Raw genomic sequence first — 57671 nt, forward strand, 5'->3', positions numbered from 1 at the left:
GGTGCTGTTTTCCCTTTGTATTTTTCATCAAGCATGTTAACGGTTATGCGGGCGGATTCCAGAATCGTCGGCAGCCCGCTTCCGGGATGGGTCCCTCCACCGACAAGCCATGCATGCTCCAGCTCTTCGAACTCGTTATGGGGCCTGAGCACCATCATCTGGGTAAGATTGTGAGCCAGGTTGAACGTTGCCCCTTTGTATACGAAAATCTCCCGCTCCCATTCCTTTGGTGTCAGGATCCGTTCCGCCTCGATATGCTTCTCTAAATCTTTGAATTCTGTCCGTTCCTGAAGCGTTTTGAAAATCAGCTCCCTGAACCGCCCTTTTTCCTGATCCCAGTCAATTCCGCTTATATTGCTTGGAACCGGTGCGAGGATGTAGAGCGCGGATTTACCCGGCGGTGCAAGCGTCGGATCCGTAACAGACGCATTTTGTATGTAAATGGACGGATCTTCTGAGAGCGTCATGGTCTTTGTAATTTCTTCCACATTCTTTTTATAGTCTTCAGCAAAAAGGATCGTATGATGCGGAAGATCGTAAACTTTATCCAAACCGAGGTAGATCATAAAAGTTGAACAGGAAAACTTTTTCTTTTCCAGTTTTTCCTTCGCGTATTTTTTTAATGAGCCCTCTTCCACAAAATTCGAGACTGCGTGGCCGAAATCACCGTTGATGACAACTTCAGCCGCCATGATTTCTTCTCCGGTTTCAAGCTTTACCCCCTGGACTTTACGGCCATCCAGGATCAGTTTGTCCACTCCCCGGCCAAGGTGAATGGATCCGCCCAGCTCTTTAAAGGCTGAGGCCATCGCTTTTGGAAGCTGATTTACGCCTCCGACCGGATGAAAAATTCCGTACGCATGCTCCATGTAGGAAAGAATGGAGAAAGCTCCCGGACATTCCCATGGCGACATGCCAAGATACTTGGATTGGAAGGTAAAGGCAAGCTTCATTCTTTCATCCTTAAAATAATGTGATAATACTTCATACAGACTCTTGGTCAGCGTAAGCTTTGGAATGGCTCTCAGCACCCTCCAGCTGAGGTAATGCCTGAAACGGTCCATCCTGCTTTGAAGGATCGGGGTCAGCCGGTCCATCTTTTTCTCCGTATCTCTAATAAAAGCAAGATACCCGTCTCCGTCACCAGGAGCAAACTCTTCGATTCTCTTTTTCATTTCTTCCGGATTTCTTGTCATGTGAAGACTTTTATCTCCGAAGATCAGCTCATACATATCATCTATTTCCTTCAGCTCAAGATAGTCATAGAGATTTTTACCTGATTCCTCAAAGATTTCTTCAGCCAGATGGACCATACTTAGAAAGGTCGGACCCATATCAAAAGTAAACCCGTTCATTTCGAAAGAGGAGTTGCGCCCGCCTATGTAATTTTGCTTCTCGTAAACATGAACGTCATAGCCCCTGCCTGCGAGCTGAAGAGCCGCAGCCATACCGCCCGGACCGGCGCCGATTACAATAATTTTCTTCGTCATATGGGTCGTCCCCCTGAAATTATACATTAGTTATACAAACATTATACGTATTGGAGGATTAAAACACAATGAATAACCCTTCCTACACTTTACCCGTTCACCGGAAAGTTCATTCCAGCGCTGCCGGCACCTTGTTCAGCTTTTATGGAACAAAAGCACTGCTGCCTTTCATGATCAAGTGCTCTCCGCAGCCTGAAAATGGACGACGTCATCAAGGGTGCCATCCGTGGTGCCGGACGAAAATGTACTCATGTCAAATCGCTCTTGCCTGAACAGAAAAACAGGACCCCGGTCAGCTGCACCGGAATCCCTGCGGTTAACACTTTAACTGAACGCGGTATTTTTCTGCCCATATATGAATCTGCCCTAAATGGGCGAGCAGCTGCGGGCCGGTCATGAGCTGGCCGAACCACGGCGTGCCGAAGTCACTGCCGTTTGTTTCAATAATCCGGTCCAGTTTTTTCCGGTCAAACAGCTCGTGGAGAATCGAGTCTTTATGATTGAGGCTGTCTTTCAGCATATTTTTAACTGCTTCCGTATAGGCGGGATGATGGGTTTTAGGGTAGGGGCTTTTTTTCCGGTAAAGCACTTCTTCCGGCAGAATGCCTTCAAGCGCCTTCCTGAGGATCCCTTTTTCCCGGCTGCCATGCATTTTCATTTCCCATGGAATGTTCCATACGTATTCCACCAGGCGATGATCCGCAAAAGGCACCCTCACTTCAAGGCTTGCTCCCATGCTCATCCTGTCCTTGCGGTCCAGAAGAGTCGTCATAAACCAGAGCATATTCATATAAAAGAGCTCACGGCGCTTTGCATCCGTTTCATTCTCTCCCTCGAGAGCCGGGGTCTCGGCTGCCGTTTCATCAAATCTCGCTTTCACGTATTCTGCAAGGTTCAGTTTGCTCCGGTAGGAGTCATTCAGCAGCTCCGTTCTCGCTGCAGTGGAACGCATCCACGGAAACACGTCAGACTCTCCCGGCTTATGGAACCATGGGTATCCTCCAAATATTTCGTCCGCACATTCTCCCGACAGCCCCACTGTAAAATCTTTTTTGATTTCACGGCAGAACCAGAGAAGTGACGAATCGATATCCGCCATCCCGGGCAGGTCTCTTACCTCAACGGCTTCACTCAGGAATTGGGCCAGTGTCTCCTGGGAAATGACACTGAAATGGTGCTCCGTATGATAAGCATCCGTCATCTTCCTGATCCAAAGTTCATCCGAGTTAGGCTGGAAATCATTTGCTTTGAAGAACTGATCATTTTCCTCATAATCTATGGAAAACGTATGCAGTCTTCCTTTCCCTTCCCTCTCATACGATTGGGCAGCAATGGCTGTAATCGCGCTCGAATCCAGTCCTCCGGAAAGAAAGGTGCAAAGCGGAACATCCGAAACAAGCTGACGCGTTACGGCATCCGTTAAAAGAGACCGGACATTCCCGACTGTTTCATCAAAAGAGTCTTGATGGAGTGCGCTTTTCACATTCCAGTACCGCCATACCTTTAACCCATCCCGGGTAAACAGCATGGCATGGGCGGGCCGCAGCTCTGCGATGTCTTCATACACACCATGTCCCGGTGTTCTGGAAGGGCCGAGCCCCATAATCTCCGAAAGGCCTTCCCTGTTTACCGCAGCTTTTACATCCGGATGTGCCAATATCGCTTTTAATTCTGAAGCGAAAAGCAGAGAGCCGTTTTTGTACCGGTAAAACAGCGGTTTTACCCCCATCCGGTCTCTTGCCAGAAACAGCTGGTTTTTCGATGTGTCCCACACCGCAAAGGCAAAAATTCCATTGAGCCGCTCCAGACAGTCTTCCCCCCACTCCATATAAGAGGCAAGCAGGACTTCCGTGTCTGAATGCCCTCTGAAGCTGTATCCTTTTCCGAGCAGAACCTTCCGGATATCCTCCGTATTATAAAGCTCTCCATTGTAGCAAATCGTAAACTCCCGGCCATCCTTTTCCTTCGTCATCGGCTGGATTCCGCTTGCAGGATCTACGACGCAGAGCCGTTTATGTCCAAACCAGACAGCGGGCTGCCACCATAAATTCGTATCATCAGGCCCTCTTTTAGACAAGGTTTCCGTCATGGAAGAAACGATGCTTCTCTCCCCGGCAAGACTTTTCTGATGATCGGCCCAACCTGTAATCCCGCACATATTCTTCATCTCCTTTTTCCTGTAGCTCCGCTTGAATGTACCTATTCTATTCAAAGTGTATGTGGAGTGAAATTGTCCTCATGAAGAAGTTCTTGAATAAAGATGTCCGGTTTAGGGTAAAAAGGTTGGTATAGTAACCTAAGTGCAGGAGGGAATAAATTGGCTTCTTCAGTCAGAAAGAAATTGTTATACGCACAAAAGCGGGCCTGCATGACCGGATGCATCTGTCACATGGACGGTAATTGGCTATTTTTTGAAGAAGATTCAGATGAAGGCTTGATTGTAGACTCGATGGACTTAAGCGACATGCAAGTGCTCCTGGATGACACCTGGGTTCCGGCTGTCTGGCTTTCAGAAGGCATCGTTAAGACAAGTGCAATAGAACTTATGCTTACGGAATCTCATTCATTGAAAATCCGCAGAAGGCTCCCCTTCGCATTTGAACAGCTGCTCAAATCCTTTGATGATGATACCCTGATAAAATTCGCAAATGAGCTGAATAATCTCGGCTTTTCATTCTATGACTGCATCTATTCATATAATCACCTTCTTTTCGAAAGCAGGAAACTGAAAACAGCATGCACCTCTTTTTACCAATTTGATAATGAAGAGAGCATATGCGGTGTTCAGCATCACAGAATGCCGGCAAGAGAAGTATCGGACCGGTATGAGTTTACGACAAGTCTCGGAAAACGGTCGATCCTTCTTCTGAAGAAAAGCAGCTGAACCTTTTGCAATCGGATCTAACCTGTATTTAAAAGAAAAGCTCTGTTAAACTTGGTTGTTGATTTCCGCTGCAGGCTTTCGCTTTCCGCGGGGCGGGCGGTGAGCCTCCTCGCCGCTGCGCGACTGCGGGGTCTCACCTGTCCCGCTGCTCCCGCAGGAGTCTCACGCTTTACGCTCCAATCAACAGGTGTGAAAAATCAACACTATGCTTTAACAAAGCCAAAAGAAAAAACCCGGATAGGCTCATTACAGAGTCATCCGGGTTTTACTTTTCCTACATATGCAGCACGCCAAGCGGCAGACGCCAGCCGAGCAGCAGGACAAGCACAAGTGCGATGATCAGCTGAATCCAAAAACTGCGGACCGGCTTGTTCTTTTTAAGGCGGACCAGAATCATCTCCATTGAAGCAATGAGCCACAGTCCCGCAAGCCCTTTAATAATGTACTCTGCATTAATATTGGACAGCGACAGCAGGATCCAGACTCCAGTGACAATAATCAGGATATAAAAGACTCGTAAAATCATATGAAGAATCTTAGATACTCTGGCATTGCCCCCGGTATGTAAAAAATAGGCCGCAAAAAACAGGATCAGGCCAAGAATCCAGGATGTAATATGCATGTGCACCACGGGTAATCCCTCCTTTTCTGTCAATATTCTACACTCTTTATCTTACCATGAAAGATCCCGCCGAAAGAAAAAAATTCTCGGTTCCCCTTAACAGAAACGCTCTGTTAAACCAGGCTGTTGATTGCAGACAGCAGGCGGTCGCTCGAACAAGGGCGTTCGGAGCCTCCTTTCAACTTTGCGCCTGTGGTGTCCCGCCTGTCCCGCTGCTCTCAAGTTCAATGTCTACCGGCTTCCCTCCAATCAAGAGGCGGTAAAACCAGCAACTTCCCTGACCAATGCAAAAAAATAAGCAGAGGGATTATTGAATATTTATTCGAAATCCAGCAGTAAAATCAGTGCTGCTCCTCTTTTCCACGAATAAATATTCACACCTTGAAGAGCATCCGGGATGCCGGAAATCCCTCCTATTGTCATCCGGACTTTCCTGAGATATTGTATAGATAGGTGGTAATATTCGCACTATTGAAAGCGCTATTCTTTAAATGGAGGGATATACATGACGACTAAAACATCGCACGTAATTGAACAGACTGAAAAGTTCGGAGCCAACAACTATCATCCGCTTCCAATTGTCATTTCCAAAGCAGAAGGAGTCTGGGTGGAAGATCCTGAAGGAAACAAATACATGGATATGCTGAGTGCCTACTCCGCGGTCAACCAGGGGCACCGCCACCCGAAAATCATTCAGGCGCTGAAGGATCAGGCAGACCGCATCACGTTAACTTCACGTGCGTTTCACAATGACCAGCTGGGACCCTGGTACGAAAAAGTAGCCGCATTAACAAACAAGGATATGGTCCTTCCGATGAACACCGGTGCTGAAGCAGTTGAAACAGCGGTCAAGACGGCAAGACGCTGGGCTTACGACGTAAAAGGCGTGGTTTCTGACCAGGCGGAAATCATCGTCTGCGAGGAAAATTTCCATGGCCGCACCATGACGGCTGTATCCATGTCATCAAGTGATGAATACAAGCGCGGCTTCGGACCGATGCTCCCGGGAATCAAGGTGATTCCATACAACGACCTGAAAGCCCTGGAAGCTGCCATCACACCAAACACGGCTGCGTTTATTGTAGAACCGATCCAAGGGGAAGCCGGCATAAACATACCAGATGAAGGCTATCTGTCCAGAGCATCAGAAATCTGCAAAAATCAAAACGTTCTTTTCGTTGCTGATGAAATTCAGTGCGGCCTCGCCCGTTCAGGGAAAATGTTCGCATGCAGCTGGGAAGATGTGGAGCCGGACATGTACATTCTCGGAAAAGCACTCGGAGGAGGCGTTTTCCCGATTTCCTGTGTAGCTGCCAATAAAGACATTCTCGGTGTTTTCAACCCGGGCTCCCACGGTTCCACTTTTGGCGGAAACCCGCTCGCCTGTGCCGTCTCCATCGCTGCCCTGGATGTGCTGCTCGATGAAAAGCTGGCCGAACGGTCTCTCGAACTCGGAAACTACTTTCAGGAAAAACTGAAAGAGATTGATAACCCGGTGATTAAAGAAGTACGGGGCAAAGGGCTCTTCATCGGGGTAGAGCTTCACGAAGAAGCGCGGCCTTACTGTGAAAAATTGAAAGAAGAAGGTTTATTGTGCAAGGAAACTCATGACACTGTCATCCGTTTCGCGCCGCCGCTTACAATCTCCAAAGACGATTTGGACTGGGCGATTGAAAAAGTATTTCACGTACTGTCTAAATAAGGCTAATCTGAATAACGAAAAACCCGGAAAGCTGCTGAGCATTCCGGGTTTTTTATCGTTTTTGCAAGTTTATCAATTCACTCCGTTTGACAATGTTCCGATCCCGCTTATACTGATTTCCACTACATCGCCTGACTTCAGATATCTTGGCGGATTAAAGCCTTTGCCGACACCGCTCGGGGTACCCGTCGCAATAAGGTCGCCCGGTTCAAGCGTTGTTCCCTGCGAGATGGTCGAAATGATCGAGGAGATGGAGAAAATCATATCGGCTGTATGTCCGGACTGGCGGAGCTCGCCATTGACCCGCGTTTCCAGCTGAAGGTTTTGCGGGTCCGGTATCGCTGATTTATGTACAGCATAAGGTCCAAAAGGACAGGAAGTATCAAGGCTTTTCCCAAGCAGGAATTGTTTATGATTCGCCTGGAGGTTCCGTGCAGTAATGTCGTTCATAATGGAATAGCCAAAGACATAATCCATCGCTTCTTCCACCGGGATTTGCTTCCCTTTCTTGCCGATGATGACCGCAAGCTCTCCTTCGTAATCGAGCTCTTCAGTAAGATGAGTATGCGGGTCGATGAGATCTCCGTGGCCGATAACGGAAGTGGGAGCTTTTGAGAAAAGCATAACAAACTTCGGGATATCTGCTTCACTTCCCATTTCAATCGCATGGTCTCTGTAGTTCTTGCCGACACAGAAAATGTTTTTGGACGGCCTCGGAATTGGAGGAAGCAAATCCACATCTGCAAGGGAATAGACAAGTTCCTGATGATCATCTGACTTCTGCAATCTCTGCTCAAGCACTTGAGCCTGACTGATAAACTTTTCTCCTTCTTTTATACAGTCTTCAAGATTTGCAGGAATGGTTTCCATTTCAAAAAACTTTTTCTCAGCCCTCTGCAGATCAAAAATTTTCTCTTCTTCCTGAATCAGTCCGATAAATGTTCTTCCATTCAGACGTGCTGCTGCAAATTTCATCCTAAACCCTCCATTGCGTTATAAAACGGCTTCTGACTTTTCCTCCCTGCCCTTTCCTCTCTGCATGGCTTCCCACGCAGACAGGCTTTTCAGACTGGCGGATAAGTAATCCCAAAGCCTTGTTCAATTAAAGATAGATCGACAGTACTTCCTACTAATCTTTTCGACATAAAAGTCCGGGATTCCTGCCGGTTCCTCCTTTGATCTATTTTTGCACAGGCATCATAAACGAAAAGGAGCAAAGCCATCCTGGCTGATGCGGACATTCCGCCTGCCAAACACATGCTCAAACCGTGCCTTTTCCTGCACCAGCCGCTCGGGGTTGAACCAGTCTTCTTCCCCTAATCCTTCAAGCACCTGCAGGACTCCAAGCGAGGCTGATCGTTTTCCTCCTGCTCCGTCTCCGAGGAAAAAATCATCCAATGTAACAAGGTCTGCCGCCTGCTTCAGTTTTTCAGGAAATTCACTGGTAAAGGGAAGAAGGGGCGCCACGGCTGCCTGAACCGGAATTCCTGCTGATTTCAATTGGCGGAGTGCCTTCAGGCGGGCTGCAATCGGCGGGGACGAGGGGGCAAATGCACGCCTAATATCTTCCCGGTCCGTTTCGATGGTCATGCTGACCAATACGCTGCTGCCCAGTTTCCGAAAAAGGTCCTCATCTCTTTCTGAGAGCGGACTTCTAGTCTGAACAAACAGAAAGTCGGGAGGCTCCTCGGTCATTGCCTCCAGCAGTGTTCTTGTCACCTGCTCCTTCGCTTCTGTCCCCTGATAAGGATCTGTGCTTGAGGACATAAAGATGCGGACAGGGCCTTTTTTCTTTGCCCGCAGCAGTTCCTTTTTCAATTGCTCTTTCCCGGCGGCCTTTATATCGACCCATGTTCCCCACTCTTCCTTTCTGAACAGGGAGACCGGCAGCCTTCTTACGTAACAGTAGGAGCATCCAAACGCGCAGCCCGTATAAGGGTTCAGTGAATGAGAGTAATCGTTTAAAAATCCGCTCGTTTTGGTTAGCAGTGTCTTGGGAGTTTTCATGGAGATGTTCATGCTTCTCAACTCCTTTGTAACTTTATGTAACATTTTAAGTTTTTTTATCGAAACTGGATATTATTTCATAATTCATTGTATAATGGATTTATCCATTTTTTAGGACAGGCTTTGCAACCGGTTTCGCAGCTCTGCTTGCTTTAAAAGTATCTTTTGAAAGTTGGAGAATATATGGCCTTCTTTAGTGAAATTGAATCCAAGAGAAAAAATCTGATCGATCTCGCCCAGAAACATGGTCTGAATGCTGATATCACTTTAAAATGCAGCCAGGAGCTGGATACGCTGCTTCTTCAGGAAATCAAACTGAGACACAGCAGGATTCAGAACGGCAGCTCACAGAAAGTGCAATCTTCCTGACCATTACCTTTTTTGATAGATAAACCATCTCCACCATCTTTCAGCCGGACCCTGCCTGTAATGCTTAAACCAGAGGCTGCTGACCGATGCCAGGAGAAGATATACGGTGATGCCTGCCAGGATGGCCTGAAGGGAAGACCATTTTCCGTACAGCCCGAGTCCGTATGAATAAAAGATCAGCGTGCACACGATGGACTGAAGCAGGTAGTTGGACATCGAGGCTCTCCCGGTGAGCGCTAAATACCTGTATATATGGAGTTCCGGAAACCGGCTGACCGCGAGCAAAATGGCCGTAATATAAAAGAAGGACAGAAGCGGCCCCCCTGCAGACTGGTGAAGGTACATCCAAACACCGTCACCCGGCATGAACAAAGGCATGCTTTTAATTGCCAGGGCAGCAGGGCCGCTGACCGCAGCGATCGTCATCCATGTTCTGTACAGATGAAGAGGAGGTTTTTGCCCAAACCATCCTTTTTTCATGGCATATCCTCCAAGTAAAAACATAGGAAGGATCGACAGCACTAAAAACGGTGCATTGACCGGATTGTTTACATAGAAATAATCATCAGCCCTTTGCTGCATAATTTCCCCAAAGCTTCCACTCTGATAAACCTCTGTAACAGGACTCAAAGAAGGTTCATGAACGGGAAAGCCCCCTGCCGCCCCGAGCAGAACAGCAAGTATTGCCGAAGGAACCGCAATCATCAGCACACCCCATACAGCAAGCGTGCCGGGGCTTCTCCGGACAAAAAGCATAAACAGCAGCCCGATCAGCGCATAGCTGATTAAAATATCGCCATGCCAGATCAGGAATGCGTGGACAGCGCCTATCATTAAAAGGCCCGTCAGCCGCCGTGCAAAATAGTGTTCCGCCGGCAGCCCCTTCTCTTCAAGCCTCCTGTAAAACATCACACCTCCCGCTCCAAAAAGAAACGCAAACAATGGATAAAAGCTCGCCTGTGCAAAGACAAAAACAAGGATCTCTGCTGTCCTGTCCCCCCACTCATTACTGTGGACGATGGAGGGCCTGTATAAAACCGGCCCCGAGAAATCCAGTATGTTTACCATTAAAATCCCAAACAAGGCAAACCCTCTTAAAACATCAAGGGAAAGGATCCGCCCGCCTTCCTGAATGGAGGCTGCTCTCTCCGCGTTTATCACAAGTTTCCGCCCCCATCATATGATGAAATAAATCCACTCTGTCTAAAATTCTACCTGTTCGGCCGCAGCTCTTCAAGAAAATGAAAAGGATGTTTCGCTATGCCAGCAATTGTAGGGGTATTTAAAGTAAACAGTCTTGGAACCAGCAGCGTACTTCATATTGGAGATGTCTTTACGATTGCTCCAATCAGCAACGTCAAAACCTTTGCCGGTGCCGGCTCCTTCAATACAGGGGACGGGATGTCCATCTTCAACCAGAACAGCGTAACCAATACATTTGACCAGGATGTAGTGGATCAGCCGATTGCCGGCAATGCATAGAGGTGAGCCATTTGAATTTTTATATCAATCAGTCCATCTGCATTAATTACCTCCGTGTTGGAGCTGTTAATAACTCCTCTGTCCTTCAGATAGGAAGTGCCGGTTACATCAAGTCCCTCTCAAACCTGTACAATACAGGCGGATTCTTTGAAGCAGCTCCGCCTGCAACAAGAAGAGCCGAACTCTCCCAAGTGCTGTCCAGGCCCATCGTACCGCTTGCACCTCCGCCGTCAAGGTAAAAATAGGCATTCACCCAATGAAATCCCCCTGCATAGAATGCCGTATCGAATGATCGGGATGCGAGGTGGATTGTCATGTTTTACGGCAATGATACAGGAACCTATTTAAGGCAGCTTTGCGCATGCATTCAGTCACAGCAAAATAAGATTCAGCAGCTTGAAGGAATGATCCAGCAAATGTCGGCCGATCTGAAGGCATTGAAAGATAAGCCATCTACTACGATTGAAAAGATCGAATATAAATTTGACCAGCTGAAAGTTGAAACGCTTGAAGGGACGCTGAATATCGGACTGAATCCGACCGATCCGGAGCCGATCGAGAATTTTGAAGTCATTCAGAAAGGCCAGCAGGTCGGAAAACTGGAGCGGGAATACAGCGGAGAAACGTATTCGATGGCAGTGGATCAGCTGAACACCTATTTGAACGAAGAATGTGAACACATGCTGGAGGCTCAGGAGCAGCGGCATTCCAAAAAGCTGAATGAAGAGCAGCGGAGGATGGTCGTTGAGGATATCCGCAAGCAGATCGATACGAGGGTTCAGTATTATATGAAAACCGCGAATTTCCATGAGGGCGATCCGGAAATCCAGGCCGACCAGATTGTACAGCGAATTAAAGAAGAGATCGCACAATCGGCCGATCATTTCATTAAATACCTCCCTGTAGAATTGAAAGGAGAACAGCCATGAATTTCACTGTTGTAAATAAAGATATTAACGTTGTATTTTGCAGGGTCGCTGCCGTTGCGACATCCTCGGTTTTTCTGATCGGGGATGTCAATACGGTCGGGGCATCCGCCGTATTTGATACACCTCCTGAATCATTGATCATCGGTCCTTTTGTACCTTTGGCTCCGCAGTAATCATGTATAACCGCAATTCGATAGTGGATGCTGCCTATGTCAATTCGGTCGGGATTTCATCTGTTTTTAATATAGGGGATTCGAGGGAAATCCTCCCTAAGTCCAATGTCTTTGCCGTCCAGCGAGAAGCAGAGGTGTTCTATGATAACGAAGGGGATTTCAATCAGTATGATATTTTTAAGCTGCCTGTACCGCGCCCGATCAAAACGGAGAATGTCATTCCGTCCTATTACCATGAAAGACCTTTCATCCGGGCTAAATTTGTGAAGATCCTTGCCATTTCCACTGCAGCCGTTTTTCAGATCGGATCGACTGATCTGATTGAATCGGAGGCAAGGGTTAAGCATACCCGGCAAATCTACCGTCCTAAAGGAGTCCTTGATCTGGAAGAACAATCGGGGCAGGACTGAATATACTGGTCATACGACTTAGGAATGAAGGATGTTTGCCATGCCTGCCATCGTCGGCCCTATAAAAATCAATACTGTTTCCGGCGGAGTTGTTAACTTCGGTGATACCTTTTACCTCTCTCCCAAGAGTTCTTCCAAATCTGCTGCGGGTTCAGGCGGCGGGAATACAGGGGACTTCTGGGTATTGACTAACGGAATCAGTGCGACCAATATGATCGACCCGGATGTTGCCGATCAGAATATTGTCGCCAATAATTAAAAGAAGAAGCATCGGACGGCCGCCGATGCTTCTTCTTGCTGTAGCCGATTATCTCTTTCCTTTTCGTTCATTGGACTTTCTCGTCTGGATCATCCTCGCAGCAGGCTGCTTCCGGATCCATTTAATGAACTTGGACAGCTTGGCATCACGCTGCAAATCTTCAATCGTTGAAAGTCTTGATGCGAGCTCCTCATTTGTATAAAGGGCATGGATCTGTTTGTGGCAGGGAATACATAAATCGGCCGTTGCCATAAAAGTGCCTCCCATTTCCCTGGGGACGAGATGATGAACGGTCAGCTCTGCGTCTGTTCTGCCGCAAAGCTCACATTTCCCTGTCATCTTTCTGCCCATAAAAAACCTCCCTTTACAGGATTTCGAGCGCTACCTCCGTACCTTTTCCCGCTGAATCAGCCGGGGTGACCACAAGCTTTCTGGCAAGGCGTGCCCGAAGCTCGGGAACATGGCTGATGACTCCGACTGATAAATTGTCACTATGAAGTTTTTCAAGGGCAGTCACAACAGTATCCAATAAATCCGTGTCAAGTGTCCCAAATCCTTCGTCCAAAAAGAAGAATTGAAGCGGGTATTGCCCCCGCAGCTGGATTTGGGCAGAGAGAGACAGCGCAAGGGCAAGTGACGTCAGGAAGGTTTCCCCGCCGGATAAGCTGGAAACCGGCCTCCTTACTCCCCCATTGGCATCATCTCTCATAATAAACCCGCCCTGGGAATCCACCTCGATGGCATAGCGCTGTCTTGTCAGCAGACCAAGCCGTTCCGAAGCATCTCTGGCCACATGGTTCAGCTGCTCCTCTGCTATATATTCTACAAAGCTGTTTCCTTTAAACACTGATTGAAGTTTTTCCAAGTCCCCGATTTTTTCTGAGAGCTCTATCCGCAATTTTTCCAGCTCTTCAAAACGCTCATGCTTCTCTTTCATCAGCTCGAGTGCTTTGGCTGCAGCTCCCTTTAGCCCTTGCGCTTCGCTCACTGCTTTTTCTGTTTCGGCTGATGCCGCATTTACCTGATCCCAGTCCTCTTCACTGATGGCTTGACCGCCAATCAGTCCGCTGATCCGCTTTAAATCAGCCTTGCACTGCTTCCAATGATCCATAAATGTTTCAACCGCTTCAGCCATCTTTTTCTTTTCGGCATCGCTCATGAGCAGTCTGTCAGCTTCTTCAGCAGAGTGGAGACTTGTACGGCCAAGCTGCTCCTCCCAGCTTCCGGCTGCATGATCCGCATTTTCTTTTGCTTCCTGAAGCCCTTTTGAAGCCGCCGCACTTTCTTTTTCTGCTTGTTGAAGCAGTCTCCCTGCTTCCTCATGCCTTCTGCGCTGTTCCTTTTCACGTCTCCCCAGATCCTCCAGCTGTTTTTGGATCTGTTCTAATTGCAGAGGGATGGGACCGTTCGGAGCTTCTTTTTCGAGCAGCTGCTCCTTCTCCAGCAGCTTTTCCTCTGCAGCCTGTCTTTTTTCTGCAGTTAGGATGAGTGACCGGTCAAGTTCAGAAAGTTTTGTCTGGGCATTCTGCTTGATGTTCTCCTGCTGCTCAATGTATTCAACACTTTTATTGTATTTTGTTTGAAGGACATCACTGGCAGCATCCTTCTCGTCCACGGCTTTTAAAAGTGCCGGCATTTCTTCTGCCTGAAAATCCGCATGGCGCTCAGCCCATTGTGCTTTGTACACATCCGTCTTCTCCCGCAGTTCCTGCAGCCGGGCTTTCACTTCCGTCCGGTCCTGGTTCAGCCTGTCCATCGTCAGTGAGGCCTGCTGCTCTTCACTAAGCAGCGCATTCAGCTGCTTTGCGGCTGCAGAAGCTCTCTCGCGGAGGTACAGAAGGTCCTGATCCAGCGCCTTCAGTTCTGTCACATCGCTTTCCCCTGCTTTTTCAAGGGAGGCGGCACTTTCCTCGTATGTGTTTACATGAATAGACGGAAAATCTTCTGTAAGGCTGGATGAGAGCTCTTCCATTTTCACCATCAGGATACCGGCACTTTGAAGGTTGTCACGCTGCTGCTCAATCTCTTTCTCAAGGCGCTCGAGGCTTCCGCTGTCAGCTTGTCCTGGTTCAATATGCAGTGGACCTGCATGATGAGTGGAACCGCATACCGGGCAAGGTTCGCCTGATTTTAAAGAAGCGGAAAGCTGCCGGGCGATTTGCCGGGTCTTTTCCTGATCCAGCAGCTGCCTCAATGCGGCGGCTTCCTGCTGCCTGGCCCCGAGTGTTTGTTCTATCTTGCTCTTTAGATCCCCCGTCCTCCCGTAGAGCCGGTGCAAGCCGTGGTAAAGGGCGGAAAGCTTTTCTTTTTCTTTTTCCCGGGCAGCAGACCGCGTTTGAATTTCTCCCTCTTTCACTGAAACCTGTTCGTTCAGCTGTTTAAGAAGATCAGCAGCTTCCTTTACCCGCTCTTCCGCTGAACCAAGCTCTTTATGCAGATCAGCGGCAGACTGAAGACTTCGCCGGTAAGCGGATGAAACCGTGTTTTCCTGAAGCTCTCTGCGGATTTCCTGCTGTCTGGCCCTGGCCTTCTGGAGCTGCTGTCCGGCATGCTCAAATTCTTTTTTTGCCTGTTCATTGCGCCGTTTCAGATCGTGAAGCTCTTCCTCCAGCCGCTTCGCTTCCATTTTGCAGCGGTCCCGCTCCTTCTCTGTTTCCAGCAGCCGGGTCAGCTGTTCTTTTTTCACAGCCAGAGCAGGCTCGGCCATTTCTTTTTCTCTTCTGGCCTTTTCGTAGATTTCAGCTGCGGTTTCTGCTGCTGCCTTTTGCTTTTCCAGTTCAGCTGACCACTTTTTTTCTTGCCCGCGCATTTTTGCAAGCCGTGCCTCTGCTGAGCGCAGCTGGTCTGCATAAGGCTTCAGGCCGGCTGCTTCCTCTGCGAGCCGCAGCTTTCTTTTCATTTCTTCCACTTCACTGCTTTTGCTCTCGTATTCTTTCTCCTGCTGCAGCAGAGCCGCCTGTTCCTTTTGCAGTTCCCAAATTTTACGCTTTTGCTCAAGCTGGTCTCTCAGCTGGTTTCGTTCCGTGATCCGTTTATCGAGCAGACTTGAAGAGGATGCATATTCTGCTTCCGCTTCCTTCAGTGCCTTTTTTGACGCATCTCCAAGACCTGCTTGTTCAGCTTCGGTTTCGCCGGAGGCCGCCTTCGCTTTACCAAGGCGGCTGCGCAGTTTTCTCAGAAGTTCGTCTCCATATTGCTCGAGATGGAAAAGGCGCTGCAGCATCTGCCTCCGTTCTGAACCTTTCAGTGATAAAAACTCAGCAAATTTCCCCTGTGGAAGAACGACCGCACGGGTGAAATCGTCAATTGTCAGACCGAGCAGCTCATGAACCTGCTCGTTCACTTCACTCGCTTTATCCGCCAGGACGACAGGAACCTCTTCCAGATCGACCAGCCTTGCTATCGCTCCTTTTACCCTGTGCTCATCCGTTCTCTTGTAGATTCTTTCGACCCTGTAGCGCTTAAAGCCGGAACCGTTTCTCAACTCAAATGTATAGGAAACGGAGAGCTGATCCTCAGCATGGTTCAAGATGCCGTATGTGTTATTGGCAGCCCGCTCCACTTTTCCGTAGAGCGCAAGGGTAATCGCATCAAGAATGGAGGATTTGCCGCTCCCGGTCGGGCCGAAAATGCCGAATACTCCGCCATCGCACAGCTCATCAAAACGAATCGTCTGTTTTTCTCTGAAGCTGTGCAATCCGGCGATTGTAAGTTCAATCGGTTTCATGCCGTCTCTCCTTCCTCTCCATCTTCTTCGTTCACGAGCTCTTTAAAAAGCCGGACAAGACGCTCATCCGGTACGGCTCCTCCAGTCTGCCTTTCATAGAAGCGGATGAACAGCTCGTCAACAGGCACGCCCGTTCTTGCCTCAGGTGCAAGGGCCTCAGATTCTGTCTGAAATACCGGGCGGATGTGAACGATGCCCGGATGGCTTTTCCGCACGTTCTGAATCTGTTCCAATGAAAGAGCATCCGCCAAATGAATCTCCAGATCAATCCAGGCGCTGCTATCCTTGCCCGAATTGATCCAGTCCTGCACTTGAGCGATGCCTCCTGATGCTTTCCATTTTGCGAGCGGCTTTCCGCTCGACAGGAATACCTCCCGTACATCCGCTTCTCCGCCAGGAACAGCGTCAAGGATGGTGACCGATTTTGCATAGCCTGCCTCCGAGAAGCTGTAGGCAAGAGGAGAACCGGAATAGCGGGCCTTCGTCAGCGCCCTCTTTATCGTCTGCGGACGGTGAAGATGGCCGAGTGCCACATATTGGGCAGATGCGGGAAGACTGTCAGCTGCCACTGTATACGCCCCTCCAACCTCAATCGGGCGCTCTGAATCCGATGTGCTGCCGCCCGCTACATGAAGATGGCTCATCGCCAGATTTACAGAATCCGCTCCAAATCCCCTGCACATGTTTTCAAAAAACAGCTTGATTCTCGCATCATAGGAATTCCGCAGCATCAGCTCGTCTGCTTCTTCGGACAGGACCTGCCTGAGCCGGGATTCGGATGGATAAGCAAGGGCAGCGATGTTCATCGTGCTGTCTGCAAGCGGAACATCGATTTTAAGCAGCCCTTCCATCGGGTACCCGATCAGATGGATCGCCTGATCCTCCGCGAGCGGAGATGCAGCCGCAAGCCTTTCCGGATTATCATGGTTTCCGGCAATTGCGACAATCGGTCTCTTCCCTTTATCTGAAAGCCTTGAGAGACTCTCGTAAAATAGTTTTTCAGCAGCAGACGGCGGATTGACTGTATCGAATACATCGCCTGCCATGATGATGGCATCCACACTTTCCTCTTTCACAATGACTGCCAGTTCGTCCAGAAAAGCGGCCTGCTCATTCAGACGGCTCCGTCCTTCGAGTGTTTTCCCCAAATGCCAGTCTGCAGTATGCAGTATTCTCATCTTTCTCCCCCTTTCACAGCTCCATGAAGTCTCCTGTATCAAAAAAATAAAGCATTTTTTTCACGACCGGACGCTTGAAGATCGATTCCACTGCCTCACTGTAGATCTGCAGCTGAACATCATAGCGGCCTCTCATCACATGTTCCGCTTCACTGAATCCGTTGTACTTTCCTTTGATCGCGTCCGTTTTATAATCGATCAGGATCCAGCCCTCGCTGTCTTCAACGAGGCAATCAATGACTCCCTGGACAAGAACCTGATCGTTCCCGGATACCGTTTCCGGTGTCCGGGCAAAACTGAACGGGACTTCCCTCAGCACCCTTCCGGCCGAGATCACCTTTCTGCCGGTTTCTGATTCAAAAAAGGCGGTGATGGCGGCTGGGTCAATCGCTTCTGCCTGTGCGGGGGTAAGCAGCTCGTTTGCAAGCATTTCCTCCGTCAGCTTTTCCACCGATTGGATGGACGGCAGACTGCTTAGGCTTATATGCTGCATGACCGCATGCATCGCTGTTCCCCGTTCTGCTGCAGTCAGAGTTTTTTGCTGAAGGAATTTAGGACGGCTGTACAACAGACCCTGCTCTCTTGGCCCGGCAGGCTCGGAATATTCATCTCTGTAAGTCTGCATTCTTTTAATCTCGGAAACGGTCTGCTTGGAGCGCTGGATCGAAGAATGCCAATACGGATATTCCCAGGTCAGCTCCTGTTCCGCCTCGCTTCTCCAGTCCGACTCAAACGGAACCGGCTGTCCCGTTGAGAGAGCCTCCATCATTTTCAATTCGATTTCTTCGCGGCGTCCGTCCGGTTCTCTCAGTTCATTTTGATGAATAAATTTAACTGTCCAGCGGGAAGGATGCCCGGAGATTCGATCTGCACTGCTTTCTCCCTCATGCAGGACCTCAGCGTCCCGATGACGGACAAGAGCGGGACCGATCCAATCCAGATACGACTTCGCCTGCAGCCGGTCCCCGTCAGGAAGCAGCCAGTCCTCATGCTTCAGGGATCTCTTCCAATTCATCACGGCTTTCTCCCGGTCCTTCACTGTTCCGACAAGGAACAGCTTTTCCTTCGCCCTTGTCATGGCCACATAAAGGACCCTCATCTCTTCAGAGAGGAGTTCAACCTTCAGCTTCTTTTTCATGGCAAGCAGCGGAAGTGACGGATAGCTGAAGCGAAGCTCAGGGTGGATGTATTTTGTCCCGAACCCGAGATGCTTGTCCAGCAGATAGCTCTTGTTCATATCCATCATGTTAAACTGACGGGCGAGCCCGGCTGTAAATACGACCGGAAACTCAAGTCCCTTGCTGCTGTGGATCGTCATGATCCGGACTACATCCTCCTGCTCCCCGAGCGCTCTCGCAGCCCCCAGATCATCTCCCCGGTCCTGCATCCGCTCAATAAAGCGCAGGAAACGGAACAGACCTCTGAAAGAGGTAGATTCATACTGGCGCGCGCGGTCATACAGAGCGCGGAGGTTCGCCTGACGCTGTTTGCCCCCCGGCATACCGCCTGCAAAATCAAAAAACTTGCTCTCCCGGTAAATTTTCCAGATTAAATCTGATACCGGGCCGGTTCTGGCAGCGCTGCGCCAGCTGTTGAGCCGGCTGAAAAAACGAGTGAGCTTTTCTGCAAGTGCCTCATCTGCAGGCACTGTCTGCGCAAGGGTCTGCTTGCATGCTTCATAATAGCTCCCTCTTTTATCGTATGTCCGGATAGCTGCCATTTCCGTCTCATCAAGCCCGACAATCGGCGACCTGAGCACAGAGGCAAGAGGAATATCCTGGGACGGATTATCGATCGTCCGCAGAAGGGCGATCATGATGGCTACTTCTGTCGCCTCAAAATAGCCCCCGGACAGATTCGCATAAACAGGAATGCCTTGTTTTTTCAGCTCTTCCATGATTTGCGGCGCCCACGGCATGGACCGGAGCAGAATGACGATGTCCCGGTACATCATATTCCGGTTCCCGTTTTTCTTCCGGTCATATACGGGTGCACGGCTGTCAATCATCTCCCGGATTTTCCCGGCAATCAGCCTCGATTCAAGCTGGACGGTTTCTGCTTCAGGCTCCTCCGGCAGAGGACTTTCTGTCAGTTCCTCTGCTTCCTCAAACCCTGTCCGATCGGCAAGCAGCAGCTCTGTCTCCATCCCGCTGCTTTCCGGATAGGAGGCACCCAGCTTAAGCTCAGCCTGGTCGTCATAGTCGATCTCCCCTGCTTTTTCCCCCATCAGCTGCTTGAAAATAAAATTCGTCCCGTCCAGAACTTCTGCACGGCTTCTGAAATTTTTATTCAAATCGATCCGCTGTCCGCTGTTGGCCGCTGCAGGGGTAAACCGCTTGTACTTATTCAGAAAAAGCATCGGTTCAGCGAGCCGGAACCGGTAGATGGATTGTTTGACATCCCCTACCATGAACAGATTCCCCGCTTCCTCTGACTCCCGTTTTACAAGCTGGAGGATCGCTTCCTGCACAAGGTTAGTATCCTGATACTCATCCACCATGACCTCCGTAAACTGACGCCGGCAGGCAAGCGCAGGCTCTGCGGGCAGCAGGCGCCCGTTTTCATCTTTGACTGACAGGATGGAGAGGCATAAATGTTCAAGATCCGAAAAATCAACAATCCCTTTTTCCTTCTTTTTTTCATAAAAGCGGCTCCCAAACCGGATCACAAAATCGGCAAGAGTGCCGATCACCGGCCTGATTTCGCCCAGATCTTTCATCGAACGCCTGATATCCCGTCTGAACCAGTCTTCTTCCACCTTCTCAAGGAGCTTCTTGGCACTTTCTCTCAGCGCCTTCACTTCCTCGGTAAGCTTCGGATCATACTCTCCGCTTTTAACAGGCTTCGCCCGCTTCGGCTTTAAAGCTTTCATCCGTTCGGCAAGCTCATCCCAGGAAAACTCCTCCTCCAGCAGTCCGTTTACCTGCTGAAGGTAATCCGATATATCCTCAGCCCTCGGCGCAGGACCGCCCGGTGCCCTGATCAGCCTCATCGCCTGTTCAAGGCGGTCCTTCGCAAGGCCGATGCTGATGGCGATATCTTGTTTAATTACCGGAAAATACGGCTGCTCTTCGAGAACGGAGTCTTCGTTCACGTTATAAAGATCGGCCAGCCCCTTCAGCCACTTTTCAGGATCCGGGCTGGAGCGTGAAAATTCATAAAGGGTGCGGATCATATCCTGAAGAGCTAGATCACTCCGGTCGGAGGAATAGCGGTCCGCGAGTCCAAAGAACGCTTCATTGTTTTCTTTTCCGTACTCTTCTTCAAACATATCATCCAGTACCTCGTCCATGAGAAGCGCCCCTTCTGTCTGGTCGGCAATCCGGAAGCCCGGGTCTAGATCAATCAGGTAATAATACTTCCTGATGATATTCAGGCAGAAAGAGTGGAGGGTGGAAATGGATGCCCTGTTTAACAGGGTGATCTGCCGCCTTAAATGGAGAGAAGCCGGATTGGCCCGCAGCGCCTCTTCCAGTGCTTCTCCGATCCGGTTTTTCATCTCGGCCGCAGAAGCATTTGTAAAGGTGACGACAAGAAGTCTGTCTACATCGGCAGGATTATCACGGCTTGTAATTTTCCGGATCATCCTCTCAACCAATACGGCTGTTTTACCGGATCCTGCAGCCGCAGCAACAAGGATATCCTGCCCCGCCGAAGCGATCGCTTCCCACTGGTCATCTGTCCACTGGCTGTCTGCGGGCTTTGCGATTCGTTTAGTCATGTGCCGGCACCTCCTTTTTTAGACGGCTAAGAATTTCGTCATTTTTTTCATCTTTTAAGACCCGGTAGTCATTATCTGCGAGCGACTGGTCAAACTGGCACACTCCTTTGTAAGGGCAGTAGGTGCAGGGCACTCTGTCCTTCATCCGGTATGGGCTGATGTCTGTGATGCCGCTTGTGATCTCTGTGCCGATCTGTTTGAATTCACCGCGGACATGCCTGCGCAGCAAATCGAATTCTTCACCGCTTGCGATGGAAGAGCTCGAGCTGAAGCCGCCGGTTTTTTTAATCCCTGCCGCAACAATTTGAGAGCTTCCGGTTTCGAGTGTCTGATCCATGAGCCGGACTGCCTCTTCCTCGCCGAGAAGAAGACCTTTCATTTTAAACTTTTTAAAAATCTCTTCCTCCAGCTCGTCAAGGTTCAGGCCGGAGCCCGACTGGATCATGGGATCATGTACGTGGAAATACAGGACACCTGCAGGGCTCGCCTCTGTACCGAGCCATGTTTTCGAATAAGAGATGATGACATCCAGATACGTGAGCATCTGCAGGGCGATCCCATAGTAGACCTCACTCAGGTTCAGGGCCCTGTCACTCGATTTATAATCTACAATCCTTAAAAGCAGCCCTTTGGAGCTTTCAGCTGAATCTACCCGGTCAATCCTTCCTGTCAGTTCCATCGTATACCCGTTATCAAGCGTGAAGCGCATTGGAGGGAGCGGCCCCATCTTTCCAAAGCCGAGTTCAAGGCCAATCGGCACAAACCTGGACGCTCTTGCCTGTTCGGCGATCACCCCGGCTGCTCTGGCAATGATTTTTTCGAGCTTCTGCTTCAAATACTGATGCCTGTTTGAGCTGAGCAGCACTTCCTTTTGGAGCATCGGAGCAAGGCGGCCTACACTTTCTTTGGAAAGCTTGGTGCACTGTTCTTTTGTCAGCTCTCTCCACGAAATGTTCAGCTCGCCGAGCCGCTCGGAAATCATTTTAAGCGCAGAGTGAAAGAGCTCACCGACATGCGGGGCTTCCAGCCGGAACTGCTCCCGCTCTCTCAGCTTCAGGCCGTGGCTTGCAAAATGGGAAAACGGACAGCTGCGGAACTGCTCCATTCTCGAAACACTGCCGAGGATATGCTGGCCGTACAGTTCTTTTGTGACGGAAGCCTTGATCCGCTTCGCTTCGTTCCTGTAAAACAGGCTGCCTGCCACCATCGCCGTGCTCCCGGACTCATCATGGGAAATAAGATAGTTGTAGGCATCCCACCATGAATCATGGATGGGGTATTGCTTTTTCCATGTCTGCAGCTGGGAGCTTAAATAGGTGAGCGCTACTGAAGGATTGGGCATAAAGGACAGCTGTTCCTGCTCAGGCAGTGCTTCCGGCTCGTTGACGTAAAACCTTCTCTCCGCTTCCGGAAAGAGCTCCTCCAGCCTGCCGATCAAAATGGACGGCAGCAGTGCCTTTCCTTCCGGATCTGCCGATGGATAGGAAACATGAAGAGCCTCCGAACTGCTGGCAAGAGCGGTGTAAATGATGAAGTTTTCATCCATCAGCTGCTGCCGGGCTGTCGGCGCAACAGCGACTCCATTCCGTTCCAGCAGCTCCCGGTCTTCCTCGGACAGAATTCCGTCCTCCATCGGCCTTGCCGGAATCACTCCGTCGTTTGCACCGGCGATAAACGTATGTTTGAGTCCGTAAAAACGCGAACGCTCCATGTCGCCGACAAGCACCTGATCGACTGCAGGCGGCACAAGTGCGAATTTGAGGCTTTCAAGACCTGTATCCATCACTTCAGCAAATGCTTCAGAATCAACCGGAAGATCTCCCATCATTTCCGTGAATTCATCCAGCAGGCCGATAACAGCATCCCATACCTGGCCATGCTCGCGCGCCTCAATCAGCCTTCCTGCCTCTTCCGCTTCACGGTTCAGCGATTCAAGCTTCTCCGGCATGTCTAAATTCTCAAGAAACAGATACAGCGCAGCTGCTTTCTCTCTGCCTGTCCGTGCTTTCTTCAATTTGTCCGAGAGCTCTTTCAGCGGTGTTCCAATCAGGTCCTTGAGCCGGTTGATCAGCTCTTCTCTTTCCAGCTCCTCATCGGTGACTGCCGACGGCCCATCCAGGGACCGGAATCTTCTGTACACCCATCTCGTTCCGGATGTCCATTTTGAACCATTGATGCCGTATGCGAGGACATAATTTTCTAAGATGTCCATTTCTTCACGCAAAACGGTTTTATCAGCCTCTTTCGGAAAAAGAAGATCGGTCTTCACCGCCCTGAAAACAGCTTCATACCGGAAGCTTCCGGTCACGGCTTCAATAGAAGAGCGGATCAGTTCAATGAGGGGATGGTGAAGCATCGGCCGTTTCTGATCGATAAAAAACGGGATGTTATAGTCGGTAAAAACCTGCTCGATCAAATCGTGATAGCCGGATGGATTGCGGAGCAGGATCGCGACATCTTTATAGCGGGCCCCGCTCTTGCGGACAAGCTTGCTGATGGTCCGTGCCACTCCTTCAATTTCCGCTCTGTGGCTTGCCGCCTGTGCGATGGAAAGGTCCGTCTTTCCCAGAAACGGTTCGGACGGCCTCGTTTCATAATATTGCTCGAGATGCTCAAGGGAAGGCGAGTGAATAAACCTCGGAAGCTCCTTGAGAAGCACCGGCTCCTCCACCTCAATAAAGAGCTCCTCTGCTATATTTTTTATCGCTGCATACGTCATGCCCGGTCCCCGGAACAAATGGAGCTCATGCGGAAGGTGACGCTCAAAAAGCTTATCGGCCGTAATCGAGACCGTTGCCCGTTCCGCTTTTGCAAGCAGACTTTTTAGTGCCTCAAGCTCTGCCGGCGTAAACTGATGGAAGCCATCAATGTAAACCTCCGCTTTTTCCAGGAAAGAGGAGTGCGGGATCCTCTCTGCAAGCATTCCGAGTGTGTCCTCCGCATCCACATACAGTCCGGCAAGCTCATCCTCAAGCTTCCGGTAAACCGTTTGCAGATCATGAAGCTTGGCAGACAGCACGCTTTCCTCATCGTTCATACCGTTCCGAATAGCTCCAATATGATCCTGCAGCTTTTCCGGACTGATCCCGTACCGCTTGAATTCAGTAATCATCGCTTCAACATGCTGAACAAAGCCCGCTTTATCGCTTGCTTTCCCATACACACTGAAATGCTGTTTTTCCTCCTCGATAATCTTCCGAAGACTCATCTGAATGCCTGTTGACGTTATGATCTGTTTCGCTGCCCCTGACGTTTCCTGCAGAATCCGAAGGCTGAGCCTTGAAAAACTGAAAACCTGGGCGCGGATCATCCCGCTTAAAGATGGGGTACAGGCGAGCTCATACTCCATCTCAAATGTCATCTGGTCGGGTACAAGCAAAAGAATCGGCGGGCCGTCCGGCTTTTCCTCAAGCCGTTCTCTGATTTCATTCAGGATGTGCGTCGTTTTGCCGCTGCCCGACCTGCCTGCCATAAACCGGATACTCATGTCACTTCTCCTCCAGTCGGAAATCTATGCATTTATTATATACGAATACATGTTCGTTTTATATCTTTTTGAAAACCTCTTTTAAACACTGCCGCTGATCTCCGCTTCAGGAGGTGCTCTTAATCCTGCTTAACAGATTCAGCTTGCCATACTGGATATAAAAAGCCCGGAGAACGGCTATCCGGGCCTGCTACTTGTCCAATTTGTGCGCCATCTTTTTGTTAAGCCGCTTCTCAAGGTACTTCCCTACTGCCCACATAACGAGCAGGACGATACCGGCCGTGATGGATTTGGACGGATTGGTCACGAGAGCATGTAGATCCTGCCCCACATAGCTCACGATAAAAATCATGACAAGCTTGCCCGTAAAAACGGCGAGCATGAAATTCCAGACGCTGATCCTTGACAGCCCCGCCACCACATTTACAGCGGCAGAGGGTGTAAATGGAAAGCACAGCAGAATGAAAAGCGGCCCGAATCCTTTTTCCTCCACCCAGCCCACCATCCGGCTGATCCCTTTATGCCTGCTTAAAAACCGGAAAAAACGATCCTGCCCAAATCTCCTGACAAGCAAAAAGACAGCGAAAGCTCCCGCTGAAGCACCGAGCCAGGAAAGAATGAAACCAAGCCCGAACCCGAACGAATTCACATTCGCCACAATAAACACAACAAGCGGCAAAAACGGAAGGAAAGCTTCCAGAAACGGCAGGCCGATTCCAAGAAGCGGTCCGAGAGAGCGGTATTGCTCAAATAATTTCAACATGTTTTCCAGCGTAAAAGAATCAAACAGCGTTTGCAGGTCCATCCCAGACTCCTTAAGCAAATTATGTATCCTCTTATTTTAACGCCTTTGGGGGAAAACTTAAATACACAGTCACTGGAAAACAATACCCTCTTGAAAAATTTTTAAAATCGGAATAGAATAAATTACGAACAAACGTTCTATACTAAACATAGAACTTCTCTGTCCCGTAACAGCATCAGGCACCACACCTGACTAAGAGGAAAAACAGAGGATAAAGCGAGGCCAATAAAAAATGACAAGAATTCCTGAAGATGTAAGAGACATCATCGACCAGGCCATTTACCTGCCGATGACCATCTCCATCCTGAACCGCGATCTTTCCGTAGTGGAAAAAAGCCCGTTCAAACTGAAGCAGCCTTATCTGCACCTGATTGAAGAATCCCTCAAACTCGCCCAGAAAGACCTCCAGCAGGTAAAACGCGAACTGCACCGCCAAAAAATCAAAGTCAGCAAAGTCAAGCACGATGAAGCCTTCACCATGTACTCTTTCCTTTATCAGGGATATGAGGAGCAGCACAACTACTTCAACCCGAGAATCCGGAACAAAGTGTGCGAGCTGCTGACAGAGTATCTCGTTAAGGTTTAGGCCCGGAAGGTCTCCCCCTGGCTCCTGCTGTACATCATCTGGGTAAAAATCCGCTTCTCATTTTCCACTCTTGAGGAAATGACGGCGCGCAGCTGTGCTGTCCGGTACAGCTGATTTTCAAAGGAATGGATGGAAACAGGCAGAATCAATGATTTCTGGTTGGAGAAAGTAACCTGTGTCTCCGCTTCCCCTGTCGACTTGTAATCTTCGATATACTGATGGGAAATCCATGAACACTGGGGGCGAGAAGACGCAGCTGTTGGAAAAAGATAAATGGAATTAGCCGCGTCCACTACAATTGGAGGCTTGTGGGTAATGCCGATCGTATCCTTCGTTCCTGTTTTTCTTCCCATATAGCTTGAGCCGAAATACCGGCAGCTCCGGTCTACAATCTCGAGAGGCCGCATTGAAACTTCATATTCCTTTTCGACCTCCAGAACATAGGATGCAAGCGCACCTTCTGCAGCACTGCTGATAATTGCCATTGTAAGCCTGTTCGCCTCATACTTATTGATTTTTTCCATATAAATTCACCCCGAACGATGTAGGTATTTGTAACCAAGAAAAATTTACCATGATTTTTTCCCCTAAATCTATACATTTACATAAAACTCATCCAAAAGTAATAACTTTACATTAGCTGCGGTCAAATTGCGTTTTCCCAAGCCTGTTTCACGAAAAAACACATTCCAAAATAAATTATCTAAAAATTATAAATATTTAGTTGATTTTCTGCCACTCAGTCCATATAATAAAAAAAAGGCATCAGGGGTGATCGTATGAAAAACAAAAAATCATATGCAGAGCTAATGAAGTCCCGTCAAACGTTGAAAAGCGAGGCAGAATCCGCATCTATGCTGGATATCTACATTCAGATGATCCTCGACGAAGCAGGTCTCAAACGAAAACTGGCCCTTCTTGAACTCCAGATTAATGATGCTCTTGATCAGCGGAACCAGCCCTTATTCATGGATTTGTCCAAGCAATACGCCGATGTGTCCCACTGTCTAAAATAATGCAGCCAATCCTTCGGGATTGGCTTTTGTTTTTGGGGCGGAATTGGAGTTTGAGCTGGGACAAATGGTGATGGCGGTGGCGGTGGCGGGTGTCAGTCCCCACATTCGCTGCCTTACTAAAGTTCCGGCACCATCTCTTCTATCCCTTGCAGCGCAAGGGTTTGCAGAGGCACGTCTCTGTCCCCACATGCGTTAAAGCAGAAGGGGACTGGCACGGTGCCAGTCCCCACGTTCGCCGCCGTATTAAAGCTCCGGCACCATCTTTTCTATCCCTTGCGGCGCAAGGGTTGAAAGCCATAGGTCTCCTTCCCCCGCTGCGGTGAAGCAGCGCGGGACTGACCCCGCTGAGGACGCCGCATGGGATCCCCAGCAGAATACCCTGCACAATCCCGGCACTGCTCCCTTTAAACCGTCGTCCTCTCCCCTGCAAACTGCTCAGCCTCGGTTGATCCTTTCAGTGCAGTAGTAGAGGAAGTGCCCCCGCTTACTGTTTGGGAAACTTCATCAAAGTAGCCGGTTCCGACTTCGCGCTGATGGCGGGTTGCCGTATAACCGTATTGCTCGCTTCCGAATTCCGCCTGCTGCAGCTCGGAGTAGGCAGCCATGCCGTGATCGCGGTATTTGCGGGCGAGCTCGAACATGCTGTGGTTGAGGGCGTGGAAGCCGGCGAGCGTAACGAATTGGAATTTGTAGCCCATGCGGCCGATTTCTCTTTGGAAATTGGCAATCGTTTTGTCATCGAGTTTTTTCTTCCAGTTGAAGGATGGTGAACAGTTGTAGGCGAGCAGCTTGCCCGGGAATTTTTCATGAATGGCATCGGCGAACTGCTGCGCCTGCTCCAGATTGGGTTCACTCGTTTCACACCAGACGAGATCAGCATAAGGAGCGTAGGCGAGTCCGCGGGCGATCGCCTGGTCAATGCCCGGTTTAGTGCGGAAGAATCCTTCCGGTGTGCGTTCTCCCGTGATGAACGGGTGATCAGCCGGATCGACGTCGCTTGTGATCAGATCGGCTGCATCGGCATCTGTCCGGGCGATGATGAGCGTCGGCACACCCATCACATCAGCGGCAAGTCTTGCGGAGATCAGGTTTTTCACGGCTGTTTGAGTAGGCAGTAACACTTTTCCGCCAAGGTGCCCGCATTTTTTCTCTGAAGAAAGCTGGTCTTCAAAGTGGACTGCTGCCGCTCCCGCTTCGATCATTCCTTTCATCAGCTCAAACACGTTCAGCTGCCCGCCGAATCCAGCTTCAGCGTCGGCTACGATTGGCGCGAACCAGTCAACGTCTCCTTCTCCCTCCAGGAACTGGATCTGATCAGCCCGCTGCAATGCCTGGTTGATCCGTTTTACTACACTCGGCACGCTGTTTGCCGGATAAAGGCTCTGATCCGGATACATATGGCCGGATAGATTCGCATCGGCTGCTACTTGCCAGCCGCTCAGGTAGATGGCTTTCAGACCTGCTTTTACCTGCTGAACAGCCTGATTTCCGGTCAGCGCGCCGAGAGCGTGCACATACTCTTCCTCATTTACCAGCTGCCACAGTTTTTCCGAACCGCGCCGTGCCAGTGTATGCTCGATGTCAAGCGAGCCTCTCAGCCTGATGACTTCCTCTGCAGAGTACGGACGCTTGACCCCTTGCCAGCGGCTCTCTTTTTCCCATTGTCCTTTCAGTTCTTCAATCCGTTCATTTCTTCCCATCCCGTTTTCCCCCTTATAATTTTTCGTAGCTTGGCAGTGTCAAAAATTCAATAAACTCATCGTTCTTCACCAATTGATCAAATAGCTCCGCAGCCTCGGGGAATTTGAGCTCTGTAAAAAACGCTTCCCCTGTTTCAGCTTTTATCTTCTCAAGCTCCTCAGCCTTCACTTCCTCATACAGCTCCATCGTTACCGGCCTCCCGTCAGCGAGTACCCCTTCATCGCTGCGGATCCATTGCCATACTTGAGCCCGGGAAATTTCCGCCGTAGCTGCGTCTTCCATGAGATGATGGATCGGCGCGGCGCCCCTTCCGGACAGCCAGGAGGCAAGGTAGCGGATCCCGACATCGATATTCACCCTCAGACCGGCTTCTGTTATGGTTCCTTCCGGCTGCTGCAGCAGGTCCTCTTCCGAAATGTGCAGATCAAGCTGCTTATGAATCTGATTTTTACCGGGAATGTATTCATTGAAAACTTCCATTGCGATCGGGACGAGTGCCGGATGCGCGACCCATGTTCCATCATGTCCGTCGCTTGCTTCCCGGAGCTTATCGGCTTTCACTTTATTCATGGCCGCCTCGTTGGCGTCCCGGTCATTTTTAATCGGGATCTGGGCAGCCATCCCTCCCATCGCAGGAGCGTTCCGCTTGTGGCATGTTTTGATGGCAAGAAGTGAATAGGCTCTCATAAACGGAGCGGTCATAGTGACTTGGGCTCTGTCCGGCAGCAGCGTTCCGGTCTTTTTCTGATAGCTGAAAATGTAATCCCATCTGCCGCAGTTTAACCCGGCTGAGTGCTCTTTCAATTCATAAAGAATTTCGTCCATTTCAAACGCGGCAGGAAGGGTTTCAATCAGCACAGTCGCTTTGATCGTTCCGCGCGGGAGGCCGAGCTCCTCTTGGGAAAGAATGAAAATTTCATTCCACAGCCGCGCCTCAAGATGGCTCTCAAGCTTCGGCAGGTAAAAGTATGGTCCGCTCCCTCTCTCAACAAGCTTTGCGGCATTGTGGAAAAAATAAAGGCCAAAGTCGAACAGACTGCCTGAAATCCTTTTGCCATGCAGGAGTACATGCTTTTCCTCCAGATGCAGGCCCCGCGGTCTAACTTTTAACACAGCCGGCTGCTCCTTCAGCTCATATACCTTCCCGTTCTCCTGTTCGAGGCGGATGGTTCCGCGGACTGCATCCCGTAAATTCACTTGACCTTCCATCAGGTTGTGCCAGGACGGAGCGGTTGCATCCTCAAAGTCTGCCATGAATACTTTTGCACCTGAGTTCAGAGCATTGATCACCATCTTGCGGTCTGCCGGCCCGGTAATCTCCACTCTTCTGTCCTCGAGGTCTGAGGGAAGAGGGGCAATCGTCCATTGTGATCTTCTAATCTCTTCGGTTTCTTTCAGAAAACCGAATTCTCCGTTCCGCTCGCTCCTTTTCTTCAGAAGAGCTCGTCTTTCCGGACCGAACCTTTCTTCAAGCTTTCCGATGAACGCAAGTGCTTCCTGCGACAACAGCTCCATGTACGCTTCCTTCCATTCTCCTTCCACGCTGATCCCTTCCGTTTGAATCGCCACATCACCACTCCTCAAATTGTTATAATACAGTTTTATATTTACAAGATTAATATATAACAGTCTATTCAAAAAAGAAACACTTTTTTGAAAATTTAATCCAAGGAAAAATCTGTCTGTTTTTAGCTCATCATAAAGGGTATTGGTACCTGATAAAGCTTAAAATCCATTTGGGAGGACTTGTATGATTGAATTTAAAGGCGTTACGAAGCAGTATAAAGACGGATTTAAGGCGCTGAAAAACATTAACCTCACCCTTGAGGCCGGAAAAATCCATGTTATCATCGGGCCGAGCGGCTGCGGGAAATCGACCACAATGAAACTGATCAACAGGCTGATCACCCCGTCAGAAGGCACCGTATACATAAATAATGAGGACATCTCCAAACAAAACCCCGTCCAGCTCCGCAGAAAGATCGGTTATGTGATTCAAAGCATCGGCCTTTTTCCGCATATGAGCATCGCGGACAACGTAGCTGTTGTCCCGAGATTACTAAAATGGGAGGAAGAGCGGACGCAGAAAAAAGTCGATGAGCTGCTGTCAGTTGTCCATCTGGATCCAGGAACCTACCGGAACAGGAAGCCGTCTGAGTTAAGCGGAGGGCAGCAGCAGCGGATCGGTGTCATACGGGCGCTAGCAGCGGAGCCTGACATTATCCTGATGGACGAACCGTTCAGTGCGCTTGACCCAATCAGCCGGGAAAAGCTGCAAAACGAACTGATCAGCCTGCAGGAAGAGATGCAGAAAACGATTATTTTCGTGACCCACGATATGGATGAGGCCATAAAAATTGCTGACAATATTGTGCTGATGAAGGATGGAGAGGTGATACAGTCCGGTCCGCCTGAATCGATCCTCCGCCATCCGGCCAATGAGTTCATTAAAGAATTTATCGGGAAAAAGCGCTTAAAAGAGCATCAGGCAGACACTCTTGGAGGCCTTGATATGGAGGAGATCCCTTCTGTTCGTGAAGTGATGGTTGAAAACCCGGCTTATGCCTATCCGGAAAGGGGTCTTGCCGCAGCACTGCGGTTGATGGAACAGCGGAAAGTGGATTCCTTGATCGTTGTCACCCAGCAAAGAGAGCTCCTCGGATATGCAACAGTCCTGAACGTTCTCAGCCAATACCGCGATGAAACAAAAACACTTCAGGATGTCATGCACCCCTTCATTCATACCGTCAGCCCGGATAGTCCGTTCACGGCTGCCCTTGATCTGATGAGCCAGCACAACCTGCCATATGTCGCAGTTGTGGACGCAGACCGCAAATTTTCGGGAGTGGTGACAAGAGGAAGCATGGTCCGCCTGATGGCAGATGTCTTTCCATTTGAAAATGAGGTGGCAAAATGAACGTCATTCAGGAGTACTTTGCCTTTATTGCGGGCAGATACCCCGATGTCCTCGCCCGCACCGGAGAACACCTGGCCATCGTCGCTCAAGCAATGATTTACGGATGCCTTACTGCGATTACCCTCGGGATTTTGCTGACAAGAATGAAAGAAGGGACGCTGAACCAGCTTATTTTCGGGATCGTCAATGTCTTCCAGACCATACCGACCGTGGCCCTGCTTGCGATGTTTATCCCCTTATTCGGGATCGGCACCGTTCCGGCGATTGTAGCGCTTTACTTGTATTCCCTCCTGCCGCTGCTCCGCAATACGTATTCGGGCATCAAGGAAGTAGACAGCGGTGTAGTGGAAGCAGCGAAAGGAATGGGATACAGCTCCTTTCAGAGCCTTTGGAAAATTGAGCTTCCCCTTGCATTTCCCTATATCCTGTCCGGCATCCGGCTAACTGCCGTCTATATCGTGAGCTGGACAACGCTTGCGGCTTTAATCGGTGCAGGAGGACTCGGAGACATGATTGTTGCAGGGATGTCCAATAACGACAATTTCCTGATTTTTACCGGAACAGTCAGTGCAGTTGTGTTAGCTTTGCTGATCGATCTGATTCTTGGCTTTTTCAGCAAAAAACGAAGCCAGCTTGAAATATAAAAGACAAAGGAGAATGTTATGCCTCGGAAAATAAAAGCACTGGCAGGTGCACTCGCAGTTATTTTGCTCACCGCGTCTCTTTCAGGCTGCGGTTCAAAGGATACGATCCGGATTGGCGCCGCAACGTATACAGAAATGAAAGTCATATCGGCCATCTATCAGGAGCTGATCGAGGACCGTACAGACATTGAAGTAAAGGTCATCCCTGATCTCCTTTCCAATCCGATGATCCTCAATTCGATGAAGCGCGGAGACTTGGATATGGCGTTAGGCTATTCAGGCGTTATTTTTAATAACTTTTTTCCCGTGAAAGAGACGAAGGACAGAGAAGAAGTGCTGAAGCAGGCAAAAGAAGGCTTCGATCAGCATTATGATCTGAAATGGCTTGACCCGCTCGGCTGGGAAAATACATATGCCCTCACGGTAAGGGAGGATGTCGCCAAGGAAAAAGGACTTGAAACGATATCTGACCTGGAACAGTATCAGCAGGAGATGAAGATCGGTGTGGAAGCGGCCTGGATGGAACGGCAGCTGGACGGATATCCGGGATTTACAGATGCTTACGGCTTCGGCTTTGAGCAAATCTACAAAATGGATATCAACCTCGTATACGAGGCCGTTGCGAACAGAAAGGTCGATGTCGTGGTCGCTTACTCCACAGACCCGAGACTGCTGCAGTATAACCTTAAGACACTCGAAGATGATAAAAACTTCTTCCCGCCGTATGATGCGTCGATGGTCGTACGGAATGAAATATTAAAAAAGCACCCCGAGATCGAAGACATTCTGAATGAACTGAAGGGAAAAATAAACGAAGAAACCATTACCAAACTGAACTATGAAGTCGATATCAACAACCGCAATGAGCGCGAGGTCGCGCGAGAATACCTCCAGCAGCAGGGCTTGCTGGATTAGGAGGGAACATCCTGTATGGAATTTTTAAAAGAAATGGCCGAGTACAGTGCCAAAAACGCGGATCTGCTGCTCCTTTACACCGGCCAGCATCTTCTGATGGTGCTTATCGGAGTCGCTGCAGCGCTGATCATCGGAACACTGCTCGGCATTCTCTGCAGCCGGTACCCAAAGCTTGCACCGGTGATCATCTCCATCGCAAACATTGTACAGATCATTCCGAGCCTTGCACTGCTCGCCCTGCTCATGATTTATTTCGGACTTGGATTTTTCACCATTACAGCGGGACTGTTTTTCTATTCCCTGCTCCCGATCATCCGTCATACCTATGTCGGCCTTCAGCAGGTAGATCCCTCTCTTACTGAAGCGGGGCACGGCATCGGCATGACGTACATCCAGCTGCTGACAAAGGTTCAGCTCCCGGCAGCCATGCCGTTTATCCTTGCCGGACTGCGGATCGCAGCCGTCATCGCCATCGGAGTCGCCACACTCGCCCCGCTAGTCGGCGGAGACGGACTCGGCCGCGAAATCTTTTCAGGCATCAACTCCCGAAACTACGTGCGGATCTATGTAGGCGCCATCCCTGCCTGCATCGTCGCCATCCTGGCAGACATCATCCTCGGCCGGCTTGAACGGAGGGCAAAGATCCGGGCTGCAGGGTAAAGCGCGCTGTGGTTGGAATCAGAGCTTCTGTTGACCGGGTGAACCGGGCTGTGGATGGCATCGGAACTTCGGCTGAACGGGTGAAAAGGAAACGAGGGATTGACTCTAACTCTGTAATTTGGGGGAGGAAGTGTATTGGATATTGCGGCGGATGGCAGAATGTTGACCGGTACGATGGTTTGACCGATATATTTTGATTTCGGCCGATATATCGAGATTTCGGCCGATATATAAAAATCGGGACCGATATCTTGTCATTACGCCCGAGCATCCTTCTGTTCTCGACCTTTACAGGTACTCTCCACCGGCATTTACATACCCGCCTGCCTGCTTTGGCTTAAAATTTCGCCTGATAAGCAGAAAAAGGCCGGTCACCATTGAGTTCGCTCGGTTTTGAGTTTAAATCTGCAGCGCTCAGTAGCATTAGCAGGACTTTCTGGAGTTAAAATAGGATGCAAGCTCGGGGCCGTCATGCTCCGGGCTTTTCTTTAGTTGTGTAAAAGAGCATTCCTAACCTTTGCTTACAAAGACCTATTATACGTTACAAGAAAAGGTGCCAACAAGGAACCACATGCAAAAATAAAAATGGCTATGCCAAGTGTCACAATCCTATTGCTGAAAGGAGACAGAAAATAACCGAAGGTAAGCATTGGAAGAATAGTAAAGAACACAAAAATCAACCGGCTTAGTATTGTAATCCTATGTGCTGTACCACATTCGTTACATGTGATAGGTTCATAATTCTTCCAAAAGGATTTATAGACTTTACTCCAACTAAAATATGCATGGCATTTCCCGCATTTTTGCAAAACAATCACATCCAATCTTATAAACTGATTTTCCCAGACTGGTTTTATTAGCCCGCATTCCTGGATGAATAATCTTTCCTCTTATTCACCAGCAAATCAATAAAATCCGAGCGGTGACAAAAATTTCAGTCTAAATCAAGGTGTTAAAACGGCTTTAATTGTACGGCAATTCCTAATATCCCAACAAAAAGATGCAGTCCAATACATTCTGATTGGACTGCTGGTTTTTGTGCCCGAAAACCGGACAGGTCACCATCTGTTGGCCACGCATTTCTTATTCATCTTCCGGGTTAATAATCCCCAGCAGGACATGATCTTCCCACTTTCCGTTAATCTTGACGTTCTTTCTGGCAAGGCCTTCTTTTTCAAAGCCGGCTTTCAGCAGAACGCGGATTGAGCCTTCGTTATGCGGCATTACGCCGGCTTCGATCCGGTGGAGCTTCAGCTCTTCGAATGCATACTTGGTGATCAGCCGGACCGCCTCTGTCGTGTACCCTTTTCCATTATGCTGCTCGTCCATAAAATAGCCGAGAAATCCGCTTTGGATTGACCCGCGGGCAACAAAGAACAGGTTGATGGTACCAATCAGCAGGCCTTGTTTTGTATAAATCCCGAATTGGTATTCCTCGTCGTTTTCTTTTCCGGCGATTTGCTCGCGGATGATTTTTTCCTGGCCTTCCAGTGTATAAAAGGATTCAGGGCGTTCCATGGCAAAGCGCTGAAAAAAATCCCTGTTTTCCTCCTGCAGTCTTAATCTTTCCGGAGCATCCTCCAGTGTGAAAAAACGCAGGTTTATCGAGTTCCCTTCAATCACTCCGTATCTCCCCTTAAAAGAAATCATAGAAAAATGGCGTATAGCCCGGCAGTGTTTTCTCCAGCTGTTCAAGCTCCTCGGCTTTACCCTCTGCAAGACCAAGCTGGGCAAGCTCCGCAGGGGTTTTGTAACCGAACAGGACTGCGGCAAGGGCGTTTATGGACAAATCAACCCCTTGCAGCTCCCCTTCCAATACTTCGGAATCCGTAAGCCGTTTCGCCTGGCCGGCTTCATCGATGAAATAAGATCCGTTGTTCCAGGAAGCGTAGGGGTCCGTCACATGAATGAGCGCTTTGCTGCCTTGCCGGAAATCATATCCTTTCAGGAAGGCTTCCGCATCTACAATTCTCGCCATGAAATAAGGACGGCGCTCTGAATGAAGCCGCGGCTCAGGAAGGCAGAAAAAGAGCGGCTCTGCTTCATGCGTATCCATAATGACTTCTGTCACCATGGAATCATGCTGGCAGATGAAGTTCCAAAGCCCGTGCCTTGCTTCCGTATCCAGAGCGATAAATTCATCTGCAAGCATTTTTTTATCCTTTAACTGATAAAGAAGGTAACCGGTCGCTTTGCCCGATTCATTGTAATATACGGCTGTCATCTCTTCATCGTAAATCGAGTCGAGCCACCAATCGCGGGTGCGGACGAGCATCCCCGTGTATTTCGCTGCAAACGCATTATAGATTTGTTCGATGTCTTCATTGTGGGTTTCTTTGCTGTAGCGCTTGATGGAACCAGGCACGAGCTGCTGAATTTTCATCCCGCTCACCGGCACGGTTGTTTTCTGGCGGCTGCTGAACAGCTCCCAGCCGTACTTCCTGTAAAACGAAACATTAAATGGATGAAGCATGGAGACCGTTACCTGTTCCCGCTTCATTTTTTCCAGGACAAATATAAGCATCTCCCTGACATGGCCTTTTCTCCGGTGCTCCGGATAAGTGGCCACCCCTGCAAGTCCGCCCATCTGCAGCTCACGTCCGCCAAAATGGATGGCGAGCGGCAAATAATGAAGCTTTGCAGCGATCTCATCATTTTCAAGAATGCCAAAAAGCTCGTGGTGCTTCTCCATTGACTCCAGCCGTTCAGGAAGCTCCTGTTCAGAAACTTTATATATGAAGGCGTATTCGGACAGCTTCATCGATTCCTTAAACCGTTCTTTTCCAAACTGAATAACGTCCATTATGTATGCCTCCTATGCCATTGGCTGTTTACTATCCAACAGATACTTTCTCTATTCAACATAAAAACTCCTTTTTCTGCAAAAAAAGAGTGCACAGGGCACTCTTTTACTCTTCCTCCGGCACCGTCCATCCGTCCATATACATGATCCGCTCAGCCATCGTCGGATGGGCGTAGCGGAACTGTTTGACGAGCTCGGGCGGATTCACCCGGCTCAGGCCGCTCTTTGCCAGTTCCTGAAATGTCCGGACAGCGGCTTCTTTATCCCCTGTCATTTCAATTGCGTACATATCAGCTGATTTTTCCTGCATTCTGGATACCGCGTTCGTAAGCGGACTTGAAGCGAAGCTGAGAACCCCGATCAGCAGAAAGAACAGCGGAAGGGCTGCCAATTGCCCAGGAGAATCCAGCTGCAGCCGCTTTCCTCTAAAGCTGATGAGCCACTCCATCAGCTGTTTCACAAGGAACAGGCCGGCAAGCGAAAGCAGCAGGTAGCCTGCGATTCCGACATAAATGTGCTTCATGACATAGTGTCCCATCTCATGGGCCATGATGAACAAGATTTCATTTTCTTTTAATTTCTGCAGGGTTGTGTCCCACAGGACAATCCGTGAATTGGACCCGATGCCTGTTACGTAGGCATTCATGGAGCTGGTTTTTTCCGACATATTGACTTCATATACATGCTCGGCCGGAATATCAGCCCGCTCAGCGATCTGTAGGATTTTCGCCTCCAGTTCTTTATCCTTGAGAGGGTAAAAATCGTTATACAGCGGATCGAGTAGGACCGGCTGCAAGAACATTAAAAACAGTGAAAACGGAATCGATAAAATCCAGGCAGCTAGCCACCATCTTCTTTTGTATTTCCGGATGAGGAAAACGAGTACAGCCGCCAGAAGCGTCATGATGGCATACCCGATCCAGAAGTCGATCAGCTGATCTTTCATCCAGCTCGAAAAGGGCTGGGTGGAGATGTGATATTCTTTTGCCAAACCATATCCGATATAGTGAACCGGCAGGGATAGAGCCGCTGTGAGCAGTGAAACCCAGAACCAAAAAACCGCCACTCTCACGATAAAATAGCGTGCCGTTCCTTCCGCCCATTTCTGGAACTTCCCCGAGAGGCCTGTAATCAGGAGAACAAGGTAAATAAACCACTCAAACGGAGCCGTTAAAAAAAACAGAAAATCCTTTTTCCTGGAATACTCCTCTGACAGTAAAAGCTCTCTTCCGGTCAAAAAGGTTTTCGGATCAGCAGGAGTTCCTTCCAGATACTGGGGAAGTGATCCATCTGAAGATAAGAACAAATACCAGTAAATAAAGAGACCGTACAAAAAATACCCGAGTACGGCCGCCGTCAGCCATCTTCGCATAGCTGTGTTCACCCCTTATGAAACAAGCCCTGTTTGTATTAGTGTAAGACAAACGGGGCTCTAATAGAACCGTTCACCCGAAAATCGAGCTGTAGCCCATGACTGCTAAAATGGAGGCCAGAACGGTGAAGATCACATTCCAGCCCATATATGCAGCAGCAAATGCAGCCGCAGCCCCAGCCAGTCCGAAATAAAATCCGCCGGACGTCATAAAAATGGCCGGCACGATGAGCGCACCCAAAATGGCGTACGGAACGTTTTTCAGCATATTCTGAAGGAACGGAGGCAGGCTTGAACCTCTGAACGCGATGAACGGAACGACCCTGGGAATATAGGTCACAACCGCCATTCCGATAATAATGAGAACGATTTTTTCATCCATGATTCCTGCTCTCCTTCCAGAGGAGCTCGACTCCCGCTGCTGAAATGACGGTGGCGATCACGATAGCCCAGCCTGCGGAAAAAAATCCGCTCACGATCAGAAGGGTATTTATGACTGCAGCACTTGCCGCGAGCACCATGACCTTCCGGTGCCCCTTAAGGGAAGGGACAAGCAGCCCGATAAACAGGGCATAAAGAGCGATCGACATGCTTTCCTGAACCAGGACCGGCAGGAGATTCCCTGCCCAGTGGCCGATACCTGTAAAGATGACCCAGCTGGAAAAAGAGACAGCGATAAGCCCATACATATAGCCGGATGACAGCCTTCCCTCCTTTAAGGAAGCAACGGAAAAAGTCTCATCCGTAATCCCGAACGCATAAAGCGCTTTTTTCCAGGGCGCTTCCTCTTCCGCCCTCTCATTCAAGGAAGCAGCCATCAGGAAATGGCGGATATTCATGATGAAGGTGGTGAAAACAATCTCAAACGCTCCTGTCCCGGCAGCGATTAAAGTAAGAGAGATGTATTGAGCCGCTCCCGCGAATACGAGAAGGCTCATCATCACTGCTTCCCCAAGCACTAAGCCAGTGGACTTCGCAATTAAACCAAACGCAAGGGCCACCGGCATATACCCGACAGCAATCGAAACGCCTCCCTGCATCCCTTCCAAGAAGGAAGCCTTCTGTTCAAATTCTGCCGCTGACTGCAACTCGTCCCCTCCCATCAAGGATAGTAAATCAGCAGATGGCAAACGGCCTTCTCTGCTGAATGGTTCTCATATGTATGGCTCTCCATCGCACGAAACCGGACCGCATCCCCCTGATTCAGATGGATCACCCGGCCGCCTACCGCCACAGAAAGGGATCCCTCTGCTGCATAAAGGTACTCCTCCACACCCCCGTGGTGCCGCTCTGAAACATGGCGGCATCCAGGCAGCAGTTCCATTCTATAAATCTCAAACTTTCGTGAATCATCATATGGAAAATAGGAAAAAACCCGGTACAGCTCTTCATCCTCCGTCACCGGATCCACAGTATCCCCTCTTACAATGGAAACCTCACTGTCTCTTTCCCCGATTAACGAAGAAAAAGAGACCTCCAGCCCATTGGCAATCTTCCATAGTGTCGATACAGTAGGGCTTGAATCTCCATTCTCTATCTGGGAAAGCATCCCCTTGCTGACCCCCGATAACGCGGAAAGCTGATCCAGGCTCAGCGCCCTCATCCTGCGGATCCTTCTGACATTTCCGCCAATCACAGCCTGAATATCACTCATGTCCGCTCCTTTTAGTAAAGTTTAATATAGTATACAATTGTTTGATTTTTTGAACAAGTTCGAAAATAGAATTAGAGAAAGCTGCGTGCCGGTCGAAATCCCCGCCGATTGAAGGAAATCAGCAATTATCGGCAGGAAGTCAGCAATTAATCTCTGAAAGTCCGCAATTATCAAAAAAAGTCCGCAATTATTCCAGAAACGTCAGCAATTACTTGGGAAAAGTCAGCAATTCCTTGGGAAAAGTCCGAATTCCTTGGGAAAAGTCCGCAATTCCTTCAGTAAGGGTGCAAAGGATGCCAGCATGCTGCCATAATCTGCAGACCGGCTTTACTTATCTTCCGGATTCGCTCCTTTTTTTGCTCAATCCTGTCCGTTATTCGCGGCTTTGAACTGTATATCTGCCAATTTCATTTTACTGCCCAAACCAACCCTTATCCTCCTTGGTCCAAACCAATGAAAAGATTAATCATCTCTCCATTATGTAAAAAAAGAAAGCCGGCGGCTTTCTTTTTTATAGTCCCTACTTTATTTTCCCTGAAACACCGGCTTCCTCTTCTCACTGAACGCTTCAAGTGCTTCAAGCCTGTCTTCAGTCGGTATAGTTACTTCGTAAGCTTTTCTTTCGATTTGCAGGCCGGTCTGCAGGTCGGTGTTCATCCCGTTTTTCACGGCGAACTTTGCCTGCTGGACAGCGATCGGTGCATTTTTAGCAATCTCTGCTGCCCACCCTTTGCAAGTTTCCATGAGTTCTGCGGAAGGGACTGCAGCGTTTATGATGCCGTATGTTAAGGCTTCTTCTGCCGTCAGCTTTTTTGCTTTTACAATCAGTTCAAGGGCCCTTGAAGTGCCGATCAGTCTTGGCAGCCTCTGTGTTCCTCCAGCACCCGGAATGATGCCGAGGCCGGTTTCAGTCAGCCCGATCTGTGTGTGGTCCGCCATAATTCTGAAATCACAGGTTAGAGCCAATTCGAGGCCGCCGCCAAATGCAAATCCATTGATGGCGGCAATGACAGGCTGAGGAAGCAATTCGATTTTCGTGAACACTTCTCCCATTTTAAACAGGTTCCGCTTCACCTGTTCATCTGTAAGCGTTTTTCGTTCCTTCAGATCCGCTCCGGCACTGAATGCTTTCTCTCCCGCGCCACGGATCATGACAGTTCTGATCTCCCTGTCCACCCGTATCTCCTCTACAGCCTGTTCCAGCTCTAGCAGCGTCTCATAGCTGAAGCAATTCAATACGTCGGGCCGGTTGATGACGACCTCTGCTAACCCATTTTCTTTGCTGTATTGAATGAGGCTCATGAGCGGGCCTTTCCAGCCACCTGTTCTTTTAGTGCCCTGCGGAGAATTTTTCCGGTTGTGTTTTTCGGAAGCTCCTCCAGAAATTCAATGGAAGAAGGGACTTTGTATTTGGCAAGCTGGCCTCTTCCGTATTCCTTCAGCATTTCTTCTGTCAGGTTTGGATTTGCCGTGACGACATAGCACATTACCGCTTCACCCTGTTCCGGGTCCGGTATGCCCAGAACGGCTGCCTCGGTTATTTCCGGATGGCTGTAATATACCTCTTCCACTTCACGCGGGTACACATTGTAGCCGCCGACAATGATCATATCCTTCTTGCGGTCCACGATGTAAAAATAGCCTTCTTCATCCATCCTCGCCAAGTCACCTGTGTAGAGCCAGCCGTCACGGATCGTGTGGGCGGTCTCTTCCGGCATTTTGTAATACCCCTTCATCACATTCGGTCCTTTTACGATCAGTTCCCCGACCTGATTAGGAGGCACTTCCTCGCCAAGTTCATTGACTACTTTGTTTTCCACATTAACGATATTCATGCCGATCGAGCCGGCTTTCCGCGGACGGTCCAGCGGATTGAAGCACGTGACCGGTGCAGCTTCTGACAATCCGTATCCCTCTGAAATGACTACATTAAACTTCTGCTCGAAGCCTTTCAGGAGGGCCACCGGCATGGAAGCTCCTCCGGAAATGCAGAGCCTGAGCGTCTCGACATCCTCTTTGAGCCCTTCCTCATACTGCAGCATAAAGTTGTACATGGTCGGGACACCCGCAAACACAGTAGCATCGTACTCTTTAATAAGACGGAACACTTCTTTCGGACTGAATCGCGGAACAATAATCAGCGAAGCCCCGCTCATCAGGGGCGCATTCAGCGAAACGGTCAGGCAAAAAACGTGGAACATCGGAAGCGTGGCCACCACTTTGTCGGCGTCATTCATTTTCAGATAATCCGCAACATCAGCTGCATTGCGGTAAATATTTTTATGGGAGAGCATCGCCCCTTTTGGCTTGCCGGTTGTCCCGGAAGTGTACAGGATTACAGCTGTATCTTCTTCATCCAGTTCCGGTCTGCTGAAGCTGCTGTACTCTTTTGACAGCATGGTTGTAAACGATTTCATTTTTGTGCGGATGACTGCCTCCTCCACACGGAAATTCTGTTTTTGTTCTGAAGGAGGCGTTTCACAGACAATAACATGCTCCAGTGCAGGCAGCTGTCCGTTCATCTGTTCAAAGAGCGGAACGAGCAGATCCAGTGCAATGACCCCTTTAACGTCCCCGTTGCCCAAAATATAGCCAATCTCAGCCGTTGTATAAATTGGATTAACCGGAATGACTGTCGCTCCGGCCCTCAGTGCACCATACATTCCAATCACAAAATATGGTGAATTCCCAAGCAGCAAAGCCACATGGTCCCCTTTTTGAATTCCCATTTCCTGCAGGCCTGAAGCAAAACGAGTTACCATCCCGTCAAGCTTCGCATACGAAACAGCTTCCCCCTCGAAATAATAAGCCGGCTTATCCCCATATTGACCGGCAGCCTCTGTCAGCCGTGTGCTGATATTCATTCTCCCACCCCTATCAATGAATGAATAATCATTCATTATATTTTTATAAAATTCTAAATATAGTATAGTAGAAGAGAGCACTTTCAACAAGAAGGAAAACTTGAATCTGTTAATTTTGGCCTATCAAAATATCCTTATGTCTGGGAACTTGGATTAGTAGAGATGAAAATTTATTTCAAAAAAAAGATTCCCGCCCAAGGGAGGAATCTTTTTTACCCAAATTGATTTTTAAAAAAGCCTTTTTACACTTTTACCGATCGGCGGGATTGTTACCCCTTTTCCCGAGAAGAACTTTTTGACCATGGATTCTGTATAATGGACAGCCTGACCGTAGGATATGTTACCTGGAAGCGGCGGCTCTTCTTCGACATGGACATCAAGAATAACAGGTCTGTCTGCTTTCACTGCCTGGTTGAGCGCCATTTTCATTTCCTCACGGTTATGGATGCTGACTCCGATTCCGCCGCAGGCTTCCGCAAACATGGCAAAATCAATATTCCCGAGCCCCGTTCCGTATTCGATGTGCCCCATCTCCTGCTGCTCATAGTGGATCATGCCAAGCTTTTGATTATTGAACACCACCACAACAATCGGGAGCTTGTACTTAACCGCAGTGACAAAATCATGCATCACCATCGTAAAACCGCCATCCCCGCACAAGGCCCATACCTGCTTATCCGGCTCGGCGATTTTAGCAGCGATGGCACCAGGCAGCCCGCAGCCCATTGTCGCAAGCCAGCTGGAAATAACCATCTTCTGCCGGTGCAGATCCAGATAGCGGGCACTCCAGACGGTGATGTTGCCAACGTCCACTGAGAGAATCGCATCCTCTGTTAAGACCTGCTGTATTTCCTTCATCACCTGGGGAGGCATCAGGTTCTCTGTTTCTGCTTCCATATCATTTTCCATTTCGTCTCTCCAGGCAGCCATTCTCTTCTGGGCCTCTTCCAGAAAGGTACGGTCTTCCTGATAAGGCAGCGCAGCAGTAAGAGCTTCCAGCACCTTCTTTGAATCTCCATTCAGCCCGCACGCCACAGGGTATCGTTTCCCAATAAACTTTGTTTCGATGTCAATCTGGATCGCGTCTGCTTTTTCCGGTAAAAATTCACGGTATGGATATGAGGTCCCAATCATAATAAGAAGATCGGTTTCCTGCATCGCCCAATAAGATTGCTTCGTCCCCAGCTGGCCGATATGCCCGAGACAATGAGGATGTGTATCCGGAATCGCACCCTTTCCAGGAAGAGAAACAGCAACAGGTGCCCCAATCTTTTCTGCAAACAGCGCAAGTTCCTCTTTGGCACCCAATGCCCCTTTCCCTGCCAATATGACAGGCTTCTTGGCGCGCATGATCATTTCCGCAGCCATCTCCATATCCTTTTGACGGGGCGACCCCGGCTCGCTCGCCAATATATCAGAAGTTAAAGGCTGGTCCCACTCTGCTTTTTCTGCGAAAAGATTGTCCGGCACAATCAGGACGGCAGGACCGTTCTCAGCATACGCCGTCCGGATCGCCTGATTCAGCATATCCGGAAGCTGCTCATGGGAATCCGCCCTCTTGCAATACACCGACGCATCCTCAAACATGCGCTCCAAATTGATTTCCTGAAAAGCATCAGTACCTATTTTAGATGTAGGTACCTGACCCGCAATCACAAGAACGGGTGCCCCGTCCGCCTTTGCATCATAAAGACCGTTCATCAGGTGAACCGCACCGGGACCGGCAATCGATAAACAGACCCCCAGCTTCCCCGTCAGCTTCGCATAAGCTGCTGCTGCAAGCGCTCCTACCTCTTCGTGCCGGACCTGATAAAAACGCAGCTCATTCCGGGCTTTCCGGAGCTCTTCAACAAATTCATTTATTGAATCCCCCGGCATCCCATATAAGTGATCCACTTCCCATCTCTTGAGGATATCCGCCATAACTTCCCCTGTTCGTGCCACACGCCTCATCCCTTTCTATTGAAAGCCTACTTTCTTTCATACCCGATGACGGGAAACTTAATCGGCCGTAAATGAACTGGCTGGAGAAGTGGTCCTCCGGAGTCTGAAATGGGTGGCTTGGAGCAGAAAGGGCTGACTGTGGCGGTCATTGAATAGGCTGGGCGGCGTTTTTGCCTGGCATCGGGACGTTCAGGCGGGGTTGCTGGACGGTTTTGCTGCGTATCGCGGCGTTCAGGCGGTTACGCCGGACGGTTTTTCCAGAATTCACAACGTTCGGACGGATGCCGGACGGTTTTGCGGTCATCACCTTGGCCGATCCGTGGTGCCTTACGCGGTTGCCAGGCATTGCGCTGGCTGAGCAGTACTGCCGGACATTTCGGCTGGATATTTGAAGGTTCGCCCACTTTCTCTGTACATTTCCAAGAAAAAAACGGGTCTCCTGCATGTGATATATGTGTCAATTTACGGCCAGGCAGCTTCTTTTGGCCGTTTCAGAGGCATAGAAACGGGTACTTTCCGCTCGCTGGCTCGTATATCGGCGATATTTCCAAGATATCAGCCATATTTTCAATATATCGGTCAAAAAATTTTTATATCGGTCAAATTTTAAATATATCGGTCAAAATTCTGATATATCGACTATTCGACAATATTCGCCACCCAGCATCTTTTCCGAATAAAAAAAGCTGCCATGTCCGGCAGCTTTCGCTTAATACAGCAAGTCTAAAAATTGTTCTTTGGTGATGTTACCGAAGTAATGCTTCACATCGACAGGTCTCATTACCTTTTCGAGCTCGGATTTTTCGTAGCGTACTCCTGTCAGCAGGTCCTGGATCTCTGCTACATCTCCTACGCCGAAGAAGTCTCCATAGATTTTGCAGTCCAGTATGGTTCCTTTGCTGACTTCCATCCGCACATCAATTTGCCCGACAGGAAACCGGTGGGAGTGCTGGATATTGAATTTCGGCGATCTTCCGTAGTTCCAGTCCCAGTTCTGGTAGCGTTCTTCAGAAAGCTTGTGGATTTTTTCCCAGTCATCCTCAGTTAAAACGTATTGAGGGACTTCTCCGTTTGTGTCGAAAATATAGCTTAGAAGAAGTGAACGGAATTCCTGGATGGAGATTTTCTTTTCTAGGAATTCGCTGATATTTGCAACACGGCTGCGGATCGATTTGATGCCTTTGGATTCAATTTTGTCTTTTTTTACGACCAGTGCAGAGACGACGTTCTCCATTTCTGAGTCAAAGAGCAGCGTGCCGTGGCTGAACATTCTTCCCCTTGTAGAGAATTGTGCATTGCCGGAAATTTTACGGCCTTCAGCCAGAATATCGTTGCGGCCGCTGAGCTCAGCATGTATTCCAAGCCTTTTGAGTGCTTCGGTAACGGGTTCAGTGAACTTTTTGAAATTGTGGAAGCTGTCGCCGTCATCTTTCGTGATGAAGCTGAAGTTCAGGTTTCCGAGGTCGTGGTATACCGCTCCTCCGCCTGACAGTCTTCTAACGACGTGCAGACCTTGTTCTTCAACGTACTTCGTATTGATTTCTTCAATCGTATTCTGGTTTTTCCCGATGATGATCGATGGCTCATTTATGTAAAACAGCAGATACGATTGTTCAGGATCCAGGTTTTTCAGGCAGTATTCTTCAATTGCCAGATTAATTCTTGGATCTGTGATGTTTTGGTTATCGATAAACAGCATTTGTGCCATTTGTTTTCCCTCCTTAAGCGTTCCATGTCCATCCTTTTGATGCAAGGACGAGCGGCCTTTTGTATATCGTTTTTGCTTGGGCAATTAAATCCTCATGATTGCCGAAATGAGGCAGGTGGGTGAGCACACATTGCTTTACACCGGCTTTTTCTGCAAGTGAAGCTGCGTCCAGACTGTTCATATGGCCTGCGCTTTTTCCATCCTGTCCAGCATAAAAGTTACATTCGGTGATCAGCAAATCTGCGCTTTCAGCAAAAGACAGCAACTCCTCTTTAAAGCTTGTATCCGCAGTGTAGACGAGCACCTTTTCTCCGTCTGTGATTCTGAAAGCATAGCATTCTGCAGGATGATCTGTCTTTAAAAAGGTGATACGGAAAGGACCGATTTCAAGCTGGCTGCCGGGATTGTACTGTACTCCATGTGCCGCATTCTTATAAGAAAGCCGGCTAAAGCCATCTTTGTCACCAGTATGCCCATAAATCGGCAGTGATGGAAGTCCTTCTTCCAGAAAGCCGGCCACGAGCCTTGCATATTGGAGCGGACCGATGTCTGCCACATGATCATGATGGTAGTGGGAGACGAGGACCGCATCCAAATTCTTCAGTTCTATGTATTCCTGCAAATTGGACAGGACTGCGCTCCCACAGTCAAGTAGGAGGCTGTATCCATCCTTCTGCAGCAAGTAGCCTGCAGATGCTCCGCCCGGTCCGGGGTATCCTCCCCAATGGCCGATGACCGTCAGTTTCATTTAATCTCCCCCTGCACCGAATGTTTCTTCCCACCGTTCAATATACCCAATTGTCCACTATAACCGCAAGCTGAATGCACGTGAATGCGAAAATCCGCCTAATTTGCGTTTGTTACAAAACAGGTGTTGACCTTTTCACTACTGTTATAATACAATGTAAGTAACCAAAACGACATGGAGGGGATTACATGTTAGTTAAATTAACTGAATTTTTCAGAAACTTGCCGGGGAAGCAGTGTACAGAATGCGGGAAAGAGATTGAAGAGCAGCACGAGTGCTATGGAAACACGTGCAGCCGCTGTATGAATGTCCAGGACTTAACGTAAAAAAAAGAGCCGCTCGGCTCTTTTTTTTATGTACTGAGGAAAAGCCAAACCGGCTTATTGGATCCCTGCCAGTTCGGCCTGCATGTGTGTGGATTCCCGGACGATCAGCTTCATGGAAAATTGATGCCTTTCTGTGCCGGTGTACTGCCGATTGCGGATTCTTTCCAGGAGCACTTCCATAGTTTTCAGTGCCATCTCCCGGACAGGCTGCTCAACGGTTGTTATTCTTGGATTCATCAGTTCTGTTATCACTTGATTGTCAAACCCGGTCACAGCAAGGTCGCGGGGGATGCTCCATCCATGCCGGAGTGCTTCCGAAACAATTCCTGCCGCTACTTCATCCGAACCGGTGAAGATCGCAGTCGGCCGGCCGGAATCACCTCTGATACTGCGGAAAATTTCCGTGCCGTCACTGCTTGTGATGGCTTCACGGAAGGCATACTGCTCGTCAAATGCGAGCCCTGCTTCATGTAGAGCCATCATGAAGCCCTCTTCCCTCGCACTGGCTACATTGCTCCGGAACCTGCCGCAGCAGTAGGCGATCTTCCGGTGACCCTGCTCGATCAAGTGTCTCGTTGCTTTATATCCGGCTTCCTGCTGATCCATATAAATCATCGGTACATTTGCCCGCTCATCGAATTCATTGCACAGGATGACCGGTCCGTATTCAGTAAATCCTTCGATAGCAGACCAGTCATTTTCAGCAGAAGTGAGAATGACGCCGTCCACCTGTTTAGTCTTCAATAAGTTTAAGTATGTTAATTCTTTTTTTGCGGAATATTGAGTCTGGCATATGATGAGCTGGTAAAAGCTTTCTGCAGCTGCCAGTTCGAGTGTTTCAATCAGCTGGCTGAAGAACGGATTCATCACTCTTGGAATGAGTACGGCGATCATGCCTGTCCGCTGGTTCCTTAAACTGCGTGCAGCCGAGTTCGGCACATATCCGAGTTCCTCCATCGCTTCCTTCACTTTTTTCTTTTTTGCGATTGATACATAGGGGTGGTCATTGATCACCCTGGACACAGTGGTTCGGGACAATCCCGCACTTCTAGCCACATCCTCTATTGTTGCCATGTTTCTCCACCTCTCCCCAAAAAGCAAGCGCTTTCATTTTCCATTATATGAAAATGTTCATCTTTTTTCAATATAAGATTCATAGAGAATATTGATTTCCAAAACGGAGAGGAAGGAATCTACACATACTGAATCGTATAGTAACAATAGGAGGTGAAGGAAAATGTATTACCAAAACACCCTGATCACTGCTTCTGACGATTCCGGAAAGACATCTGCTGCAGTCCCGGCTGCGAGAGGCGGAAAGCCTACAGCAGCATCTATAGAATATGAACTTATCGTAAATAACCCTTACCGATATACCCAGGAAGACGTTCAGTTTCAATCCCACCTCGCTCGCTACCCTGAACAGGCAGGACTTTCACGGGATGAATTTTTCTCCAATCCAAAAGCATGCTTCAGGGCTTCTCCGCTTGTAAAGAAGTTCGGGTGGGGCATTCATTACGACCAGCAGGGAAAAATCGCCCTCATCGAATTGCAAAGCCCGCAATACGCACAACTTCTGAACGACGAATCGGTTACCGTGCTGAAAGGGATACGATCATCGAGGAAAAAATAGGGCAGATTTGAAGATAGATTAGCGAAAAACATCTATTTGTAGAGGAATTCCTAAAAAAATCAGCAATTAGCGGTTGAGGAATCCGGCAATTTCATAATATTTTGATTGCAAACAGGAGCTTAGTGCCATAAATGCCGGCCTGTTAGCAGTATGAAGAATCAGTACTTGCCCTTTATTTGCGATATTTTCAGGATATTTGCGAAATCGGACCGTTTATTTGCGAAAATTTTTATATATTTGCGATACTGGATGATTTATTTGCGAACGGATAATGCTGGGGGGCTTGAGCGATTAGAAGGCCATTACAAAACTCAGCTGTTCCTTTACGAACGCAAAAAGACCGGCCACATCTGCCGGTCTTTTTCCTATTAAACTTCTTCCGCCAGCTTTTTGCTTTTGCGAACCTGGAAGAACATATAGATAATGGTTCCTGCCATGAGCAATAGCGTCATGCCAATCAGAACAGCGGATTGATTCCATAGATAGCTATAATCACCGCTTGAGATAACTGCCTTGAATCCGGCTACGGAATACGTCATCGGCAGCCAGTAGTTAAAGATTTGCAGCGGCTCTGGGATGAGCTCCAGCGGGAAGGTTCCGGCTGAAGTCGTCAGCTGCAGAATCAGGATGATGATAACGACGAAGCGTCCCGGGTCACCGAGCGATGTAACAAAGAACTGCACAAGTGCAAGGAATGTCAAGCTTGTCAGGATACTGAACAGGACGAACATTCCGGTGCTTTGAACTTCTACTCCGAGGCCCATAATGAGGACTGCATCTGCGATCAATGCCTGGATCACACCAACTGCCATTAGAATCCCAAATTTACTGAAGAACCATGACAGGGCTGATTTTGGATTTCCTGCTGACTGTTTCATCGGGAAAACGATCGAGATGAGCAGCGCCCCTACGAACAATCCGAGTGACAGGAAGTATGGGGTAAATCCTGTACCATAGTTCGGAACTTCGTTTATTTTCTCATTTTTAACATCTACCGGCTTCGCCATCTGATCGTACAGCGGCTCAGAGCCTTTCGTATCTTTTGTTTCATCTGCTGCATCTTTCAGTTTCTCGCTGAGTTCTCCAGTTCCCTCAGTGAGGTCCCCTGTACCTTTATCGAGCTCTGTAGCACCATCCGCAAGCTTGCCGGTGCCGGATTGAAGATCTCCGGATTTTGCAGCAAGTTCTCCTACTCCGGAAGCGAGTTTCGTGCTTCCGCCAGCAAGTTCGGCGGCACCTGATTTCGCATCATTCAGGCCTGTGCCAAATTGGCTTGCTCCAGCCTGCAGCTGCTTCGAGCCTTCAACTGCCTTTGCAATTCCTGAGTTAAGGGTACCCTGTCCTTCAGCGAGACTGCCGACTCCAGACTGCACAGCCTGCTGTCCTTCATACACAGAAGTCGCTCCATCTGCAAGCTCGCCAGACTTGGAAGCCAGCACAGCCGAATTCTCAGCCAGTGTTCCAACACCTGAAGACAATGAATCACTGCCCTTGTTCAGTTTTTCCAGAGCGGCTTTTAAAGCTTCTGCTTTTTCAGGCGGAAGTGATGCAAGCATCGGTTCAAGCTCGCCCTGCAGCTGATCAATGCCGCCAGCAAGCTCTTCTGCTCCTTTGCTGGCCTCCTGCTGTCCTGCATCAAATTTTGTCAGCCCTTCATTTAAGGCTGCCGTTCCTTCACTCACCTGTCTGGAGCCATCAGTCAGCGCAGGCATTTTCCCGTTCAGCTCCTGTACTCCGCTGTTCAGCTTGTCCGAACCGTCAGCAAGCTGCGAGCTTTTCTCAGCAAACTCATTGATTCCGGATTGCAGGCCGCCATAGCCTTGCTGAAGCTTGCCAAGACCGGCATCCAGATCACTTATCCCATTCTGCAGTTCTTTAGAGCCTTCAGATGCAGACTGGGCACCCTCTTTAAACTTCACAGAGTTTTCGGCAAGCAGAGCCAAGTTATCCTTTAATTTCGCTGACCCATCCTTCAGCTTGCCTGCTCCCGAATTGAGGTCGGAAGCTCCGTCGCTTGCTTTCCCAAGACCATCTGCAAGTTCTTCAACATTGCTGAAAATGCCTTCTGTATAAGTTTTCGTTATTTCACCTGCAACCTCAGCTTTGATCTGGTCAACTGCTGTATTTCCGATCTGAGCGGAAAGGAAGTTAAAGCCTTCATTCGGCACATATTCAAGCTCGAGTTTTTTCGGATCCTCATCAAGCAGAGTTGTTGCATTTCCAGAGAAATTTTCAGGTATTTCGATTTTCATATAATACTTTTGATCTTTTAAGCCTTGATCCGCTGTTTTCTCATCAACAAAAACCCATTTAAACTCCGGGTTCTCCCTTAGATTGTCAGCCAGATCACGGCCGGCCTGAAGGTTTTCTCCTTCATATTCCGCCCCTTTGTCCTGGTTCACAACCGCTACAGGCAGCTGATCCAGATGTTCATACGGATCCCAGAATGCCCATAGGAACATTCCTGCATACAGAACAGGGATAAAAAGCACCGCAATGACCGGTACCAGTATTTTTTTGTTGGAAACGAGTGCCTTCCACTCTTTGATGAGCAGTGACATAAAGTAAAACCTCCTGTGTTGTACGTCTGACTGTTTTGTTCATTTGGTCATTTTCAAGCAAAAAGATAGGACATCCTAAGCGGATAATCCCTTTAGAAAATAGAGTTCAAACAGTTCCGCAATTTTATCTTTAGACAGCGGTTCATGATTTTTTTCCCAGTCAAAAATCAGGGAAACGTAAAGCTTCAGCATCAGAAAAGCAGTCAGTTCCGGATCGCATGGACTCAGTTCTCCCTTGTCTACAGCACTCTGGATTTTCTGTTTAATGTAGCTTACAATCATTCCTTCAAGACGGCTGACTACTTCCTGTACAGCGGGAGTGCCGAGCTCTGTGCTTTCCTGAAAGATTTTAATGGTGAGCTGATGCTTTCTCCGGTACTCCAGCACACTGTACAGTGCACGGTGTGCATTTTCAAAAAAACTGAGGCCCGGATCGATTGCTTCGTCTGCTGCCTGCTTTATTTCCTTCAGTAATGAAGTAATAATTTCATCGAACAGCTCTTCCTTATTCTTAAAAAACGTGTAAATGGTTCCTTTCCCCACATTGGCCTGTTTGGCAACAAGGTCCATCGTAGTTGCTTTATAGCCGAACAGGGTAAAGGACTTCGTTGCGGCATCAATAATCAGCTGCTTCCGGTCGATGCTCAATCTGCTTTCACTCCTATACTGACCAAATGAACAATTTAGTCATTCAGTACTTTCACTATAAAACGAGTCTGGAAAAAATGCAAGAAAAATAGAGCCATATGGCTCTATTTCTCTAAAAAGCCGCGAACATTTGCGACAGCTTTTTTCCCTTGATCAATGCAATCCGGAAGACCGACTCCTTCAAAAGATGCTCCGGTAAGGAATAATCCGGGATAAGTGCGGCTTGTATATTCATAAATCTTCGCGATTTCTTCTTTATGGCCTACATTGTACTGGGGCATCGCTTTTTTCCAGCGGCTGACCACATAATCCTCAGGCATTCCGGTTATATCCATGGTTTTCTTTAAATCTTCCATCACTATGCGGACCAGTTCCTCATCGGACCGGTCCGGAATGGTATCATCCCCGGCCTTGCCGACATATGCTCTCAGAATCGTTTTATTTTCAGGGGCTGTGTGCGGCCACTTCTTGTTCGTCCACGTGCAGGCGGTAATGGAATAGCCCGCATTACGGGAAATCACAAAGCCTGTTCCTTCTTTAGACATTTTTACATTTTCCTTAGGAAAAATGAGGGCAACATTAGCAACAGATGTAGATGGCATTTTTCGGAAATAATCAAATTCATTTTCCTGAAAAAGTGCAGCTGCGGTCTCATGAGGTACAGCCATGATCACAGCGTCCGCTTCGATTGCTGTTCCGCCGCTCAGCTGCAGATGGTATCTGCCGTTTGTATGCGAGAGCGCAAGAGCCTTTGTATTCTTTCTGACATCTACAGAATGCAGACTTTTTTCCAGTGCATCAACGAGTGATTCAAGACCGCTTGTCAGCGTTTGAAAAATTCCTTTTTTCCTTGAAGGGTCATGCTTTTGACTGGAAGCGGGCATGGACTTTTTCATTCCAAGAATCAAACTTCTGTGCTCCTGCTCCGTTTTATGAAACTGCGGAAAAGTAGACATGAGGCTGAGCTGATCAATATCTCCTGCGTATATCCCGGAAAGCAGGGGTTCAATCAGGTTTTCCACCACTTCATTCCCTAAACGCCTTCTGAAAAAACGGCCGAGCGACTGATCACCTGTCATTTCTCCCTTCGGCAGGAGAAAATCACCGGCTGCCCTGATTTTGCCTGGAAGGGAAAAAAGACCGGAAGCAGCGAATGGTTTGAGTTGAGTGGGGATGCCCATCACTGCCCCCCCGGGAATCGGATGCAGCCCATCCTTCAGCAGCACGTAAGAACGGCCGGTTGCATTGTTTACAAGCTGGTCACCGAGACCTAGATCACGGACAAGCTCGGGAGCACTCGCTTTTCTCTCCAAAAAAGAGTCGGGTCCGCGTTCGATCGTGTATCCGTCCCTCTTTACCGTCTGAATCTTTCCGCCAAGCCGCGGGCTTGCCTCTAAAAGAGTGATTTCCGCTTCGTCCGGATTCACTTGTTTTTGAAGATAGAAAGCCGCGGATAACCCAGTGAGTCCACCCCCGAGGATGACAATTTTCTTTTTCTTTTCCATGCTATTCGCCTTCTTTACATTACTTTTGAAGCTGTTTTAAAACCGCGTCTGCAAGGCAGTCTATAAACTCAGGCTGGTCGTTCGGCATTTCCGGCCGGTGATAGGCAGCACCTAACTCATTTGTAACCACTTTGCACTCATAATCGTTGTCAAAAAGCACTTCCAGGTGGTCTGAAACAAACCCGACCGGTGTATAAACAAAGCTGCGGAAGCCTTTTTCTTCATATAATTCACGCGTCAGATCCTGCACATCCGGGCCGATCCACGGGTCTGGAGTGTTCCCCGCACTTTGCCAGCCGATTTCATAATTTTTTACGCCGGCAGCTTCTGCAATCAGGTCAGCTGTCTCTTTCAGCTGATTCGGATAAGGGTCACCGGCTGCGATAATCTTCTCAGGCAGGCTGTGAGCAGACACAATCAGCACCGCTTTCTCCCGCTCCTCTTCCGTCATCGCAGAGAATGTTTCTTTCACGCGGTCAGACCAGTAGCGGATAAATTTCGGTTCCCTGTACCAGCTTTCAACAGAAGAAATAGTCAGGCCGCCGAGCTTCTCCGCTTCTTCTTTAGCACGTCCGTTGTAAGACTTGATGCTGAAGGTAGAGTAGTGGGGAGCGAGCACGATGCTGACAGCCTCTTTTATCCCGTCCTCATGCATCTGCTTCACTGCATCCTCAACAAAAGGCTCAATATGCTTCAAGCCAAGATACATCTTGAACTCTATGTCGTCCTGGATGCTGTTCAAATGGCTTTCCAGCTTTTCCGCCTGATCCAGTGTAATCTTCGCCAGCGGTGAAATCCCGCCAATGGCTTCATACCGGTCTTTCAGATCCTGCAGCATTTCCGGTGCAGGAGGCCGTCCATGGCGGATATGCGTATAATACCGCTCGATATCTTCTTCTTTATAAGGCGTTCCGTAAGCCATTACAAGCAAACCCATTTTTTTCTTCATCGCAAGCACCTCTTTTAATTTGTGAAGGATAACACAAGCCTTCTTTGCCTCTATTTTGTCATGCCGGTACAAAGATTTCCAAAAGAAATGCTCTTGGAATGTTTTGCATTATGGCCGGGATGCAGAATATTCATGGACGAAGGCTGAAACCTTCCGCAAAGTATCCGGCTGGACTTCCGGGAACACCCCGTGTCCGAGATTAAAAATGTAGTGATCCGACTTCATACCCTGGTCGAGAATATCCTTAAGCTTTTCTTCGATCACATGCCAAGGGGCTAAAAGAATAGCCGGGTCGAGATTTCCCTGAAGTGTTTTCGTAAGGCCCATTTCACGCGCCTCACTGATTGACAGCCTCCAGTCCAATCCAACCACATCAAGAGGAAGGTCATGCCATTCCTTTGCAAGGTGACTCGCCCCAACTCCGAACATAATGAGTGGTACCTTTAACTCCTGCAGGCTTGTAAAAATCCGGTTCATAACAGGTTTAATAAACGTTCTGTAATCATGAACATTCAATGCGCCAACCCAGGAATCAAAAATCTGTATAGCCCTGGCTCCCGCTTTCACCTGGGACTCAGCGTAAACAATCATCGTATCAGCAAGCTTGTCCATCAATGCGAACCACGCCTTAGGCTCTGCATACATAAAAGCTTTCGTTTTGTTGTAATTTTTGGACGGACCGCCCTCAATCATGTAGCTAGCCAGCGTAAAAGGCGCACCGGCAAAACCGATGAGCGGCACATTCAGCTGTTCCTTCGTCAGGATGCGGATCGTCTCAAGAATATAAGGAATATCAGATTCCGGATCGATTTCACCCAGCATTTCAACATCCCGGACACTCCGAATCGGATTGCTGATCACCGGACCGATCCCGGACTTGATTTCCACATCCACTCCAATAGCCGGCAGCGGCGTCATAATGTCTTTATATAAAATAGCTGCATCCGTATTGTACTGTTCAACCGGAAGTCTCGTCACGTAAGCGGAAAGCTCAGGCTGATGCGTAATCTCAAACAGACCGTACTTCTCCTTAATCGCCCGGTATTCCGGCTGCGAACGTCCCGCCTGCCTCATAAACCAAAGCGGAACATGATTGGTTTTTTCCCCTCTGCACGCCTTTAAAAAAGCATCATTGAATTGTTTTGACTCCATGAATCTCCCACCTTATTCAGTACTCTTATGTATTTTATAATTATTATAACGTTATAATCCCATTAATATAGTACAAGCACGGAAATGTCAAAAATTCGACTTAAAACAAGGGTGTGTAAGCCGAGATCTAAACCGGTTACGTGCCATTTTCAATCGGTCAGGTGCCGTTCCTGTATCTTGCCGGGATCACGGGTTTTCGTGCCGATCCTAACCAGTTACGTGCCAAACTCTTTTTACTTGCCGTTTTCGATCGGTTACTTGCCGGATCGTTCCTTTATCGTGCCGGGTTCACCAGTTTACGAGCCGATCTAACCTTACGTGCCAAACTCTTTTTACTTGCCGTTCCTTCCCCGTACCGTACAAGCAGCTGCGTGCCCTCTGCCCAATCCAACAAAAACCCGGGAATCCCGGGTCTTATCTGCCTGAAAAAATTCTAGGTTTTACGTAGGAGGTGCCTTCTCCCTCCTGCTTCGTCTGTTTGTTGAAAGGGACTACTTTATAGGAAGCGGAGGAGAAGATGCTGCTGAACGGGATTGAATAGGTGCTTCGGTCTTTGACTTTGCCGATCAGTCTTTCAGAGGATCCGTCCTTTTCATAGATCCGGTATTCCACCCGTGGATCGGCTTGTTTACTCCAGGATAAAGACACGGTAACAAGTCCGAGCGGATCAAATGCATAATCGGCGTCCATCGAGTTTACCGGCTTCAGTCTGATCGGTTCTTCTAAATCTTCGACATCGGCAGGTGCGGCAAAGGCAGTTTTTTCTACAGACTCTGCTTCGTTTACGATTTTCTTAAACAGCCTGGCTGCATATGCAGAACCTGCGGTTAAATGATGGTCTTCCGTTGTTTTATCGTAGCCCATCCACAGTGCCCCGGTGACATCCGGTGTATAGCCTGCAAACCAGGCATCCATCACGGCGCCCTTTTTGCCCGGGTAGGAAGTGGTTCCTGTTTTCCCTGCGAGGTCTCCGGAAAAAGTTCCGCTTTTAGCCGTTCCTTCTGTTACCGTATGCTGCAGCATGCGCGTCATATTCCAGGCGGTCTGTTTTGAATAAACGCGATTTTGCTTTTGTTCCCGTTCCGCAATTACGTTTTCATTTCGGTCTTTGATTTTTTCAATAAAGAACGGATCTGAATAGGTTCCTTCCTGAGGGAATACCCGGTAGGCGTTGGCCAGCTGAAGCGGAGTAACCCCTTTTTCTAATCCTCCCAGTGCAATAGCCAGTCCATTATCGTCAACGGCTACTCCCTGCTTTTCGAGATATTTTCTGCTTTTTCCGATCCCCAGCTCATTTAGTGTCCAGACAGCGGGGGCGTTCTTGGACTTAATGATGGCGTCGTACATCGTTACTTTGCCAACATACCGGTCATCAATGTTTTCCGGAGCATAGTCCCCCGCATAGGTCTTATATTCATCGGTCAGGAGGGAATAGGGCTCGTAAAGCTTCTCTTCCATTGCCGGGCCGAAAACAGCAAGCGGCTTGAATGTGGAGCCGGGCTGGCGCTTTGCCGTAATCCGGTTATAGCCTTTAGGGGCATAGTCTCTTCCTCCGATTGCCGCGAGAACGCCACCTGTCCGGTTATCCAGCAGGATGAACGACCCTTGAGCCTGATCATCTGTACCCGGAAAATAGGCATCGTTCTGAAAAGCATCATAGGCTGTTTTCTGGATCTCGTGGTCCATTTGAACGGTGACGGTATAGCCTCCATGAAGAAGCTCCTGATTTGAAATCCCATATATTTTTTCAGCTTCATCCATAACAAGGTCAGCATAGCTGTACAGCCATGGATGATCCAATTTCTCTCTGACCTTAAGCCCGAGCGTTTTGCCCTGCAGCCTTACTGCTTCCTCTGCCGGCAGATACCCCTGATTTTCCATAAGCGAAAGGACGGTATCCCGGCGCTCCTTCGCTTTTTCCGGGTGAAGGATAGGTGAATAATTGGAAGGAGCCTTTGGGAGGGAAGCAAGCATGGCTCCCTCTTCAGCCGTAAGCTGTGATACATCCTTCTGGTAAAAATACTGTGCTGCTGCCTCTACCCCGTAGGCGCCATGGCCAAAGTACAGCTGGTTCAAATACATTTCAAGGAGCTTTTCCTTGCTGTATTTGTTTTCAAGGT

General features: G+C 48.9%; 51 protein-coding genes (2 of these 51 cut by a window edge). 17 read left to right on the forward strand and 34 right to left on the reverse strand.

Features of this window, described 5'->3' with window-relative positions:
- Both GKZ89_RS07765 and asnB read right to left on the reverse strand, forming a co-directional pair.
- Positions 1–1490, reverse strand: partial view of a phytoene desaturase family protein gene (locus tag GKZ89_RS07765; protein WP_155111835.1) — the 5' portion only. 34 nt of this gene lie to the left of the window's left edge; only the first 1490 of its 1524 coding nucleotides appear in the window; its start codon is at positions 1488–1490; the stop codon falls past the left edge of the window.
- A gap of 316 nt (positions 1491–1806) precedes the next feature.
- Positions 1807–3648: an asparagine synthase (glutamine-hydrolyzing) gene (asnB, locus tag GKZ89_RS07770; RefSeq protein WP_155111836.1), complete on the reverse strand. Its 1842-nt coding sequence runs from the start codon at positions 3646–3648 to the stop codon at positions 1807–1809.
- A 159-nt stretch (positions 3649–3807) separates the two neighbouring features.
- Between asnB and GKZ89_RS07775 the strand changes: the two genes are divergently transcribed.
- A complete protein-coding gene (locus GKZ89_RS07775) occupies positions 3808–4374 on the forward strand; it encodes a DUF2777 family protein (protein WP_155111837.1) in 567 nt (188 codons plus the stop codon).
- Positions 4375–4648: 274 nt separating this feature from the next.
- Here the strand turns inward: GKZ89_RS07775 and GKZ89_RS07780 are convergent, their stop codons facing one another.
- Positions 4649–4996, reverse strand: coding sequence for a YisL family protein (locus GKZ89_RS07780; RefSeq protein WP_155111913.1), 348 nt, complete (start codon positions 4994–4996; stop codon positions 4649–4651).
- Between the two features lie 505 nt (positions 4997–5501).
- On the opposite strand from GKZ89_RS07780, the gene GKZ89_RS07785 reads away from it, so the two are divergent.
- Positions 5502–6698 (forward strand): ornithine--oxo-acid transaminase, encoded by a 1197-nt coding sequence (locus tag GKZ89_RS07785; RefSeq protein WP_155111838.1) that lies wholly within the window; start codon positions 5502–5504, stop codon positions 6696–6698.
- 72 nt (positions 6699–6770) lie between these two features.
- Here the strand turns inward: GKZ89_RS07785 and GKZ89_RS07790 are convergent, their stop codons facing one another.
- Together GKZ89_RS07790 and GKZ89_RS07795 are read right to left on the reverse strand one after the other, a co-directional pair.
- Positions 6771–7673, reverse strand: coding sequence for a fumarylacetoacetate hydrolase family protein (locus tag GKZ89_RS07790; RefSeq protein ID WP_155111839.1), 903 nt, complete (start codon positions 7671–7673; stop codon positions 6771–6773).
- A 222-nt stretch (positions 7674–7895) separates the two neighbouring features.
- Positions 7896–8717 carry an SPL family radical SAM protein gene (locus GKZ89_RS07795; protein ID WP_155111840.1) on the reverse strand — a complete coding sequence of 274 codons (822 nt, stop codon included), beginning with the start codon at positions 8715–8717 and terminating at the stop codon, positions 7896–7898.
- Between the two features lie 171 nt (positions 8718–8888).
- On the opposite strand from GKZ89_RS07795, the gene GKZ89_RS07800 reads away from it, so the two are divergent.
- Entirely contained in the window at positions 8889–9074 is a 186-nt protein-coding gene (locus GKZ89_RS07800) for an aspartyl-phosphate phosphatase Spo0E family protein (RefSeq protein ID WP_155111841.1), read from the forward strand.
- A gap of 3 nt (positions 9075–9077) precedes the next feature.
- On the opposite strand, the gene GKZ89_RS21475 is transcribed toward GKZ89_RS07800, so the two are convergent.
- Positions 9078–10235: a DUF418 domain-containing protein gene (locus tag GKZ89_RS21475; protein WP_155111842.1), complete on the reverse strand. Its 1158-nt coding sequence runs from the start codon at positions 10233–10235 to the stop codon at positions 9078–9080.
- A gap of 99 nt (positions 10236–10334) precedes the next feature.
- On the opposite strand from GKZ89_RS21475, the gene GKZ89_RS07810 reads away from it, so the two are divergent.
- The 6 genes from GKZ89_RS07810 to GKZ89_RS07835 all read left to right on the forward strand — a co-directional run bounded on the left by GKZ89_RS07810 (position 10335) and on the right by GKZ89_RS07835 (position 12327).
- Complete coding sequence (locus tag GKZ89_RS07810; RefSeq protein WP_155111843.1) at positions 10335–10556, forward strand: spore germination protein; 222 nt, start codon at positions 10335–10337, stop codon at positions 10554–10556.
- Between the two features lie 11 nt (positions 10557–10567).
- Entirely contained in the window at positions 10568–10795 is a 228-nt protein-coding gene (locus GKZ89_RS07815) for a spore germination protein GerPB (RefSeq protein ID WP_155111844.1), read from the forward strand.
- Positions 10796–10870: 75 nt separating this feature from the next.
- Entirely contained in the window at positions 10871–11485 is a 615-nt protein-coding gene (gerPC, locus tag GKZ89_RS07820; protein ID WP_155111845.1) for a spore germination protein GerPC, read from the forward strand.
- The gene (locus GKZ89_RS07825; protein ID WP_155111846.1) at positions 11482–11658 is read left to right on the forward strand and encodes a spore gernimation protein GerPD; all 177 of its coding nucleotides are present in this window, start codon (positions 11482–11484) and stop codon (positions 11656–11658) included. The genes gerPC and GKZ89_RS07825 overlap by 4 nt, the downstream gene beginning before the upstream one ends.
- Positions 11659–11660: 2 nt before the next feature.
- On the forward strand, positions 11661–12068 hold the full coding sequence (locus tag GKZ89_RS07830; RefSeq protein ID WP_155111847.1) for a spore germination protein GerPE: 408 nt from the start codon (positions 11661–11663) through the stop codon (positions 12066–12068).
- Positions 12069–12108: 40 nt separating this feature from the next.
- Positions 12109–12327: a spore germination protein gene (locus GKZ89_RS07835; RefSeq protein WP_155111848.1), complete on the forward strand. Its 219-nt coding sequence runs from the start codon at positions 12109–12111 to the stop codon at positions 12325–12327.
- Positions 12328–12375: 48 nt separating this feature from the next.
- Here the strand turns inward: GKZ89_RS07835 and GKZ89_RS07840 are convergent, their stop codons facing one another.
- From GKZ89_RS07840 to GKZ89_RS07865, 6 genes are all read right to left on the reverse strand, one after another.
- Complete coding sequence (locus GKZ89_RS07840) at positions 12376–12678, reverse strand: HNH endonuclease (protein ID WP_155111849.1); 303 nt, start codon at positions 12676–12678, stop codon at positions 12376–12378.
- Between the two features lie 13 nt (positions 12679–12691).
- Positions 12692–16054, reverse strand: a complete 3363-nt coding sequence (locus GKZ89_RS07845) for an AAA family ATPase (protein ID WP_155111850.1) — start codon at positions 16052–16054, stop codon at positions 12692–12694.
- Positions 16051–17232: an exonuclease SbcCD subunit D gene (locus GKZ89_RS07850; RefSeq protein ID WP_155111851.1), complete on the reverse strand. Its 1182-nt coding sequence runs from the start codon at positions 17230–17232 to the stop codon at positions 16051–16053. Before GKZ89_RS07850 ends, GKZ89_RS07845 begins: the two co-directional genes overlap by 4 nt.
- A 13-nt stretch (positions 17233–17245) precedes the next feature.
- Positions 17246–20953, reverse strand: coding sequence for a helicase-exonuclease AddAB subunit AddA (addA, locus tag GKZ89_RS07855; RefSeq protein ID WP_155111852.1), 3708 nt, complete (start codon positions 20951–20953; stop codon positions 17246–17248).
- Positions 20946–24440: a helicase-exonuclease AddAB subunit AddB gene (addB, locus tag GKZ89_RS07860; protein ID WP_155111853.1), complete on the reverse strand. Its 3495-nt coding sequence runs from the start codon at positions 24438–24440 to the stop codon at positions 20946–20948. Before addB ends, addA begins: the two co-directional genes overlap by 8 nt.
- Positions 24441–24630: 190 nt before the next feature.
- The gene (locus GKZ89_RS07865) at positions 24631–25245 is read right to left on the reverse strand and encodes a TVP38/TMEM64 family protein (RefSeq protein ID WP_155111854.1); all 615 of its coding nucleotides are present in this window, start codon (positions 25243–25245) and stop codon (positions 24631–24633) included.
- A gap of 232 nt (positions 25246–25477) precedes the next feature.
- Between GKZ89_RS07865 and GKZ89_RS07870 the strand changes: the two genes are divergently transcribed.
- The gene (locus GKZ89_RS07870; protein ID WP_155111855.1) at positions 25478–25831 is read left to right on the forward strand and encodes a YhjD family protein; all 354 of its coding nucleotides are present in this window, start codon (positions 25478–25480) and stop codon (positions 25829–25831) included.
- On the opposite strand, the gene GKZ89_RS07875 is transcribed toward GKZ89_RS07870, so the two are convergent.
- The gene (locus tag GKZ89_RS07875) at positions 25828–26355 is read right to left on the reverse strand and encodes a competence protein ComK (protein WP_155111856.1); all 528 of its coding nucleotides are present in this window, start codon (positions 26353–26355) and stop codon (positions 25828–25830) included. The two genes, GKZ89_RS07870 and GKZ89_RS07875, sit on opposite strands and share 4 nt — an antisense overlap.
- 255 nt (positions 26356–26610) lie before the next feature.
- Between GKZ89_RS07875 and GKZ89_RS07880 the strand changes: the two genes are divergently transcribed.
- Positions 26611–26847 carry an IDEAL domain-containing protein gene (locus tag GKZ89_RS07880; protein WP_155111857.1) on the forward strand — a complete coding sequence of 79 codons (237 nt, stop codon included), beginning with the start codon at positions 26611–26613 and terminating at the stop codon, positions 26845–26847.
- 404 nt (positions 26848–27251) lie between these two features.
- Here the strand turns inward: GKZ89_RS07880 and aceA are convergent, their stop codons facing one another.
- Positions 27252–28547: an isocitrate lyase gene (aceA, locus tag GKZ89_RS07885; RefSeq protein ID WP_155111858.1), complete on the reverse strand. Its 1296-nt coding sequence runs from the start codon at positions 28545–28547 to the stop codon at positions 27252–27254.
- A 13-nt stretch (positions 28548–28560) separates the two neighbouring features.
- Entirely contained in the window at positions 28561–30117 is a 1557-nt protein-coding gene (gene aceB, locus GKZ89_RS07890; protein WP_162356592.1) for a malate synthase A, read from the reverse strand.
- 181 nt (positions 30118–30298) lie between these two features.
- On the opposite strand from aceB, the gene GKZ89_RS07895 reads away from it, so the two are divergent.
- The 4 genes from GKZ89_RS07895 to GKZ89_RS07910 are packed head-to-tail and all read left to right on the forward strand — an operon-like array spanning position 30299 to position 33684.
- Positions 30299–31465: an ABC transporter ATP-binding protein gene (locus tag GKZ89_RS07895; protein WP_155111859.1), complete on the forward strand. Its 1167-nt coding sequence runs from the start codon at positions 30299–30301 to the stop codon at positions 31463–31465.
- Complete coding sequence (locus tag GKZ89_RS07900) at positions 31462–32109, forward strand: ABC transporter permease (protein WP_155111860.1); 648 nt, start codon at positions 31462–31464, stop codon at positions 32107–32109. Before GKZ89_RS07895 ends, GKZ89_RS07900 begins: the two co-directional genes overlap by 4 nt.
- 18 nt (positions 32110–32127) lie before the next feature.
- Positions 32128–33024 carry a glycine betaine ABC transporter substrate-binding protein gene (locus tag GKZ89_RS07905; RefSeq protein ID WP_155111861.1) on the forward strand — a complete coding sequence of 299 codons (897 nt, stop codon included), beginning with the start codon at positions 32128–32130 and terminating at the stop codon, positions 33022–33024.
- 15 nt (positions 33025–33039) lie between these two features.
- Positions 33040–33684, forward strand: coding sequence for an ABC transporter permease (locus GKZ89_RS07910; RefSeq protein ID WP_155111862.1), 645 nt, complete (start codon positions 33040–33042; stop codon positions 33682–33684).
- Between the two features lie 521 nt (positions 33685–34205).
- Here the strand turns inward: GKZ89_RS07910 and GKZ89_RS21580 are convergent.
- The 12 genes from GKZ89_RS21580 to GKZ89_RS07970 form a co-directional block, all read right to left on the reverse strand.
- Complete coding sequence (locus tag GKZ89_RS21580) at positions 34206–34502, reverse strand: TIGR04104 family putative zinc finger protein (protein ID WP_430696971.1); 297 nt, start codon at positions 34500–34502, stop codon at positions 34206–34208.
- A gap of 265 nt (positions 34503–34767) precedes the next feature.
- Positions 34768–35307, reverse strand: coding sequence for a GNAT family N-acetyltransferase (locus tag GKZ89_RS07920; protein ID WP_162356594.1), 540 nt, complete (start codon positions 35305–35307; stop codon positions 34768–34770).
- A 13-nt stretch (positions 35308–35320) separates the two neighbouring features.
- Positions 35321–36487 (reverse strand): GNAT family N-acetyltransferase, encoded by a 1167-nt coding sequence (locus tag GKZ89_RS07925; RefSeq protein ID WP_155111864.1) that lies wholly within the window; start codon positions 36485–36487, stop codon positions 35321–35323.
- Positions 36488–36593: 106 nt separating this feature from the next.
- Complete coding sequence (locus GKZ89_RS07930) at positions 36594–37859, reverse strand: M48 family metallopeptidase (protein WP_155111865.1); 1266 nt, start codon at positions 37857–37859, stop codon at positions 36594–36596.
- A gap of 73 nt (positions 37860–37932) precedes the next feature.
- Complete coding sequence (locus tag GKZ89_RS07935) at positions 37933–38241, reverse strand: AzlD domain-containing protein (protein WP_155111866.1); 309 nt, start codon at positions 38239–38241, stop codon at positions 37933–37935.
- On the reverse strand, positions 38234–38962 hold the full coding sequence (locus GKZ89_RS07940) for an AzlC family ABC transporter permease (protein ID WP_155111916.1): 729 nt from the start codon (positions 38960–38962) through the stop codon (positions 38234–38236). The genes GKZ89_RS07935 and GKZ89_RS07940 overlap by 8 nt, the downstream gene beginning before the upstream one ends.
- On the reverse strand, positions 38962–39513 hold the full coding sequence (locus GKZ89_RS07945; protein ID WP_155111867.1) for a helix-turn-helix domain-containing protein: 552 nt from the start codon (positions 39511–39513) through the stop codon (positions 38962–38964). The genes GKZ89_RS07940 and GKZ89_RS07945 overlap by 1 nt, the downstream gene beginning before the upstream one ends.
- Positions 39514–40038: 525 nt before the next feature.
- On the reverse strand, positions 40039–40815 hold the full coding sequence (locus GKZ89_RS07950; protein WP_155111868.1) for an enoyl-CoA hydratase-related protein: 777 nt from the start codon (positions 40813–40815) through the stop codon (positions 40039–40041).
- Positions 40812–42377, reverse strand: a complete 1566-nt coding sequence (locus GKZ89_RS07955; RefSeq protein ID WP_155111869.1) for a fatty acid--CoA ligase family protein — start codon at positions 42375–42377, stop codon at positions 40812–40814. The genes GKZ89_RS07950 and GKZ89_RS07955 overlap by 4 nt, the downstream gene beginning before the upstream one ends.
- A 228-nt stretch (positions 42378–42605) precedes the next feature.
- Positions 42606–44321 (reverse strand): pyruvate oxidase, encoded by a 1716-nt coding sequence (locus GKZ89_RS07960; protein ID WP_338324904.1) that lies wholly within the window; start codon positions 44319–44321, stop codon positions 42606–42608.
- A 709-nt stretch (positions 44322–45030) separates the two neighbouring features.
- Entirely contained in the window at positions 45031–46020 is a 990-nt protein-coding gene (gene lplA / locus GKZ89_RS07965; protein WP_155111917.1) for a lipoate--protein ligase, read from the reverse strand.
- Positions 46021–46042: 22 nt separating this feature from the next.
- Complete coding sequence (locus tag GKZ89_RS07970; RefSeq protein WP_155111871.1) at positions 46043–46777, reverse strand: MBL fold metallo-hydrolase; 735 nt, start codon at positions 46775–46777, stop codon at positions 46043–46045.
- Positions 46778–46965: 188 nt separating this feature from the next.
- On the opposite strand from GKZ89_RS07970, the gene yhfH reads away from it, so the two are divergent.
- Complete coding sequence (yhfH, locus tag GKZ89_RS07975) at positions 46966–47103, forward strand: protein YhfH (RefSeq protein ID WP_155111872.1); 138 nt, start codon at positions 46966–46968, stop codon at positions 47101–47103.
- A 54-nt stretch (positions 47104–47157) separates the two neighbouring features.
- Here yhfH and GKZ89_RS07980 read toward each other — a convergent pair whose 3' ends face one another.
- Positions 47158–48177, reverse strand: a complete 1020-nt coding sequence (locus tag GKZ89_RS07980) for a LacI family DNA-binding transcriptional regulator (RefSeq protein WP_155111873.1) — start codon at positions 48175–48177, stop codon at positions 47158–47160.
- A gap of 163 nt (positions 48178–48340) precedes the next feature.
- Here GKZ89_RS07980 and GKZ89_RS07985 point away from each other — a divergent pair, with 163 nt between their 5' ends.
- Positions 48341–48736, forward strand: coding sequence for a DUF6157 family protein (locus tag GKZ89_RS07985; protein ID WP_155111874.1), 396 nt, complete (start codon positions 48341–48343; stop codon positions 48734–48736).
- Between the two features lie 368 nt (positions 48737–49104).
- Here the strand turns inward: GKZ89_RS07985 and GKZ89_RS07990 are convergent, their stop codons facing one another.
- From GKZ89_RS07990 to GKZ89_RS08015, 6 genes are all read right to left on the reverse strand, one after another.
- On the reverse strand, positions 49105–51297 hold the full coding sequence (locus GKZ89_RS07990; protein WP_155111875.1) for a YhgE/Pip domain-containing protein: 2193 nt from the start codon (positions 51295–51297) through the stop codon (positions 49105–49107).
- Positions 51298–51372: 75 nt separating this feature from the next.
- On the reverse strand, positions 51373–51945 hold the full coding sequence (locus GKZ89_RS07995) for a TetR/AcrR family transcriptional regulator (RefSeq protein WP_155111876.1): 573 nt from the start codon (positions 51943–51945) through the stop codon (positions 51373–51375).
- A 104-nt stretch (positions 51946–52049) separates the two neighbouring features.
- Complete coding sequence (gene hemY, locus GKZ89_RS08000) at positions 52050–53450, reverse strand: protoporphyrinogen oxidase (RefSeq protein ID WP_155111877.1); 1401 nt, start codon at positions 53448–53450, stop codon at positions 52050–52052.
- Between the two features lie 19 nt (positions 53451–53469).
- Positions 53470–54399, reverse strand: a complete 930-nt coding sequence (gene hemH, locus GKZ89_RS08005) for a ferrochelatase (protein ID WP_155111878.1) — start codon at positions 54397–54399, stop codon at positions 53470–53472.
- 108 nt (positions 54400–54507) lie between these two features.
- Positions 54508–55551, reverse strand: a complete 1044-nt coding sequence (gene hemE, locus GKZ89_RS08010) for a uroporphyrinogen decarboxylase (protein WP_155111879.1) — start codon at positions 55549–55551, stop codon at positions 54508–54510.
- A gap of 414 nt (positions 55552–55965) precedes the next feature.
- A protein-coding gene (locus GKZ89_RS08015; RefSeq protein WP_155111880.1) for a transglycosylase domain-containing protein crosses the window boundary here: on the reverse strand, positions 55966–57671 show its 3' portion. Its footprint extends 436 nt past the window's final position; only the last 1706 of its 2142 coding nucleotides appear in the window; its start codon lies beyond the right edge, outside the window; its stop codon occupies positions 55966–55968.

The organism is Metabacillus mangrovi (assembly GCF_009711125.1).
Lineage (GTDB): Bacteria > Bacillota > Bacilli > Bacillales > Bacillaceae > Metabacillus_B > Metabacillus_B mangrovi.

Coding starts and splice junctions, on each gene's coding strand:
- GKZ89_RS07935 (WP_155111866.1), bottom strand. CDS start 38,241: ATGGATGAAAAAATCGTTCTCATTATTATCGGAATGGCGGTTGTGACC.
- GKZ89_RS07875 (WP_155111856.1), bottom strand. CDS start 26,355: ATGGAAAAAATCAATAAGTATGAGGCGAACAGGCTTACAATGGCAATT.
- GKZ89_RS07910 (WP_155111862.1), top strand. CDS start 33,040: ATGGAATTTTTAAAAGAAATGGCCGAGTACAGTGCCAAAAACGCGGAT.
- GKZ89_RS07940 (WP_155111916.1), bottom strand. CDS start 38,962: ATGGGAGGGGACGAGTTGCAGTCAGCGGCAGAATTTGAACAGAAGGCT.
- GKZ89_RS07905 (WP_155111861.1), top strand. CDS start 32,128: ATGCCTCGGAAAATAAAAGCACTGGCAGGTGCACTCGCAGTTATTTTG.
- GKZ89_RS07985 (WP_155111874.1), top strand. CDS start 48,341: ATGTATTACCAAAACACCCTGATCACTGCTTCTGACGATTCCGGAAAG.
- GKZ89_RS07810 (WP_155111843.1), top strand. CDS start 10,335: ATGCCAGCAATTGTAGGGGTATTTAAAGTAAACAGTCTTGGAACCAGC.
- GKZ89_RS07870 (WP_155111855.1), top strand. CDS start 25,478: ATGACAAGAATTCCTGAAGATGTAAGAGACATCATCGACCAGGCCATT.
- addB (WP_155111853.1), bottom strand. CDS start 24,440: ATGAGTATCCGGTTTATGGCAGGCAGGTCGGGCAGCGGCAAAACGACG.
- gerPC (WP_155111845.1), top strand. CDS start 10,871: ATGTTTTACGGCAATGATACAGGAACCTATTTAAGGCAGCTTTGCGCA.
- GKZ89_RS07955 (WP_155111869.1), bottom strand. CDS start 42,377: ATGAATATCAGCACACGGCTGACAGAGGCTGCCGGTCAATATGGGGAT.
- GKZ89_RS07980 (WP_155111873.1), bottom strand. CDS start 48,177: ATGGCAACAATAGAGGATGTGGCTAGAAGTGCGGGATTGTCCCGAACC.
- hemH (WP_155111878.1), bottom strand. CDS start 54,399: ATGAAGAAAAAAATGGGTTTGCTTGTAATGGCTTACGGAACGCCTTAT.
- GKZ89_RS07830 (WP_155111847.1), top strand. CDS start 11,661: ATGTATAACCGCAATTCGATAGTGGATGCTGCCTATGTCAATTCGGTC.
- GKZ89_RS07800 (WP_155111841.1), top strand. CDS start 8,889: ATGGCCTTCTTTAGTGAAATTGAATCCAAGAGAAAAAATCTGATCGAT.
- GKZ89_RS07930 (WP_155111865.1), bottom strand. CDS start 37,859: ATGCGAAGATGGCTGACGGCGGCCGTACTCGGGTATTTTTTGTACGGT.
- GKZ89_RS07795 (WP_155111840.1), bottom strand. CDS start 8,717: ATGAACATCTCCATGAAAACTCCCAAGACACTGCTAACCAAAACGAGC.
- GKZ89_RS07970 (WP_155111871.1), bottom strand. CDS start 46,777: ATGAAACTGACGGTCATCGGCCATTGGGGAGGATACCCCGGACCGGGC.
- GKZ89_RS07850 (WP_155111851.1), bottom strand. CDS start 17,232: ATGAGAATACTGCATACTGCAGACTGGCATTTGGGGAAAACACTCGAA.
- GKZ89_RS07950 (WP_155111868.1), bottom strand. CDS start 40,815: ATGAGCCTCATTCAATACAGCAAAGAAAATGGGTTAGCAGAGGTCGTC.
- GKZ89_RS07865 (WP_155111854.1), bottom strand. CDS start 25,245: ATGGACCTGCAAACGCTGTTTGATTCTTTTACGCTGGAAAACATGTTG.
- hemE (WP_155111879.1), bottom strand. CDS start 55,551: ATGGAGTCAAAACAATTCAATGATGCTTTTTTAAAGGCGTGCAGAGGG.
- GKZ89_RS07925 (WP_155111864.1), bottom strand. CDS start 36,487: ATGGACGTTATTCAGTTTGGAAAAGAACGGTTTAAGGAATCGATGAAG.
- GKZ89_RS07835 (WP_155111848.1), top strand. CDS start 12,109: ATGCCTGCCATCGTCGGCCCTATAAAAATCAATACTGTTTCCGGCGGA.
- GKZ89_RS07785 (WP_155111838.1), top strand. CDS start 5,502: ATGACGACTAAAACATCGCACGTAATTGAACAGACTGAAAAGTTCGGA.
- GKZ89_RS07840 (WP_155111849.1), bottom strand. CDS start 12,678: ATGGGCAGAAAGATGACAGGGAAATGTGAGCTTTGCGGCAGAACAGAC.
- aceA (WP_155111858.1), bottom strand. CDS start 28,547: ATGGGAAGAAATGAACGGATTGAAGAACTGAAAGGACAATGGGAAAAA.
- GKZ89_RS07825 (WP_155111846.1), top strand. CDS start 11,482: ATGAATTTCACTGTTGTAAATAAAGATATTAACGTTGTATTTTGCAGG.
- GKZ89_RS07790 (WP_155111839.1), bottom strand. CDS start 7,673: ATGAAATTTGCAGCAGCACGTCTGAATGGAAGAACATTTATCGGACTG.
- GKZ89_RS07945 (WP_155111867.1), bottom strand. CDS start 39,513: ATGAGTGATATTCAGGCTGTGATTGGCGGAAATGTCAGAAGGATCCGC.
- GKZ89_RS07990 (WP_155111875.1), bottom strand. CDS start 51,297: ATGTCACTGCTCATCAAAGAGTGGAAGGCACTCGTTTCCAACAAAAAA.
- GKZ89_RS07845 (WP_155111850.1), bottom strand. CDS start 16,054: ATGAAACCGATTGAACTTACAATCGCCGGATTGCACAGCTTCAGAGAA.
- asnB (WP_155111836.1), bottom strand. CDS start 3,648: ATGTGCGGGATTACAGGTTGGGCCGATCATCAGAAAAGTCTTGCCGGG.
- GKZ89_RS07895 (WP_155111859.1), top strand. CDS start 30,299: ATGATTGAATTTAAAGGCGTTACGAAGCAGTATAAAGACGGATTTAAG.
- GKZ89_RS07900 (WP_155111860.1), top strand. CDS start 31,462: ATGAACGTCATTCAGGAGTACTTTGCCTTTATTGCGGGCAGATACCCC.
- hemY (WP_155111877.1), bottom strand. CDS start 53,450: ATGGAAAAGAAAAAGAAAATTGTCATCCTCGGGGGTGGACTCACTGGG.
- addA (WP_155111852.1), bottom strand. CDS start 20,953: ATGACTAAACGAATCGCAAAGCCCGCAGACAGCCAGTGGACAGATGAC.
- GKZ89_RS07780 (WP_155111913.1), bottom strand. CDS start 4,996: ATGCATATTACATCCTGGATTCTTGGCCTGATCCTGTTTTTTGCGGCC.
- lplA (WP_155111917.1), bottom strand. CDS start 46,020: ATGCTGTTTATCGATAACCAAAACATCACAGATCCAAGAATTAATCTG.
- yhfH (WP_155111872.1), top strand. CDS start 46,966: ATGTTAGTTAAATTAACTGAATTTTTCAGAAACTTGCCGGGGAAGCAG.
- GKZ89_RS07880 (WP_155111857.1), top strand. CDS start 26,611: ATGAAAAACAAAAAATCATATGCAGAGCTAATGAAGTCCCGTCAAACG.